The sequence below is a fragment of the Amnibacterium kyonggiense genome (genome assembly GCF_004364555.1).
In the GTDB taxonomy this organism is placed as follows: Bacteria; Actinomycetota; Actinomycetes; order Actinomycetales; family Microbacteriaceae; genus Amnibacterium; species Amnibacterium kyonggiense.
In genome coordinates, this window is sequence record NZ_SOAM01000004.1 from 171,678 (window position 1) to 229,348 (window position 57,671).

Here is a 57,671-nt window from a genome sequence, read left to right on the forward strand (position 1 = left end):
CACGGGCGACACCGTCTACTGCACGGTCGTCGCACGCAACTACCTCCCGCAGGCGCTCGCCCTCCACGCGAGCATCCAGCGCCATCAGCCCGACCGGCACTTCGTGGTGCTGGTTGTCGACGGCGAGGTCGAGCTCGAGGAGCGGCCAGGGCTCGAGCTCGTCGGCCTCGAGGCGCTCGCGCTGCCCGAGCGGGAGCAGCTCGACCTCGCTGCCATCTACGACGTGGTCGAGCTGTCGACCGGCGTGAAGCCGCGCTTCATGCTGCAGCTCCTGGAGCGGTACGAGCGCGCCGTGTACCTCGATCCCGATCTCTACCTCGTCTCCTCGATCGAGGAGCTCGACGACCTGATGGACGAGCACGGCGTCGTCCTCACGCCGCACATCCTGGAGCCGATCCCGCCCGGGGAGTCCTTCCGCTCGGAGATCAACACCCTCACGGTCGGTGTGCACAACCTCGGGTTCTGCGCGGTGGGCCGCGCAGGACGACCGTTCCTCGAGTGGTGGTGGAGCCACCTCGAGCGCGAGTGCCTCATCTACCCGCTGCTCGGGCTCTTCGTCGACCAGAAGTGGACCGACATCGGCGCCACGATGTTCGACGCCCACTCCCTGCGGCATTACGGATACAACATCGGCCACTGGAACCTCCACGAGCGCCGGTTCTCCCGCCGCGACGGCTCGTTGGTGATGGATCGCACGGGGGAGCCCCTCCGCTTCTTCCACTTCAGCGGGTTCGACCCGAACGACCCGGAGGCGATCAGCGAGCGGCAGACGATCTCGCTGAAGGACACCGATCTCGGCTTCGACGAGCTCGTGCCGCTCAGCCGGGAGTACGCCGCGCTCGTGCTCCAGGCGCGATCGGATCTCGGTGCCAGCCCGAGGTACGGCTTCGACACCGACAGCAGCGGGCGTCCCATGACCAAGCGCCTGCGGCGGACGTACCGCAAGGAGCTCATCGACAACGGCCCCGAGTCGCTCCCCTCGCCGTTCATCGACGCCCAGCGGGAGGCGTTCGCGAAGTGGCGTGCCCGCTCCCTCCCCCGTCAGGCGACGAACGCTCTCGCCGACTCGTCGCTCGCGTTCAAGTACGCGTTCCCGGACACGTACAACCGCATCAAGCGGACCGCGCCCGCGCAGTTCCGCTGGGTGCGGGGCCGCCTGCTCGCGGGCGCGAAGATCCGCCGATGAGCGGCCGCCTCGAGCACCTCCGCCGCACGGAGGGAACGGTGCACGGCGCGCGCACCGCGCTGACCCGCGTCGCGCGTGGGACCGCCCGACGGCTGAACGCCCGCGCGCTCGGCTGGCGGAACGGCGTCCTGCCGCTGGGGAGCACCGTGATCGGCGCGTCGCACATCACCGTCGGCGAGGGATTCGATGCGGCTCGGCCCGTGTGGCTCGAGGCCGTGACCTCGTACGCGGGCGAGACCTTCGAACCGCGGATCCGGATCGGCGCTCGTCTCACGAGCTCCGGTCTGCTGCACGTCTCGGCCATCGGCGAGATCGCGATCGGCGACGACTGCCTGTTCGGATCGAACGTCTACATCGGGGACCACGCCCACGGGGAGTACCGGGGCCACGGCTCGTCCGATCCGTCGTCGGCTCCTCGTACCCGCCCGCTGCGCAGCCCCGGACCGATCGCGATCGGGGACCGGTGCTGGTTCGGCGACAACGTCGTCGTGCTGGGCGGCGTGACCATCGGCGACGGCTGCGTGATCGGCGCGAACTCCGTCGTGACCCGCTCGCTCGCTGCGGGAACCATCGCGGGCGGCTCCCCCGCACGCCCGCTGAAGACCTGGGATCAAGCCGCGGCGACGTGGCGCCGATCCGCATCGACCGCACTCGAAGGACGACCGGCTTGACGAAGATCCTCCACGTGTCGTCCGCGTTCGACGTCGACTTCCCGGGCGGCATCACGAACTACGTCCGCACGCTCGCCTCGAGCCAGCTGGCCGCGGGGAACGAGGTCGCCGTGCTGGACGGCGGGGAGCACGAGACGTGGACGTCGCACCCGCTCGGCTTCATGGTCCGCGGCCACCGCGCGACGCGCGTCCAGCACTTCAGCCTGCGATCACCGGAGGACGCCGAGGTCTCCGACTCCGTGCTCGACGTCGTCCGGGAGCTCCAGCCGGATCTGGTGCACTTCCACCTGACGATCGGGGTCGGCGTCGCCTTCTACCGCCGCTTCGCCGAGCTGGGCATCCCGTACGTGATCAGCCTCCACGACTACTTCCTCTACTGCCCGCGCATCACGATGATGGACTGGCGGAACACGGACTGCGGCGGTCCCGAGAAGCACAAGTGCGAGCGCTGCATCGGCGTGCTCGACCAGGTCGACCTCCTCCGTCGCGGCGGTCGCAAGCTGTCTCTCCCCCTGCCCCGCATCCCGTCGAGGTCCGTCACCCGACGGAACGAGGTCATCTCGGACTTCTTCGGCGCTGCCGCGCGGATCCTGCCCGTCGCGGCGCGCGTGGAGGAGCTCTACCGCCGCGAGTACCCGGGAGCCTCGTACACCGTCTCGCACATCGGCAGCGAGTCCGCGCTTGCGCCGCGCCTCGAGAAGACGTCGTCGGCACGGCTGCGTCTGACGGCGCTGGGGACGCTGAGCAAGTACAAGGGTGCCGAGGTCCTGGCGGCTCTCGCTCGGCGGCTGCCGAAGGACCGCGTCGAGGTCCGCTTCCACGGCAGGGTCGACGAACCGAGGTGGGGGCGGCTGGCCGAGGAGGCGGGCATCGATCTCCGCGGCCCGTACCGGCCCGACGACCTGCCGGGCATCCTCCAGGAGACCGACCTCGGGGTCATGGTGCCCGTCTGGGAGGACAACGCACCGCAGGTCGTGATGGAGTTCCTCAACTCGGGCACGCCCGTGCTGGCGACGCGCATGGGCGGCATCCCGGATTTCGTGGACGAGCGCAACGGCTTCCTCTTCGATCACCGCTCCGAAGCCGAACTCACGGCCGCGGTCGAGTTCGCCTCGTCGCTGACGCCGGAGCGTGCTCGCGCCTGGGGCGCTTCGCTGCCGAGGCTGGCGACGCCCGCCGACCATCAGCGTGAGCTCGGTCGGATCTACGAGGAGGCGCTGACCGCCTGATCCGAGTCGTCGGCGTCGGCGGTCGTGATCGCGGCCAGCGCCAGGCCGAGCACGATCCAGAGCTTCAGGTCGAAGTAGTACGACGTCAGCATGCCGCCGACGAGCAGCACGGTCAGCCATCCCGCCAGGAGGGGCTGCGCGGCGGCGTCGCGTCTCGCTCGCCACCACAGCACGGCGACGAGCACGACGAAGGCCAGCTCGAGGACGAGGAGCGGGACACCGCCGTCCGCCGCGGCCTGCAGCCACTCGTTGTTGGCGACGACCTGCAGACCTTGATTCGGTGCGACGTATCCGGACCGTGCCAGGGCGTCACGGAGACCGCCGGCGCCGACCCCGAGCAGGGGCGAGTCCAGATCGACCCTGAGGACCGCCTTGTAGAGGTCGAGCCGGGGCGCGTTCGACGACTGCTCATTGGGGTCGAAGACGTTGGTGGGCAGCTGCGGAGGGGCGACCTCGGTCGGTGACGAGTCACCCGCATCACCCGCATCACCCGCATCACTCGGTTCCGGTGTCGCCGACGGCTCGGCGGACACCGTGGTCGAGCTGGGCACCGAGGATGCGACGGCCTGGCCGCGCGGCAGGGCGTCGAGCACCGAGGGCACCGCGAACGACAGCGCACCGAGCACGACGGCGGCGACGACGCCGCGCAGGAGGAGCGCACGGTGCGCCCGCCATGCGACCGCGAGCAGCAGGGCGAGGACCGGGAGCAGGAACAGCAGCGACCGTGCGTTCACCAGGGTCAGCAGGACGCCGAAGAAGCCGATCGACCACCAGCCGACCTTCATGCCGGTGAGCCTCGCGAGCGCGACGCGGCAGGCGACCACGAGCACGAGGAAGTAGGCGAAGTAGGCGGGCTCGTAGTTGAAGGCCGCGATGCGGCCGCCTTCCCCGGAGGTTCCGACACCCGTGTAGGCGATGAGCTGCGGAAGACCGGTGTAGAACGCGATGAGCTGCCACAGCCCGAACAGCCCGGCGACGACGGCACCGGCGAGGACCCAGCGGAGCGCCCAGACGACGTCCGCTCGGGAGCGGACCACGCCGATCACGGCGAGCGCCGGGGCGACCGCCCCCGTTCCGAGCGCGACGACCTGCGCGAGACCGGCTGTGATCGGCGACACGAAGAGCGCGCGCACGGAGTACAGCACGATCATCACGATCGCGACGAGGACCAGCCAGCGGAGCGGGCCGCGTGCTCGGACCCATCCCGCCCCCCGGAGCCACCACTCCGGGATCAGCAGCAGCGCGGCGACCGTCAGGAGGACGACGGGCAGCTTCACGTTGTACGGCCCGAGCCCGATGTTCGCGAGCCGGTCCCACGACATGGTGAAGAGCCCGAGCGCGCACAGCACGCCGGCGATCGTCCGGCGGGCTCCCGCTCGGTCCTCCGCACGGACCGACGGGACACGGGCCGCGTCGCCTGCTCGCGACGTGAAGGTCCGTTGAGTCCGCTGCAAGCTGAGGCTCCTGCCGTGTCGTCCGCACAGATTAGGGGGGACCCGGCGACACTGGATGGCGCACGAGCCCAGAAGGGGGTACATCATCGTCGGCCTTATCGCACACGAATGGGTGGAGCCGCGCGGCGGGTCTGAACGAGTCGCCGCTGCGATCGCCGATGCGTTCCCCGGTTCGGACGTCGTCGTCCCCTGGAACAACGCCCCGAGGCGACTCGAGGGGCACGACGTCCGCGAGAGCTGGCTCGCCCGGTCCCCGTTCCGTGACCGCAAGGCCCTCGCTGCGCTCGTGTTGCCCGCCGTCTGGCGACGCGTCGTCCCGAAGCAGCGCGACTACGACTGGGTCATCGCGAGCAGCCACCTGTTCTCCCACCACATCCGGCTGCGCGGCCGCTCCTCCGGGCGACCGAAGTTCGTGTACGTCCACTCCCCTGCCCGATACATCTGGAACCCGGAGCTCGACGACCGCGGCGCATCCGCGATCGCGCGACTGGTCTCCGTGGCGCTCAAGCCGATCGATCGGCTCCGAGCGAAGGAGGCGACCTCGATCGCCGCGAACAGCGAGTACGTCCGCACGCGTGTGCAGCGCGCCTGGGGTCGGGACGCGATCGTCATCCACCCCCCGGTCGACGTCGATCGGATCGCGGAGGAGCAGGACTGGGCCGTTCGACTCGGGGCGGATGAGCGATCGGTGCTCGACGGCCTGCCCGGGCGCTTCGTGCTCGGCGCCTCTCGCTTCGTGTCCTACAAGCGGCTGGATGTGGTGATCCGCGCGGGTGAAGCGGCGGGGCTCCCCGTCGTCCTCGCCGGGAGCGGCCCCGACCGCACGATGCTCGAAGCGATGGCGACGCACGCCGCCGTGCCCGTGATGCTGGTCGACGACCCGAGCGACGCGATGCTGTACGCGCTGTACCAGCGAGCCGATGTCTTCGTCTTCCCGCCCGTCGAGGACTTCGGAATGATGCCCGTCGAGGCGATGGCGGCGGGAACCCCCGTCGTCGCCAACGCGATCGGCGGTGCTCGCGAGTCCGTCCGCCCCGGCTTGAGCGGCGTCCTGCTCGACGACTTCGAGCCGCAGAGCCTCGCCCGCGCGGTGGAGGAAGCGCTGACCCTCGACCGCGAACGGATCCGCGAGCACGCGATGAGCTTCTCGGTGGAGGCCTTCCAGGCGAGGGTGCACGCGTGGGTCGACGCCGCATGAGCCGGAGCGCCTGATGGTGCTGCTGGTCGACGATCGCTGGACCGGATCGCACGGCATCGCCCGGTTCGCGGGCGAGGTCGTCCCGCGGATGCGGGTGCCGCACCGGGCCCTGACCGGACCTGTGGACCCGCTGTCTCCGCTCGACGTGCTCAACCCGGGTCGTCTGCGTCTGTCGGGCAGGGACATCGTCTACTCCCCCGGCTTCAACGCCGGCCTCAGCAGGGCTCGTCAGGTCCTGACGCTGCACGACCTCATCCACCTCGACGACCCTGACGAGCGTTCGACCGCGAAACGCCTCTACTACGAGCGCCTCGTCCGACCCGCGGTGAGACGAGCAGGTCTCGTCATCACGGTCTCGCCCACCTCGGCGCGCTCGATCCGCACCTGGATCGATCGGGACGACGTGCGCGTCGTCGACGTCGGGAACGGGTGTTCGGACATCTTCCTCGAGGCCGCGGTCACGCTCCCCCCGGATGACGCGACGTTCGCCTATGTGGGCAACCTGAAGCCGCACAAGAACCCGCGCGTCGTCTTCGCCGCGCTCGCGCAGGTCACCGGAGCACGGCTCACGGTCGTGAGCAGGGACTCCCAGGCGGTGCAGGAGTTGGCGGCGGAGTTCGGCGTGACCGATCGTGTCCGCGCCGTCAGCGACTGCACGGACCAGGAGCTGCGCGACGTCTACGCGAGCAGCAGGGCCCTCCTGATGCCGTCCCTCAGCGAAGGCTTCGGCCTGCCGGCCGTCGAGTCCATCGCCGTCGGTCGTCCAGTCGTCCACTGGGCCGGGTGCGAGGCGGTCGCCCAGGTGGTCGGCCCCCACGGGGCCGCCGTGCAGGACGCGCACGACCCCTCCGCCTGGGCTGACACGATGCGGGCCGTCATCGACGACCGGACCGGACATCCGCTCCCGGACGCCGCGTGGCGGCACCGGCACTCCTGGGACGCCGTCGCCGGAAGGGTGGACGCTGCTCTGACCTCGTTCTGAGCCGCCGGTCGGAGGTCGGCAGCACACGACCGCGGCGCGCCGCCCATCGCCTGGGGTCGCGGCCGTCAGCGACGGGTCAGCGCGCTCCCTGCGACTGCAGCACCGTCTTGACCGTCCAGAGCAGGATGACGAAATCGTCGAAGAGCGACCAGTTCTCCGCGTAGTAGAGGTCGAGGCGGATCGTGTCCTCCCACGACAGGTCACTGCGGCCGCTCACCTGCCACAAGCCGGTGATCCCCGGCTTGACCAGCAGCCGTCGGCCCGCCGCGTTGTCGTACAGCGCGACCTCCTCGGCCCGCTGCGGGCGCGGCCCCACGATGCTCATGTCGCCGCGGACGACGTTGAAGAACTGGGGCAGCTCGTCGAGGGAGTACTTGCGGATGAAGGCGCCGAATCGCGTGATGCGCGGGTCGTTCTCGACCTTGAACAGCGGCTTGTCGTCGGTGCCCTGCTCTCGGAGGAGCTCGGCGAGCTCGGCATCGGCGCCGATGCGCATCGAGCGGAACTTGTAGACGTCGAACGCCTTGCCGTTCAGACCGATCCGCTGCTGCCGGAAGAGCACCGGGCCGGGGGACGTGAGCTTCACCCCGATCGCGGTCGCGATCATGAGCGGCGACGTGACGACGATCGCGAGCCAGGCCAGTCCGAAGTCGAGCACGGACTTCGCGATCTTCTTGCCACCGTCGTACGACGGCGAGTCGACGTACATCAGGGGCAGGCCGCCGACCGGGCGCGTATGGATCCGGGTCCCCGCGACCTCCGTGATCGCCGGCGCCACCATCAGGTCCACGCCGGTCGATTCGAGCCGCCACCCGATGCGGCGCACCGCCTCCGGCGGCAGCTCCTCCGAGCCGGCGAGCGCCACGGCGTGGACGCGGAGGCGACGGGCGATGACGCCGACGTCCTCGAACGAGCCGAGGCGCTCGACCGGGACGTCCGCGCCGTCCTTGATCCGCTTCGGGAGGCAGGCCCCGACGATCTCGAAGCCGAGATACTTCCGCCGGGTGAACTCCTCGTACAGGTGCTCGACCGAACTCGGCGCTCCGACGAGCAGGACGCGGATGAGGTAGCGGCCGCTGCGGCGCTGCCGACGGAGCCATTGGCGCCAGGCCCACCGCGAACCGATCAGCAGCGCGACGCCCGCCGGGAACGCCGTCACGATGTAGCCCCGAGCAGGGTTGAACTGCAGCAGCAGCGCCACGATCGCGAGCAGGCCGAAGAGCCGGAAGCTGGCTCCCGCCACTCGGCTGTACTCGGCGAAGCCCGAGCCGATGACGCGAGGGCTCCGCGTCCCGAACAGCTTGAGGAAGGCCATCCACAGCACGAAGAGCACCACGCTGGCGAGCGAGTACGGGACGCTCACCGGCATCGTCGTCGCGATGTAGGTCGGCGACGTCTCCGCTCCGAGCCAGATCACCTGCGTGCCGGCGAGGGTCAGGGCCAGCAGGATCGCGTCCGAGGCGATGAGCCTGCGCTGGAACGCCTTCTCCCACGTCGGGTTCGTCCGACGGATCGGGAGACCGATCGGCTGCTCGTCCCGCAGGCGCCGGCCCGCGCGGGGACGGGGCGTCTCGCCGGTCAGTCGCGGTCGTTCCGTGGTCACTGCCACCATTTCCCCCAGGTCGAGCAGACGTGCTGGTCGACATAGGTTCTATTTCGGAACGGGTAACCCGTTCGAGGCACGCCGACCTTCGAGCACATCGCGAATGACCAATGTGTCTCTGTGGAGGATCAGCATCCTCACGGCGACGGCCAGGATGCAGCCGACGACCGCGCCGATGGAGTTCGCGAGGACGTCCGCGAGGCTCGAGACCCGTCCGGGCAGGAAGAGCCCCTGCGCCGTCTCGACCGCTGCCGAGAGCAGGGCCCCGCAGACGATGGCGAGGAACCAGAACCGATAGGGGAAGAGGATTCCCAGCAGGAACCCGACGGGCACGAAGAAAACCACGTTCGCGGCGGACTCGACGAAGCCGTAGTCCACGAAGGTGGGCACGCCCTTCGACCACAGCTTCTGGAGCAGACGATCGATGTAGGGGTCCAGGCCGTTGTCGACCGTGGTCGGCCACAACGTCACCAGCAGCACGAAGACGATGTAGACGACGGTCAGAACGGTCACGAACCGCACGCGGAACGCGCCGGCGTGCGTTGCTCGGCCCATGCTGCATGGTCCCATGGACCGACGTCGGCGCGTCAGCGCTCCCCCGCGAACGGGGGGTGTCACGGTGCTGCCATGACGCGTCGCAGGACCATCCAGGCGGTGCTCGCCCTCGTCGCGCTCGGGTTCGCACTCATCCCCGTCTTTCAGGCGAACATTCTCGCGCCGGGCGACACCTACTACTTCACGAACTGGGACCGGCACTCACAGGCGCTCGTGCTCTCGAAGATCGAGCAGGACACGACCGGCGAGGGGTCGTCGAGGTTCGGCCTGGTCGCCGCGAATCCGGATCCCGACGCGCCCTACTCGACGTTCGACGGCCTGCGAGGAGGAGCGGTGCCGGCGAGCACGAGCTACTCGCCCTACGCCAGCTCGCTCGGGCTGCAGGGTTGGGCGTTCGAAGGCCTCTACCGAGCCGGGTGCTCGACGCTCAACTGCCTGAACACCGTCGAATCGGGGGTCTTCAGCCTGGTGCTCGTGCTGTTCACGACGTTGCTCGCGCTCGCCGTGCGGCGATCGTTCGGCATCGTCGTCCTGCTCTCGTCGCTGGTCTCGCCGTGGGTGGTCTCGTCGGCGCACAACCTCTACTGGGTTCCGTGGACCTGGTTGCTCCCGGCGTGCGCGGCGGCCGGAGTCGTCCTCGCGCGGACGCGACGCCAGCGGATCGTCTGGATCGTCATGGCCGGTGCCGCAACGGCCCTCAAGTCGACGACCGGCTACGAGTACCTCTCGACGACGACCCTGCTGGCCGCATCGATCCCGGTCCTCGCCATGCTCCTCGGGCGCCCCGTCGACCGGCGGACCGCGTTCCGACGGAGCGCCGCGGTGTTCGCGTCGTGCGTCGCCGGCTTCCTCGTCGTCCTGATCGTGCACATCCTCGTGACGGGTCAGGGCTCGTTCGTCGCCGGCGCCGACTTCGTCGTGCACGATGCGCTCCGACGCACGCACGGCTCCGCGGCGCTCGACTCCGACCCGCTCGTCAACGCCTCCCTGAAGGCGAGTCTCGGGGCCGTGCTCACCCGCTACATCGTCGGCTGGAGCACTGCGCTGTTCGCCGTCGGGATCGGCGGCCCGTACCCGTCGCTGTCCATCGGCACGGGCGGGTTCTGGGGGCTGAGCGTGCTGGCGGTCGGTGCGGTCGTCCTGCAGCTCGTCCGGGAACCGGTCCGGGGACGACGCGACCTGGCCGTGCTGGTGGCCGGCGTCGCCCCGGCGCTCAGCTGGTTCGTGCTGGCCAAGTCCCACTCGTTCACCGAGACCAACGAGAACTACGTGCTCTGGTACCTGATCTGCATACCGACCCTCGTCTGGCTGCTGGGTTCGGCAGTCCTCCGGTGGCTGCGGCCACCGGAGGCAGAGCCGGAGCGCCTCGGCGCGGCGGCGTCACGATGAGCGCCCGAGCCATCGCGACGAAGGCGCGGTCGAGCCTGCACGCGGCCTCCACCGCGATGACGTCGGTGCGCGGGCGAGCGGCGACGCGCATCGGCGCTGCCGTCCTCGGCCTGGCCGCACTGGCCCTCGCGCTGCTTCCCGTCTTCCAGGCGAACGTCCTCCAGCCGGGCGACACCTATTTCTTCACGAACTGGGACCGGGAGTCCCAAGCGCTCGTGCTCGCCGAGATCGAGCAGCAGGTCACCGGGCGCGGCACCTCGCCGTGGGGGCTGCAGAACGCGGTCCCGCAGGTCCTGTCTCCCTACGACACGTTCGATGCGCTGCAGTTCGGACAGCCCCCGACCGCCACCGGCTACGTGCCCTACCCCAGCTCGCTCGGCCTGCAGGGGCGACTGTTCACCGAGCTGTTCGAGCACGGGTGCACGACCCTGAACTGCCTGAACACGGTCGAGTCCGGCCTGTTCTCCATCGTCTTCGTGCTGTTCCTCGCTGCGCTCGCGTGGGTGACCCGCCGGTCGTTCGCGCTCGCCGTCCTCGTGACGTCGCTGCTCTCACCGTGGGTCGTCTCGGCGGCGCACAACCTGTACTGGGTGCCGTGGACCTGGCTCCTCCCGGCCCTCGCGGCGTGCCTCGCCGTCGGCGCGAGGAGGCGGGGCGTCCGCGCGTCGGCGTTCGTCCTCGTCGGGGTCGGGACCGCGGTGAAGGCGACGACCGGCTACGAGTTCCTCACCTTCACGACGCTGCTCGCCGCATCGATCCCCATGATCGCAGCGGTGCTCGGACGACCTCGGAACTGGCGGCCCGTGCTCCGCGATGCGGGCGTCATCTTCGGGGCGTGCTGTGCCGGGTTCGTCGTCGTCCTCGTCGTGCACGCCCTCGTCGCCGGAGACGGCTCACTGCCGGCCGGGCTCCAGGCGATCCTCCATGACGCCCTCAAGCGCACGTACGGCTCCTCATCCCTGGGGGCCGACGCCGTGACGGTGGAGTCCCTGAAGGCCTCTCCCCTCAAGGTCCTCGCCATCTACCTGGTCGACTGGCGCTCCAGCGTCCTGTCGATCGGCATCGGAGGGCCGTTCACTCCGCTCGCTCTCGGCCCCGGAGCGTTCTGGGTCATGGTCGTCGGGGCTGTTGCAGTAGCGACTGTGGACCATTTCCGAGGCCGGCCCGAGGCGAGGCGTGACGCGGTCCTGCTGCTGGCGACGGCGGCGCCCGCCGTCAGCTGGTTCGTCATCGGCAAGTCCCACTCCTTCACGGCGACCTCCGTGAACTTCGTCCTCTGGTACCTCGTCTTCGTTCCCGCCGTACTCTGGGTCCTCGTGGCGGCAGTCGGCCGAGCACGACTTCTCTCCCGGCTCGGATCACTTCTCGTCGAATTCGAGCGGAGCGTCGTGTCCTCCCGGCGAAGGCCAAATCGGTTCGTACGCTCTCCCCCGAACGGGTGACGCGCAGCCCTGCGCGGCCGACTGAGCATGGAGAACGCCGGTGAGCTACGACGCGATCGTGATCGGCGGAGGCTTCTACGGCCTCCGTGTCGCGATGCACCTCCGAGAGCGATGCGGGTCGCGATCCGTGCTCGTGCTCGAGGCCGCGCAGGAGCTCATGGGTCGGGCTTCTTACACCAATCAGGCTCGGGTGCACAACGGCTATCACTACCCGCGCAGTCTGCTGACCGGCTATCGCTCGCAGGTCAACTTCCCCCGCTTCGTCGAGGAGTACCGCGACGCGGTCGTCTCCGACTTCCCGCATTACTACGGCATCGCCCGAACACTGTCCAAGACCAGCGCGCGGCAGTTCGAACTCTTCTGCCGAAGGATCGGCTCGAAAGTCGGTCCGGCGCCTGCTGCGATCAGCTCACTGTTCGACTCGAGCCGCATCGAGGAGCTCTTCCTCGTGCAGGAGCCGGCTTTCGACAGTCGGATCCTGCGCCGACTGCTGCTCGAGCGCATCGAGTGCATCGGCGGGATCGACATCGAGGTCGGCGTGCGGGTCGAGCGCGTCGAGGGGCGGCATGGGACGATCGAGGTGCACGCCCCGGGGATAACGTTCCGCGCACCTCGCGTCGTGAGCGCCCTCTACTCGGGAACGAACGTCCTGCTCGAGGCGTCCGACCTGCCCGTGATCGGACTGCAGCACGAGCTGACCGAACTCGCGCTGGTCGAGCTGCCCGACGAGCTCGAGGGCGCCGCGTTCACCGTCATGGACGGCCCGTTCTTCTCGCTCATGCCGTTCCCGTCCCGTGGGCTCCACTCGTTGTCGCACGTGCGGTACACGCCGCACCACAGATGGTCGGAGCGAGCGGCCGGCGAGACCCGAGACCCCTACGACCTCATCCGCCGCCTGCAGGGGCATTCGCGGTTCTCGAGCATGAAGGCCGACGTCGTCCGGTACTTCCCCGGAGCGCGCCGGATGGAGCATCGTGATTCGCTCTACGAGGCAAAGACGGTCCTCGCACGGTCCTCGGGCGACGACAGCCGCCCGATCCTGTACCGCCCCGACCACGGCATCCCGGGCTACACGTGCGTGATGGGCGGGAAGCTCGACAACATCTACGACGTCCTCCTCGAACTGGAGCATCAACATGCCGCATGACGACAGCGAACGGACGGATGCCTTCGCCTCGGTGATCGCCATCATCGACGAGGGGATGCTCGATCCTGCAGCACGCCTTCGAGAGCTCGGCCGTGCAGTGATGACGCGGTACCGGAACTACGAGATCGTCGTGGTCGACAACGGGCTCTCGGTGGACACGATGATCGCGCTCCGGGACCTGCTGGCCGAGGAGCCGTGCTTCCGCGTCCTCCGACTCGCTCGGCGATCAAGCATCGACACCGCCGTCTTCGCCGGCCTGGAGGCGGCCATCGGCGACTTCGTCGTGATCTCCGCCATCGCGTACGACCGCCAGGAGCACGTGCTCGACGTGCTCGACCTCCTCAGGGACGGGCACGACGTGGTCCAGGGCGAGAGCCGCGGGCCGCTCGGCGGTGGCCCGTTCGCTCGCGCGGGTCGTCGCACGTTCTACTGGTACAACCGCCGGTTCCTGGACGTGGACATCCCCGCGCGGTCGACCTACCTGACCGGCCTCACGCGAAGTGCGGCGAACTCCCTCGGCGCGGCTCGACGGACCCACCGGTACCTCCGGCACCTCATCCGCTACATCGGATACCGGGTCACGTCGTACCGGTACGACCTCGACAACCCGCAGGCGCGACGTATCAAACCGCGTCCTCGCCTTACCGATGCGATCGAGATGGTGAGCAGCTACTCGACCCACCCGCTCCGAGTCGTCACGCTCGTCGGTGTCGTCGCAGGCCTGCTGAACCTCCTCTACGCGCTCTACGTGATCGTCGTCACGCTGGTGTCGACGCACGTGACCCAGGGATGGCCCACCACCTCCCTGCAGCTCTCGGCGATGTTCTTCATCATCTGCACCGTCCTCGCGGTCCAGGCGGAATACATCGGACGCATCCTCAGCGAGAGCCGACGGGAGCCCGGTTACGTCATCACCGAGGAGCTCGAGAGCGAGACGCTCATCACGGAACGGGAGCGCCTCAATGTCGCAGCTGCATGAGCCGATGACGCCCGAGCGGTCCGTGCCGGCGCACGACGTGACGGAGCTCGCGCCGCGGTCGTCGAGGTACTGCGTCCTCGTGTTCGTCATCAACGAGGGCGAGAAGGTCCGCCGCCAGCTCGCGGGCATGTCCGACCTCGCGGCGCAGGTCGACGTCGTCGTCGCGGACGGCGGCAGCACGGACGGGTCGCTCGATCTGCCCTCCCTCGAGGAGTGGCGCGTCCGCGCACTGCTGACGAAGCGCGGACCGGGCAAGCTCAGCGCGCAGATGCGGATGGCGTTCTCCTGGGCCCTGGAGCAGGGGTACGACGGCGTTGTCACCATCGATGGGAACGGCAAGGACGGGTTCGACGCGATCCCGGAGTTCCTCCGGCTCCTGGACGACGGTGTCGATCATGTCCAGGGCTCTCGCTTCATCCCGGGGGGCCGAGCGATCAACACCCCGCTGTCGCGCCTGATCGGCGTACGCCTGCTCCACGCTCCGCTCATCAGCCTGGCCGCGCGAGAGCGGCACACGGACACCACCAACGGGTTCCGCGCGTACAGTGCACGGCTGCTGGCCGACGATCGCATCGCCCCGTTCCGCGACGTCTTCTCGACGTACGAGCTCCACTACCACCTGGCGATCGAGAGCTCTCGAGACGAGCGCTTCCGAACGGCGGAGACGCCCGTCGTCCGCGCGTACCCGCGCGGCAAGGTCCCGACGAAGATCAGTCCCGTCCGCGGCAACGCGCACGTGTTGGGCGTCCTCGCCCGCGCGGTCACCGGTCGCTACCGGAGCGCATCGTGACGAACGACGACGCGCTCGTGGGCTGGACCGGGTTCGTCGGCGGCAATCTTGCGCGCCAACGGGAGTTCGGACACCGCTTCAGCTCTCGGGACAGCGGAACGATGCGCGGCCGGCACTTCGGTGACGTCGTGTTCAGCGCCGCTCGAGCCGAGAAGTGGCGCGCGAACGCCGACCCGGCCGCGGACTCGGCTCACGTCGCCGAGCTGGAGGATCTTGTCCGCTCGTTCACCTGCGAGCGTCTCACCCTCATCTCCACGGTCGACGTCTACGACGACCCGAGGGACGTCGACGAGGAGTCCGAGATCGATGAGCGCGACCTGCACGCGTACGGGGCCCACCGACTGCGGCTCGAGCGCACAGCGGCGACCGCCCACGAGCACGTCACGATCCTCAGACTCCCCGGCCTGTTCGGTCCCGGCCTCAAGAAGAACGTCGTGTTCGATCTGCTCCACCGCAACCGGCTCGGGGCGCTGCAGCCCGCGAGCGCCTTCCAGTACTACAACCTCGATCGCATCGCCGCCGACGTCGCGCGGGCAGAACGAGCCGACCTCCGGATCCTCAACCTCGCCGTCGAGCCGATCACCACGGCCGACGTGGTGCAGGAGGTCTTCGGTCGCGAGCCGCTGCCCGCGCAGTCGTCGCCCGTCGTGCGCTACGACGTCCGAACCCGACACGCGTCCGCCCTCGGCGGGTCCGGTCCGTACCTCTACGACCGCGCCACGACCATCGCCGAGATGCGCTCCTTCGTCCGATCGGTCGAGGTCGCGGCGTGAGACTCGCCGTCTCGAACATCGCCTGGCAGGCGGAGGACGACGATCGCGTCCTTGCGGCACTCGCCGACGAAGGGGTCGACGCGATCGAGGTCGCTCCGACGCGACTGGCGCCGGATCCCACCTCCATCTCGGCCGCCGAGGCCCGCTCGATTCGCAAGGCATTCGAATCGCGCGGCATCGAGATCGTCTCAATGCAGTCGCTCCTGTTCGGGCAGCCCGACCTCCGCCTGTTCGGTTCGGACGCCGACCGCGATCAACTCCTGGACTACCTGGCGAAGATCATCACGCTGTCGGGACACCTGGGAGCCGAGAAGCTGGTCTTCGGCTCTCCTCGGAATCGCCTGCTGCCTGGTGCGCCCGCGCGGTCACAAGATCTCGCGGCGGCCACCGACTTCTTTCGCAGGGCTGGATCGCTCGCCTATGCCGTCGGCGCCGTGTTGTGCATCGAACCCAACCCGGTCGCCTACGGGTGCAACTTCGTCGTCACGACCGACGAGGGCATCCAACTCGTAGACGCCGTGGACCATGCCGGATTCGGGCTGCACCTCGACGCCGCTGGTTCGACGCTTGCCGGCGAGAACATCGAGGCTTCAGTGCATGCAGCCGGTACGAGGATCCAACACTTCCATGCGAGCGCACCGGAGCTGGGCATGCTCGAGACCGAGGTAGTCGATCACGCCGGAGCTTCTCGGGCTCTTCGGGCAACCGGCTACTCCGGCTTCATCTCGATCGAGATGCGGTCGAGCGATTCAGACACGAACGAGCAGCGAGTTCGAGACGCCATTCACCTCGCTCGACACGCGTACCTGTGACCCATCACCTCTTGCGGAAGAGGAAACGGCTGAAAAGGTAGTTGGCTGCGAACGACACCGGAACGGTGGCCAGCTTGCAGAGAATCGGCGGCCCATCGGTCCAGCTCGTCAGTGCGCCGATGAGCGCCGAGAACGTGAGGATCGAGGTCGTGTACCAAGCGACGAACAGGACGTACGTCTTCGGCGACGCGCCGACTCCGAAGGTCAATCGTGTCACGAGCAGGTAGACCAGGGAGATCGACGCGAAGGAGCTGCACAGATTCGACAGCGCAGGGGATACCCCGAGCGCGACGAGTGCCGCGAAGCCTCCGAGGTCGACGGTCAGACCAGCGAGCGATCCGAGGAAGAATGTTGCGAACCTGCGCAGGGCGGTCGGCATGCGAGGAGCCCTCGAGACGGGCAGCGCGTCCGATGTCATGCGTCTCCCTGGTCCATCCGCGCAGCTACGCGGCTCATCGACGATATTCGGCCTCGCCGCGGCCGCAACAAGAACACGCGGCGCGCGGGTGGTGAATCTGAGAACGTCACTCGTTCTCCTTGCCGCACCGGTTGATCTGGATCCCCGGAACGACCCCGATCTGCCGACAAGGGAGCCCCGCAGCGGCCAGCGGCTGCAGAACGAGTGCGTTCTCGTCTTCACGGCCCCCGGTGAGCACGCAGGTATCGGGATGAGCGCCGACGTAATCGACGAGCGCCGCCTGGTAGCGAGCGGGTTCGTCGATCACCCGGTAGGCCCAGGAAGCACGCCCCATACCGGAGCGTGTATCGACCGCACCATGGACTCGATCCGGGATCCCGTCCGCTTCGGCATACAGCTGAGTGGAAGGCTGTGTCCACCAGTCGACGTAGAACGTCGGGCACGTGCCCGCGTACTGCGCGACGGCCTGGCCGGCTTGCTGGCGCATGACACCGGCGTGCGGAGCGATCGTGACGGTCGCTCCAAGCGCGAGGACCGATCCGATGGTCGCAGCGGCGAGACGCGCATGCCGGCGCGGAGGAGGAACGGCTGCTCTCATCACATCGGTGATGGCTCGAACGGCGGCTGCGGCGGCGAGCGCGACCATTGGCACTATGAAGAGCATGTGCCTGTCCGCCGAGATCGGCACGATTCCCGTCCACACGCCCAACCACCCACCGATGACCGCGCAGATCGCAGGGACAGCGGGGAGGAACGTCGCCCGTCTCCAGAAGATCGATACGCCTGCGCCCACGAGCGCGAGCGTCGTGAGCGAGACGATGTAGTTCGCGTCTGGCTGCGCGACGGATTGCACAATGGAGGCGTAAAGATCGGTCGTGCTCGTCTCCCGGTACGTCGGGTACGCGGTTTGAAACGCCGAGGCCGGCCGGATCGAGATCAGATACCAGATCCCGTACGCAATGAGGAAGCAGACGCCGCCGACCATCGTCGAGATCCACCGCGACCCCCCGCGGGCAGCAACAAGGAGAAGCGCGAGACCCGGAGTGACTAGGACGACCGTGTTGCTGAACGGGATGGACAGGATCGCCGCGACGAGCAGCAACACATCATCCCTCCGAGCATGCGACTGAGCCGCCCGGGCAGTGAGCCACAGCAGTACGCCGGTGACGCAGAACTCGAAGACGTAATGCTTGAAGTCGCCCGAAATCTGCACGGCATCCAGACTGGCCAGAGCCCAGACGCCGCCGAGCAGTCCAGGGACTTCCCCGAGCAAAGTCCGCGAGGCGAGCCAGGTCGCGATCCCACCGATGGCGTATGCGATCAGCCCGGGGAGCCTGAGGAGGTCCGGCTGAAATCCGAGCACCTGCAGCAGAAGCTTCTGAATCAGGTAGACGCCCCAAGGACTGGACTGCTCGAAATGGCTGAGGGGCTGCCACGGCGCGAGCCATCCATCCATGCGCACGGCCTGGACGAGCATCGCCTCGTCGTACCAGAAATCGCGGTCCGCGCTGAGCGTGTAGTACGCCGTCAAGGCGATTGCGAGCACGATGATCGCGCCCTGCCACAACAGTGGATGCCGGCGTAGAACTTGCGCCCAGCGCACTGGCGACGACGAGCGCTCAAGTCGAGGCATCGGGAGTTCGGTCGCCATGGCTCAGCGATGGTAGGTCCCCCCTAGAACAGGGGCCGGACGCCACGCCACGACCAATCGCGCCCGTGCACCCGTTTTCGTCGCGCGGGTCTCGCGTCCATGTCCGGCTTTCCGCCCGGGCCCGGTACCTGAAGACCCCCTCCATGAGCGCCGAGTCACGAATTCCGGGATAGTTGGGCTGGTGCGTGGCATCATCCTGGCCGGGGGTTCCGGTACCCGTCTGCATCCGATCACCCTCGGGATCTCGAAGCAGCTCGTCCCCGTCTATGACAAGCCGATGATCTACTACCCGCTGTCGACGCTGATGCTGGCGGGGATCGACGACGTCCTCATTATTACGACCCCCCACGACGCGGACCAGTTCCAACGGCTGCTGGGCGACGGGTCGCAGTTCGGCATCAGCATCAGCTGGGCCGTGCAGGCGGAACCGAACGGGCTCGCCCAGGCGTTCGTGATCGGTGCGGACTTCATCGGCGACGACTCCGTCGCCCTGGTCCTCGGCGACAACATCTTCTACGGCGACGGCCTCGGTACCCAGCTACGCCGCTACAACGGCCTCGACGGCGGCGCGATCTTCGCCTACTGGGTCGCCGAGCCCTCCGCCTACGGCGTCGTCGAGTTCGACGCGGACGGCAAGGCGATCTCCCTCGAGGAGAAGCCGAAGGTTCCGAAGTCGAACTTCGCCGTGCCCGGCCTCTACTTCTACGACAACGACGTGAAGGCCATCGCCCGCGACCTCGCGCCCTCCGCCCGCGGTGAGTACGAGATCACCGACGTGAACAAGGCCTACCTCGAGGCCGGGAAGCTCCAGGTCGAGGTCCTCCGCCGCGGAACCGCATGGCTCGACACCGGCACCCACGACTCGCTCCACGACGCCGGCGAGTACGTCCGCACGATCGAGCACCGGCAGGGGCTCAAGATCGGTTCCCCCGAGGAGGTCGCCTGGCGCCTCGGGTTCCTCGACGACGAGGGCCTCCGCGTCCGGGCAGAGAGGCTCACCAAGTCCGGGTACGGCCAGTACCTCCTCGACCTCCTCGAAAGGGGCAAGCAGGCATGAAGCTGCTCGTCACCGGCGGCGCCGGGTTCATCGGCTCGAACTTCGTCCACCACGTCCTCGACACCACCGACCACTCGGTCGTCGTGCTCGACAAGCTCACCTACGCCGGCAACCGCGCGTCCCTCGACGGGCTGCCCGCAGACCGCTTCGAGCTCGTTGTCGGCGACATCACCGACGCCGCCCTCGTCGACGTGCTCGTCGGCGACGCGGACGCCGTCGTGCACTACGCGGCGGAGTCGCACAACGACAACTCGCTGCACGACCCTCGCCCGTTCCTCGACACCAACATCATCGGCACCTACACGCTGATCGAGGCCGCCCGGAAGCACGGGACCCGGTTCCACCACATCTCGACCGACGAGGTATACGGCGACCTCGAGCTCGACGATCCGAACCGCTTCACCGAGCAGACCCCGTACAACCCGTCCTCGCCGTACAGCTCGACCAAGGCCGGCTCCGATCTCCTCGTCCGCGCCTGGGTTCGCTCCTTCGGTCTGCAGGCGACGATCTCGAACTGCTCGAACAACTACGGCCCGTACCAGCACGTCGAGAAGTTCATCCCCCGCCAGATCACCAACGTCCTCGATGGCGTCCGCCCCAAGCTCTACGGCGCCGGCCAGAACGTCCGGGACTGGATCCACGCGAACGACCACTCGAGCGCCGTCCTCACTATCCTCGACAAGGGCGTGATCGGTGAGACCTACCTCATCGGCGCAGACGGCGAGCAGGACAACAAGACCGTCGTCGAGACCATCCTCGAGCTGCTCGGCCAGCCGCGGGACGCATACGACCACGTCACCGACCGCGCCGGGCACGACCTCCGCTACGCGATCGACTCGACCAAGCTCCGCACCGAGCTCGGCTGGCGGCCCGCGTTCCAGGACTTCCGCGCCGGTCTCGAGGACACGATCGCCTGGTACCGCGACCACCAAGCCTGGTGGCGTCCGCAGAAGGCCGCAACGGAGGCCCGGTACCAGGAGCAGGGCCAGGCCTGATGTCGATCGACCACGACAAGAAGCTGGCCGTCACCGAGACGACTATCCCGGGCCTGGTCCTGGTCGACCTGCCGGTGCCGGGCGACAACCGGGGCTGGTTCAAGGAGAACTGGCAGCGGGAGAAGTTGCTCGCGCTCGGGCTGCCCGACCTCGGTCCGGTGCAGAACAACATCTCCTTCAACGACGCGGTCGGCACGACGCGCGGCATCCATGCCGAGCCGTGGGACAAGTACGTGTCCGTCGCGACGGGCCGGATCTTCGGCGCCTGGGTCGACCTCCGCGAAGGGCCGACCTTCGGCGCGGCCTTCACCGCCGAGCTCGACCCCTCCCGGGCGATCCTCGTGCCGCGCGGCGTCGGCAACAGCTACCAGACGCTCGAGCCCGACACGGCGTACACGTACCTCGTCAACGATCACTGGTCGCCCGACGCCGAGTACACGTTCCTCAACCTCGCCGACGAGACGGCCGCCATCGAGTGGCCGATCCCCCTCGACCAGGTCGAGATCTCCGCCAAGGACCTCGCTCACCCGCGCCTCGCGGATGTGGTGCCGATGAGGCCACGGAAGACGCTGGTGCTCGGCGGCAACGGGCAGCTCGGGCGGGCGCTCCGCACGGTGTTTCCCGGCGCGGAGTTCACGACGCGGGCGGACTTCGACGTGACGGACCCCACTGCATGGGGCTCCAAGCACTGGAAGGACTACGGCGTCATCGTCAACGCTGCGGCCTACACCGCCGTGGACCAGGCGGAGACCCCGCAGGGCCGGCGCGACGCCTGGGCCGTCAACGTGACCGCGGTCGGCCTGATGGCGCAGGTGGCCGCCGCCAACGGGATCACGCTCGTGCACGTCTCGAGCGACTACGTCTTCGACGGGACCGTCGAGGTGCACGACGAGGACGAGCCGTTCTCCCCCCTCGGAGTGTACGGGCAGACGAAGGCCGCCGGCGACGCCCTCGTCGCCACCGTGCCGCAGCACTACATCGTGCGCACGAGCTGGGTCATCGGCGACGGGAACAACTTCGTCCGGACGATGGCATCGCTCGCCGATCGCGGGATCGATCCGGCGGTGGTCGACGACCAGATCGGGCGCCTGACGTTCGCCGACGAGATCGCCGCCGGCATCGCGCACCTGCTGCGTGTCGGTGCATCAGCCGGGACGTACAACCTGTCCGGCGACGGCGACGAGGGGTCGTGGGCCGACATCGCTCGCGCCGTGTTCGCGCTGGTCGGTGCGGACCCGGATCGGATCCGCGGGGTCACCACGGACGAGTACTTCGCCGGCCGGTCCGGGATCGCTCCGCGTCCGATGCGGTCGACGCTCGACCTCTCGAAGACCCGTGCGGTCGGATTCCGAACGACGACGTGGACCGAGGGACTCGCCGCCTACCTCGGCTGAGCGACCTCCTCTCCCGCCCCGAACGGGGTGATGCGCCACGGCGCGCGGTGGCCGACGATGAACGATTCGGAGTGCGCGGCGCGTCCGAGCCTGCATTCGATGCGCGTCCAGCAGGCTGCTGCGCGCCCACCCGGCCAGATCGACCTCGGGAGACATCATCATCCGCCTCCGCACGACCGCCTTGATCGCCGCAGTCACGGCCGCTCTGATCGGCGGCTCAGCTGCCCCGGCCGTCGCCGCGCCGGCGGACACCGGTGCCGTCGTCACAGGGACGACGTACTACGTCAACTGTGCCGCGAAGAAGAACGGCTTCGGAACCGCGACGTCGCCCTGGGCCTCGCTCTGGGCCGTCAACACGCACGGTCGATTCAGCGCGGGCGACGTGATCCGATTCAAGAAGGGCACGACCTGCACCGGGAAGCTGACCCCGAAGGGGTCGGGTGCAGCGGGGGCCCCGATCACGATCGGTTCCTACGGGTCGGGAGCGAAGCCGACCATCGCCGGCGGCGGGACCGGCATGGAGACCGCGACCATCACGCTCAAGAACCAGGCGTACTGGACGATTCAGGACCTGCATGTGACGAATCGGAGCAAGGCGGCGGCGACGACGGCGTTCCGCTCCGGGGTGCTCCTCCTGAACGACAACGGCGGCTACCTCTTCGGCATGACGCTGCAGCGGCTCACCGTCGATAACGTGACGAGCAAGCTGTACTACCAGAACGGGCACGACGCGCGGGACTGGGGCGGCATCTCGGTGCACACCGTCCGCCGCGGCGGGGGCGACGGCTTCACCGGCCTCCGCATCATGAACAACGTCGTGAGCGGCGTCGGGCGGACCGGCATCGTGACCTCGAACCGCGAGTACCCGAACGGCCTCGACCTCGGTCTTCGCATCGCCGGGAACACCGTGTCGAAGTCCCGAGGCGACGGCATCATCATGCGGGGCGCGCGGAACGCGTCGATCGACCACAACACCGTGAAGAACAACTCGAACATGTGGCCATGCCCGCAGTGCATGAAGGCCCGAGGGATGGGCGCGAACGCCGGCATCTGGCCGACGTGGAGCAGCGACTCCGTGATCGAGAAGAACAACGTCTACGGCACGCACGTCGGCCACGGGGACGGCGAAGGCATCGACCTCGACATCATGGCCGAGCGAATCATCGTCCAGTACAACTGGGTCCACGACAACGACGGCGGCGGCGTCCTCTTCTGCGGCTCCAAGTCGTCGACCGTGCGGTTCAACATCTTCGAGAACAACAAGAAGTCGGCGATCGCGTTCATCGGCACGGTGCCCGCGAAGGACTCGAGCGTCTACAACAACACGATGTACGCCGCGAAGTCGGTGAACGCCGGCAACGTCCGGACGTTCAACGGCCTGCACGGCAGCGGCATCAAGTTCTACAACAACCTCGTCTACAACTACGGCAGCGCCTACTGGACGTTCCCCACGAAGGTCTGGGCCCGCTCCAACACCATCGTCGGCGTGCACGGTCGCGGTGAGCCCAAGGGCGCCGGTACGAGCCGCACGGACCCCAAGCTCAAGAACCCCGGTGTCGGCGCGACGTCGTTCTCCAGCCTCGGCGGCTACAAGCCGAGGTACCCGTCCAAGATGCCCCGAGGCATCGCCATCCCGGCGTCCGCGAAGGTCGACTTCTTCGGCAAGAAGATCGACGCGAAGAAGCCGCCGCGCGGCGCCGCGGGCTGACCTCCCGGCGACCGCCCCAGCTCCTCATGAGACTCAGAGCCGCCCTGATCGCCGCCAGCACGGCCGCCCTCGTCGCGGCCGTGCTGGTACCGGCCGCCGCCGAGGCCGCACCGACGAAGTACTACGTCGACTGCTCGGCGAAGACGGCCGGCACCGGAACCGTCGCGCAGCCGTGGAACCGGCTCGCGCAGATCCACGACCACGGGGACTTCGCACCGGGCGACACGATCTCCCTCCGCCGCGGAACGACCTGCCACGGCCAGCTGCACCCGTCGGGCAGCGGCGCCCCGGGCGCGCCCATCACGCTCGGCGCCTACGGCACGCGCGGAGCGAAGCCCACGGTGTCCGGCGACGGGACCCCGAACTACACCGGCGCCGTGCAGCTGCGGAACCAGCCCTACTGGATCATCCAGGACCTGAGGGTCACGAACACCCGCGGTGGTCGGTCCACCCAGGTGTACCGGTCCGGCGTCTCGGTCTGGAACCAGGACGGCGGCGAGATCCGAGGCGTCATCATCCAGCGCCTCGAGGTCGAGGACGTGGCGAGCTCGCCGAACGAGAAGTTCGGCAGCTCTCGGGAGTGGGGCGGGATCACCGTCTCGTCCGGCGGCGTCCAGGGCGACTCCTTCCCGGGCCTCGTGATCCGGGACAACCGGGTCGACCGGGTCGGCAGGTCCGGCATCGCCGTCATGAACTGGGAGTTCCCGACCACGTTCAACGAGGGCGTGCGCATCACGGGCAACCGGGTGAGCTGGGCGCGCGGCGACGGGATCGTTGTGTTCGGTGCACAGCACTCCCGCATCGACCACAACGTCGTCGCGAACGCGGCGGACGAGTGGCCGTGCCCGCTGTGCGGATCGATCACGCCGCTCACGGCGAACGCCGGCATCTGGCCGGCGCGGAGCTCGCACATCCGGATCGATCACAACGAGGTGTACGGCACGCACTGGCGCGGAGGTGACGGCGAAGCGTTCGACAGCGATCAGGACACGCACGACGTCGTGTTCGAGTACAACTACGCCCACGACAACACGGGCGGCGGCATCCTCTTCTGCGGCTCCCGCTCGGCGACGGTCCGCTTCAACATCTTCGAGAACAACGACAAGGGCGCGTTCACCTTCATCGGCAACGTCCCGGCCGACGGCACGTCGATCTACAACAACACCGTCTTCGTCGGGAAGCAGCTCAAGCAGACCAAGGTCGTGCGAGCGTTCAACGTGGACAAGGGCCCTGGCGGCGGCACCGTCGCCTTCAAGAACAACGTCTACTTCAACTACTCGACCTACCGCGGCGGCTGGTGGCAGTGGAACACCCCCGCGGTGACGACCGCCGCCAACACGATCATCGGCGTACACGGCGCCGGCCGGCCTCATGACAGGAGCACCAGCCGGAAGGACCCGCATCTGCGCAAGCCGGGCTCGGGCGGCATCGGCTTCGCGTCGCTGAACGGGTACAGGCTGCAGAAGGGGAAGAAGCCGCAGCGAGGCGTCGCCATCCCGGCCGACGTCACCCGCGACTTCTTCGGACGGCGCATCGACCCGAAGCACCCGCCGCGCGGTGCCGTGGGCTGATCTCAAGAGCAGAACGCGGAAGGGCCGGGCGGATTCAACTCCGTCCGGCCCTTCCGCGTCGATCACTTCGTTCGAACGCTCCTCGCCGTCGACCACGAGCCCCAGCCCGCCCAGTTCGCCGCCCGAACGGACACCGTGTACGCGGTGTGCCGCTTGAGGCCCTTGAGCAGCTCGACGCGCTGTCCCGCGGCGACGGTCACCGTCTTCACGGTCCGTCCGTGCAGCACAACCTGCACCTGATACTTCTGCACCGCCAGAGCACCGCTTGTCGATGCGCCGGACCACTTCACCCGGAGACGCGCAGAACCCACGGAGACAGAAGGCTTCTGCACCTTCGACGGCTTCTTCGTCGCCGAGACGGTCTTGCCCTTCGCTCTCGTCTTGACGCTGTCGAGCTTCGAGGACGCGCCCGTGCCGTGGGCGTTCCGCGCCGCGACGCCGACTCGATAGACCGTCGACTTCTTGAGACCGCCGATGACGGCGAGACGCTTCGACCCGGCGATGACCGCCGTCTTCACGAGTCGATCGCCCTTGTAGGTCTTGACGACGTAGGAGGTCACCTTGTCGTGGGAGGCCGCCTTCGGGGCGCTCCACTTCACCGCGATCGACGTGGCGCCGAGCGCGACGGCATCGGGGAGCGCTACACGCTGCGGCGACGACTCGTTCGGAGCGGGAGCCCCCTGCGACGGCGAGGAAGGAGTCGGAGTCGGAGTCGGAGCCGGCGTCGGCGATGCGAGACCGCCGTCGGGCGCTTCAGGCGCTCCCTGGAAGCGAACGAGCCCGGTCTGACGCTGGCCGTTCACCATCGTGAACTCACCGCCGAGGACCAGGAAGCTGGAACCGGCTGTCGCGCTCCAGGCCCCCTGATCCGAGCCCGTGTAGGTGCCCGTGTTGATGCTGGGGCTCCAGCCCGCCACGAGAGTCGGAGAAGGCTGACCACCGAAGTCGGCGTAGCCGGTCTCCGAGCTGTGCAGCACGACGCCGGTAGCGGACTGCGAGAACGCCTGCGCCCGACGCCACTGCGTCGGCGTACCCGGGCTGCTCCAGCCACCGACGACATTGCCGCAGTCGTGTGCATGGCTCACCACGTAGAGCGCGTCATTGAAGGGAACCGATGAGTACGAGTCGCCGTGGCAGTCCTCGACCCACTTGACCGACCCGTCCGCCCAATTCATCGCGACGGCTCCCTCGAGGTTGCCGGAGCCCTTGTAGTTGTACCCGGTCGCATAGACCACCGACCCGCGGCTCGCGAGGCTGTAGATGGCGGACGAGTCCCCGCTGTCATACACGACAGTCGTGGCCAACCAGTTCATCCGAGCGCCGGTCGCTGAGCTCACCGCTGCCATGCCGGGGGACGCGACCCCCTCAACGGTCGCGAAGCTGCCGCCCAGAAGCACCTTGGTGCCATCAGGCGACATCGCGACCGCCCGCACCGTGCCGTCAGCGACAGCGGGTGCGAAGCCGAGCAGCCCCCCGGAGGTGTCCACTGCCGCGGCCCGCGATCGCGCGGCTCCGTTGACCGAGGTGAACAGGCCGCCAAAGTACACGGCGTTGCCGCGCGCAGCGACGGACAAGACGGTGCCGTTGACATCCGGCGCGAACCCCGGGACCAGGGCGCCACTTCGGTCGATTGCCGCGACGTGGTTCCTGGGCTGCCCGTTCACGGTCGTGAAGTTGCCGACGATGTAGATCCTCGAACCGTCAGGCGATGCGGCCATGCCGCGGACCTGCGCGTTCGTCACCGCCGAGAAGCCCTGCACGGCATCGCCCGTCGCCACATCGAATGCGAAGAGGTTCGAGCGGGGTGTGACGGCCACGCCGGCCGCCGCGCCGGCAGGCTGCGACTGGTTGAACGAACCGCCCACGTAGTCGATGCCGTTCGAGACGACCTGCGTCCACACGACACCGTTCACCTGTGCTGTGGGGAGAGCCGTCGAGGACACCGGCGTCGGATTCGCCGGATCCGCTGAAGCCGCAGCGGAGAAGACGAGTCCGGACGCGGCGAGCGTCGAGACGGAAAGAGCCGCGATCGCAGCACGGAACAGAGGTCGGGGGAACCCCATGGGCAGGCCTCGCTTGGGTAGAGCAAGAAAGCGGCTCGGGTAAGCCGTTCGGGTGCGGTCAGGCTAAGGCAGTGCAGCGCTCGAAGAAAGGCTCCGGGGCACTGGAACCGTCGAAGAGGGCGCGATTGTCCCCCGATTTGGGTACAAGGAAACGCCGCACCAGCTCGCTCCAGACCTTCGACCTCAACTCTAAGTTGAACCCATGGCCATGACGCTCCGCCTCAGCCCCACCGAGGACGAGACCCTCGCCCGCCTGGCTCGGCAGTTCCGCATGAGCAAGAACCAGGCCGCGGCGCAGGCGATCGACCTGGCCGCGCCGAAGCGCGACCACGCCGAGTTCGTGCAGCGGACGACGAGCCGCCTGCTCGCCCAGTACGGCGGCCTGATGCAGCGCCTCGCAGAGGCCTGATCAGCCGCCGATGACGGCTTGCTGACCGAGGTCGCTCACGAGCGACCCGATCTCGCCGGCGTTGTCCGCGAGCACGACGAGGACCGGCCAGGCGTCGTCCTCCTCGACGAGCCGCACGATGCGGAGGTCGGAGCGCGCGAGGATCCGATCCGCCGCGGCGGTCGCCTCGCCGAGATCGTCCGTGTCCGTCACCTCATCGAGATCCGGCTGGACCGCGAAGACCCGCGGCAGCTGCGCGAGGGCGTCGGAGAGCTCCATCCCGGTGTCGTCGGACCGGAGGAATGCGAGCGCACCGGCCTCGTCGAGGCCGTCGAGCAGCGCCTCCCAGGGGTCGTCGCCCGATTCGAGCGCCTCGTCGACCGCCTGTCGCACCGCCTCGTCGTCGTCGAGCAGCGCGCAGAGCCGCCGCCAGTCCCCCGACCGATCCATCCTCCGATCCTGCCGCACGCGCCCGATCGCTAACCTGGACCAGCGTCCCCCGGCCGGGGGACGTCCCCCGCCCGCCGCGCCCTCGCGCCGGTCCGTCTGGAGTCGTGTGTCCGATCCGTACGCGTCCGCAACCGCGCAGACGGAGTACCTGTCCATCGACGACGTCGTCCAGATCGTCGAGATGTTCAGCGAGGCTCCGCTGCGTGAGGCGGTCCGCGACCTCGGGCTGCTCATCGGCGCGGTCGACCGGCCCGCGCTGAAGTACCGCGGGATGGACGTCTACACGCCGCTCGCCATGAAGGCGGCGGCGTTCATGGAGAGCCTCGCCCGCAGTAACGCCCTCTTCGACGGCAACAAGCGGCTCGCCTGGCTCGCCACGAACGTCTTCCTCGAGCTGAACGGCAAGACGGTGCAGTTCAGCGACAACGAGATCTTCTCGCTGCTCCGCGAGGTGCAGCAGGGCTATCTCGCCACGAACGAGCTCGCCCACCGGCTGCACACGCGGATCGGGCCCGCGCAGGGCTGAGTCCGGCCCGGGGCGGCTCCGACACGGGCGCTGGGGCGCCCGGCTCAACCAGCGGGGCGGGGGCGGGCGCGCCCGGGACGACTACTGCTTCCGCGACCGCCACCGGGCGCGAAGGCGCTTCGCCGCGTCGAGCGCTGTCCGCCGCGCCCGCTTCGCCACCCGCGCGGGCAATGACGCCTTCACCGCGGTCGTGACCGGCCGGTGCAGCTGCGCACGGCCGTCTCGGCGTACCGTCAGTCTCCGCGGGAGGGCGACGGAGGTCGGTTGCCCCTCCGCGAGCGCGCGCAGCGTGTACGTGCCGGGCTCGAGGCGGATCGCCGACTCGAGCCGCGCCCCGCGGTCGTCGCCGACGACGGTCGCCGGGAAGCGGAACTCCGTGCCGTCCGCGGCGACGGCGAGCAGCTCGAACCGGACCGTCGTCGGCGCGACGACGGTCAGCTTCGGCAGGGCCAGCGAGAACGCCTGCCCCTTCCCGCCGAGCGCGGCGTCGACCAGCAGGGGGCCCTCGTTCAGGATGCTCCGCAGGCGCTGGGCGGTGTCGAGCGCGAGCGCGCCCTTCTGCGTCGTGTAGGCGATCGCGGCGCCCGACCCGGTGAGGGCGCCGGTCGATCCGGAGGAGCGCGGCGCGCTCCGGCGGCTGAGGCCGCCCCAGCGGCTCTGTGCGGTGACGTCCCACACGCCGGGCTGGAGCGGATTGCCCGCCTGCGCGGTGGCCAGGTCGATCGACGCCTCCCCCTCGACGACCATTCCGACCGTCCCGTCGCCGTTCGGCTCCCGCCGCACGGTCAGGTCGGCGGGGAAGGTCCAGGTGATCGGGTCGTGGCGCCCGCGCAGGGCGAACGCGACGTCGAAGCGGTCGATGTCGTCCGTGACGTCGAGCAGGGCCTGCGGGACGACCTCGGCGGCCTCCGGGGACATGACGCGGAACAGCCGGCCGCCCTCCTCGCGGAACGCGATCGGCTTCCCCGCCTCCATCAGCCGCGCCTCGACGTGGAAGCGCAGCACCGCACCGTCCCAGCGGACGTCGCGCGCCTCGGACCGGACCGAGATCGCGGTGGCGACCGCGTCCTGCTGGCGCACGAGGTCGGTCCGGCGGGCGCGGATCAGCGTCGCGCGGATGCGGTCGAAGACGCCGAGGTCCGCGTCCCACTCGACCGGCAGGTAGCGCTCCTGGATGCGGTTCGCCCGGTCGTACGCCTGCTCGAGCTTCGGGCCGTCCTGGTTCGCGACGGTCGACTTGGTCAGGCGGTGCAGCAGGCGCCAGCGATGCTCGTGCAGCAGGGCCGACTTGCGCGCGGCCGCGAACTCCTCGGTGTCGAGCGTCGCGTCGATGTAGGCGACGAGGTCGTCGAGCCGGTCCCAGAACTCCGGGGACATCGGCCCGTACGTACGGGAGTTGTTCGTGTCGGACGCGATCCAGAGGTAGACGGGCGCGCTGGCGAGCAGCGAGACCACCTTCGCGTGCCGGAACACGGCGATGTTCTGGTAGTTGTCCTCCCAGAGGATGCGGCGCCCCTCCGGGAAGCGGATGCCGTGCTCGTTCAGGAACTCGCGGCGGTAGAGCTTGTGGGGCACCATCGGCCGCAGCAGGTCGATGTCGCCGCCCGGGAGGATGTTGCCGACGTCGCCGTTCCGCAGCGCCTGCATCGCCCACCACGGGTCGTTCGTCCGCGACTCCTTCGGGCTCACGACGTCGGAGCGGTTCGCCTTCGCGAACTCGACCGCGGCCCGCAGCCCGTCGGGGAAGAGCGAGTCGTCGTGGTCCATGAACATGACGTACTCGCCGCGGGCGAGGTCGGTGCCGACGTTGCGCGGGCGGCTCCCCCACCCGGAGTTCTCGATGCGCTTGACGCGCATGTTCGGCCGGGTCGCGGCGAGCGCCTGCATCCGCTCGTAGGTGTCGTCGGGCGAGCCGTCGTCGACGACGATCGTCTCGAATCGCTCCTGCGGCAGGGTCTGCGCGTCCAGGGAGTCCATGACCCGCTGGAACGCGTCGCCGGGCTTGTACGCGGCGATGATGACCGACACCAGCGGCTCCACGGCACCTCCTCATGTCGGGATGACGGTCCAGGCTATCCGTCACCGGGGGGATGCCCCGAGAAACCGGGGCGGGCCGCCGGGGTCCCCTGCCGCGGAGGAGCCCCCGGTTACGATCCTCACCATGCCTACGACGGAGCAGCGCTTGCGGACGGTCGCCGTGATCCTGGCGGGCGGCGTCGGGGTACGGGCGGGGCTCGGCATGCCGAAGCAGCTCGCGCGCATCGCCGGGAAGCCGATCATCGAGCACACGATCGCCGCCGTCGACGCCGCGAAGTGCATCGACGAGATCTTCGTGATGATGGAGCCGAACCACATGTCGGCCGTCGAGGAGCTCATCGCCTCCGGCCGCTACCCGAAGCTCACCGGCGTCCACCCCGGCGGCGCGACCCGCAACGACACGACCCGCCTCGCGCTCGAGCAGCTCGGCGATGAGGAGTGCAAGGTCCTCTTCCACGACGCGGTGCGGCCGTTCGTCGACGAGCGGATCCTGCAGGACTGCGTCGATGCGCTCGACCACTACGGCGCCGTCGACGTCGCGATCCCGTCCGCGGACACGATCATCCAGATCAACACGGAGACGAACGTGCTCGTCGACGTGCCGCCGCGCGCGCTCCTCCGGCGCGGTCAGACGCCGCAGGCGTTCCTCAACTCCGCGATCCGCAAGGCGTACGAGCGGGCGGGCAAGGACCGCAACTTCGTCGCGACCGACGACTGCACGGTGGTGCTGAAGTACACGCCGGACGTGCCGATCGCGGTCGTCGCCGGCTCGGACGAGAATATGAAAATCACCGAGTCGATCGACGTGTTCATCGCCGACAAGCTCTTCCAGCTGAAGACCGCGGAGGCCGAGGGGATGTCCACGGCCGAGCGCGAGGCGGCCCTCACCGGCAAGACGGTCGTCGTGTTCGGCGGCAGCGAGGGCATCGGCGCCGCGATCGCGGACGCCGCGCAGCGGTTCGGCGCCTCGGTGTTCTCGTTCTCCCGCTCGTCCACGGCCACCGACATCCGGAAGCGCAAGCGCGTCCGCGCGGCGCTCGACGAGGCGAAGGCCGCGACCGGGCGCATCGACTACGTCGTGAACTCCGCGGGGATCCTCGAGATGGGCGGCCTGGAGACCTTCAGCCACGAGGCGGTGAAGAAGACCATCCAGGTCAACCTGCTCGGGCCGATCATCATCGCCCAGGAGGCGCTCCCGCACCTCAAGGAGACGCACGGGCAGCTGCTCTACTTCACCTCGTCCTCCTACACGCGGGGCCGGGCGAACTACGGCATGTACTCCGCGACGAAGGCCGCGACGGTGAACCTCACGCAGTCGCTGAGCGAGGAGTGGACCGAGGCCGGCGTGCGGGTCAACTGCATCAATCCGGAGCGGACGAGCACGCCGATGCGGACGAAGGCGTTCGGTGACGAGCCGGCGGGCACGCTGCTCGCCGCCGAGACCGTCGCGATGGCCTCGATCGACACGCTCCTCTCCCCCATCACCGGGCAGATCGTCGACGTCCGCCGACGGGACGTCGCACCGCAGCCCGCCTGACGCGGTCGCACGCTGCTCCGCCGCTCAGCGGCTGTTCCGCCCGCTTCGGCAGGCGGGATAGCCGCTCAGGGGCGGAGGTCGGTGGCGAGCGCACCGGCCGGGGGCCGCGGCGCCCCCTCGGCGTCGCTCCTCCACAGGCCTGGGTCCGGTGCGGCGGCTCGATCCGCGGCAAGGTCGCCGGATGGACCCGTGGACCACGCCGCTGATCGTCGTGCGCGGCGCATCGCACACCGCCGCGGAGCGCCGGAGCATCGCGCGCGATTGCGAGCGCGGTCTGCTCATCCGCGTCCGCCAGGGCGTGTACGTCGCCACCGCCGACTGGGACGCGGGCACCGGGGTCGAGCGCGACCTCGCCCGGCACGTCGTCCGGGCCCGGGCACTCGACGCGGTCGCGCCGTGGCGCCCGCTGTTCTCGCACTGGACGGCGGCGGTGCTCGCCGGTCTCCCGACCATGGACGCCCAGCTCGACCGGGTCCACGTCACGACCACCGATCCGCGCCGGCGAGGGCTCGACGGCGTCCTGACCCACGCGTTCCCGGTCCAGCGGGAGGAGGTCCGCATGCTGGGCGGCCTCCTCGTCACCTCCGTCCCCCGGACGGTCGTCGACGTCGCGGGCGGCTCGCCCTTCCTCGGCGGGGTCGTCACGGCGGACGCGGCGCTGCACCGGGGCGTGCCGCGCGATCTCCTGGAGGCCGCGGTCGACCTCGCCGGCCCGCGCCGCGCCTCCGGGCGCATCGCGGACGTCGTCGCGATCGCGCATCCGGGCGCGGAGAGCGCCGCGGAATCGGCGAGCTACGTCAGCATGTTCCGCCTCGGGTTCGAGCCGCCGGAGCTGCAGCACGAGGTCTGGGACGAGCAGGGCCTCGCGGGGATCGCGGACAGCTACGACCGGCGGTCGCGCATCGGCGCGGAGGTCGACGGACTCGCGAAGTACCTGGACCCGAGGATGGCCGTCGACGGCACCGGGATGGCGCTCGTGCAGGAGAAGCGTCGGGAGGACCGCATGCGGGCCGGCCTCCGCGGGCTCGCCCGCTACGGGTACTGGGACGCGAAGGATCCGAGCCGGCTGCGGCCGATCCTCGCGAAGGTCGGGCTGCGGCCCCCGCAGCACCGGCCGACCCTCGCCGACTGGGCGGCGACGGCGCGGATCGCGCGCCCGCGGGCCCTCCGCTGACGGCCTCCGCCCCTGAGCGGCAATCCCGCCCGCGCGGGCAGGCGGGACAGCCGCTCAGCGGCGGAGCAGGAGGATCAGCGGGTCGCCGGCGCCGTCCACTGCTGGTTCAGCCACGCCTCGCGGGTACGGAGGAAGGTCGACATCGCGGTCACGTGCGCGTCGTGGGTCGTGTAGCCCCAGAGCTGCCCGTCCTGGGCCGCGGCGGTCGCGATCGCCGCGCGCTGCGTCGCGATCCGGGTCCACACGGTGTCGAACTTCGGCTTGAGCACCTGCCACCGCTCCGCGACCCGCTGCTCGAACACCGGGTCCTTCGCGAGCTGCGCCCACCACCCGAGGTTCCTGACGTACCAGCTCGTCGACTTCCCCTTCGTCACGCCGTAGTCCATCGTCGACAGGTCGAAGTCCCACAGCGGGCCCATCGTCAGCTTGCCGCCGCGCGGCTTGGTGAAGAAGGCGCTGGAGAACCACGCGTCGGAGTTCTCCACGAGCTCCTCGACGATGTACCAGTCCACGAACGAGTCGAGGTCGATGTACTGGCGGTAGTCGCCGCCGGAGTACAGCGCCGTCTCGAAGTCGTCGACGTACTGCTGGATGTACTGGAGCTGCGCCGCGGTCGGCGTCTCCGGGTCCTTGACCGTGATCGGCTCGCCGTGCGTCGTGTCGAAGCCGACCTCCGTCGCGAGGTCGCGGTTGCCGTCGCGCTCGAGCAGGTAGCCGCCCGTGATCTTCGTCGCGCTGGTGTCCTTGCTGCTCAGCGCGTCGATGTTCACGCGGTCCGCGTCGACGCGCACCTGCTCGGCCAGCTCGTACAGGCCCTCGTACCGCCCGTTCAGCACGAGCTCGACGAACCGCGAGTCCGGCGTCCACGCCATGCTCGTCTGCTTGCCGAGGTACAGGGCGACGTCGTTCCGCAGGTGGGTGCGGTCCTTGTAGTCCGCGAGGAGCACCCAGTGCTTGTTCGTCGCCATGCCGAGCAGCCCGGCCTTCGCGTCGAGCTTGATCTTGTACGGCTTCTTCGGCAGCGGCCACGTGCTGTTGCCGTGCCCCTTGATCCCGGCCGTGCCGGTGAAGTCCTGCGTCGGATCGGTCTTCGACGCGATGCTCACCGTCGAGGCGACGTAGTCGTCCGTGTTCGTGATCGGCGCGGAGGTCGCGAGGTCGACGACCGGCAGGGAGAAGACCGGGACGTAGGCGCTCGCCGGCGCGGACCAGGCGCCGCCGCCGACCGCGGTGCGGCCGCGCACCTGGATCCGGTACGCCGCACCCGCGGGCAGGCCGGCGAGCGTCGTGGCCGGGGCGGCGGCGGCCGTGGTGACGGTGGTCCAGCCGGTCGCGTTCGCGCCGCGGTACCGGACGTCCCAGGCCGTCGGGGTCGGGCCGGTCCTCGGGGCGGCCCAGGTCAGGTCGAGGGCGCTCGTCGCCGAGCGGAGCTCCGCCGTCACCGCGGTCGGCGCGGCGGGGCGCGCGACCGGCGTCGCGCGCACGGTCGCCGACCACGGACCGCTGTGCGCACCGGACGCGCGGACGGCGAAGACGTAGGCGACCCCGTTCTTCAGGCCGCGGACCGTCGCGGTGGTGCGGCTCGTCCGGGTCGAGCGGTGCCAGCGCGCGGTGCCGACGGCGCGGTACTCCCACTGGTAGGTCTTCACGCGGCCCGCGGCGGGCTTCGACCAGGCGAGCACGACGGACGCGTCGCCGGCCGTCGCGCGCGGCGAGCGGGGCGACGCGACGGGGACGCGATCGGGTGCCGCCGTGGCGGTGGCGGAGAATCGACCGATCCCTGCCGCAGTGCGGGCGGCGACGGCGAAGCGGGAGGACTTCCCGGCTGCGAGGCCGGTGACGACGACGCTCCTGCCCGTCACGACCTGCGCCGCCCACGCGGTCGAGCCGACCTTCCGGCTCCGGACCACGTACGCGGTCGTACCCGACGTCGTGCTCGCCGACCAGCTCAGCGCGACGCCGCCGCGCACCGCCTTCGCCGAGAACGCCGTCGGTGCGGCGACGGCGGAGCGGGTCACGATCGGGGACGTCGGTGCGCTCCAGGCGCCGGCGCCGCGGCTGCTCACGGCGCGGACCTCGAGCTGCGAGGACGGGCGGAATCCGCGGAGTGACGCGGTCGTCGCGGTGACGGAGCGGGCGCCGTGCCACGCCGCGCTTGCGGAGGAGCGGACGCGGAGGTCGTAGCGGGTGATGGTGCGGCCGCCGGTGTCGGCCGGCCGGTCCCAGCGCGCGACCGCGTCGTTCGACGCCACGCGCAGCACCTCGAGGTCGGCGACCGGGCCCGCGACCCGCCCCGGGACGCCGGTGACCGCGGCGGACCAGGCGCTGGAGGCGGTCGCGGTCTCCGCGCGCACCTGCAGCTCGTAGCGGGTGCCGTTCAGCAGCGGCGCGAGCCGGAACGGGCTCGCGGCCGTCGTGCGGGCGGCGGACCAGCCCGACGCGCCCTTGGCGCGGTACCGCACGCTGTACGCGGTCACCGCGGCGGTCGTCGAGGCGCGCCAGGTCAGGTCGATCGCTTCGGAGCGCGTCTGCACCGCGAGACGGCTCGGCGCCGCGACCGCGGGTGCGGTGATCGGCGCCGCTTCGGCCGGCGCGGTCACCAGACCGCCGCCGAGCAGGGCGACGACCACCGCGGTGATCAGGGCGGGGCGGCGGGCTGGGCGCACGGAGGTCCTCCGTCGGAGCGGCAGTGGATGGCGAGGGACGCGGACCTAAGAACACGGGCCCCGGCGTCGTGTCGAAATGGTGCGGGACCTGCGCGTCGGCGGCGCGGCGGCGCGCCGCGACCGCCGGTTCGGCGGGGTGGATGACACCGCAGCACCCTTGGTTCCAGGGGCCGCGGCGCGGCGCCCCTCGACGAGTCCGCCCCTCCGCGGCAATCCCGCCCGCGCCGGCGGGCGGGACTGCCGCTCAGGGGCGGAGGAGGGCGGGCGCGGTCAGGCGGAGGGCCTCGCGAACGCGCGTCGGCGGCGCTGGACCGCGATCGCCTCGTCGACGGCGGACCGGAAGCGGGCCGCGAAGTCCCCGGTGGCGTCGAGGCGGCGGCCGAGCTCGAGCCGGGCGCCCGCGCGGACGTCCTCCCCCAGCGCGTCGTCGAGCGCCGCGAACACGTCCGCCGGGAGGTCGCGCAGCAGCGCGCCCGCGGCGGTCGTCGGGAACTCGGCGGCCATGGCCGCGTCGTCCATGCCCGGCACGGCGGCGAGCGCGAAGGGGACGTCGTGCCGCACCGCCTCGGCGAGCTCCGGTGCGACGTCGACGACCGCGAACGACGCGATGGAGAGCGCCTCCTGCAGTCGCGCCGCGGGCCACGTCGCGTGCTCCGCGCCCGCGGCGGCGACCCGCGCGCGCAGCTCGAGCATCGCCACGTGCACGGCCGGCACGCGCGCGCCGGTCGGTGCGGCCGGCACGAAGATCGTGCGGACGTCCTGCCGCGCGAGCAGGGCCTCGAGGATCCGGTGGCCCTGCCGCGCGAGCGACGAGAGGTCGACCGCGTCGACGACGTTCTCCCACGTCGGCGCGTAGACGACCGTCGGCTTGGTCGGGGCGGGGCGCTCGGGCGGAGCGGGCGGGCGGATCGGCCCGATCTCCTTCACCTTCGCGTCCGGCACGCCGCTCACCGGGTACGCGTAGCGGGCGCGGCCCGCGGGGCCGGCGACCCAGACCTCGTCGTACATGCGGGCGAGGGGGCTCCGCGACTCCGGCTCGTCCGAGTCGCCGTGGCCGACGAGCACGTCGTAGATGCCGGGCACGCGCAGCAGGTGGTTGTTGATGTTCGTGGAGTTCGAGGGGTAGAGCGCGAGGTCGACGGAGGCGACCATGAACAGCTCGACGTCCTGGCTCCGCGGCGACCAGACGACGGGCACCCCGCAGCCGGTCAGCGCGTCGAGGTGGGAGGCCTCGCGCACGACGACGAGGCACGGCCGCTCGAGCGCGCGGAGCGCGGGCACCCACAGCAGCACCTGCTCGACGGTGCCGGCTCGGCCGGCGTGGTGGAGGACGACCTCCGGCGCGTGCTGCTCGATCGCGGCGCGGACGGCCTCCCGCACCGCCTCGTCCGGCCGGTTCAGCACGAGGTACTGCACGAAGCGGGCGGCGAGGAACACGACGACGACCGCGATCGACACCCACTGGGCGATGATCGCCGCGGTGTACCGGTCGGTGACCGACCCGATCGCGTAGCCGAGCGGGATGAGGAGGCCGAGCAGGGAGAACGGCAGGTCGAGCGGCGGCACGGGCCGTGTCGGCCGCGGCGCGGGCAGCCCGGGCACGTCGAGGTTGCGCCAGCTGACGGGCCCACCGGCGCGACGCCACTGCAGGCGTCGCGCGAAGATGCCGGCCGCGTCGCGGCCGGCGGCGAGGAGCAGCACGGCCACGATCGCGAGGGCGACCGCCGCGCCCCGATCGGGCAGGAGGTTCGCGGCGAGCACCGCGGTCAGCACGTCGAGCGACAGGACACGGAACCGGATGTCGAGCCCGGTGCTCAGGGCCTCCGGCAGCAGGTACGGCGCGCGGCGGGACAGCACCTGCTCGAGCGCGACCGCGCCCACGGCCGCGATGAAGAAGAGGATCGGCAGCGGCACGACCGCGGCGATGAGGAGGAGCAGGTACGCGAGGCCGAGCGCGGCCGTGACGACGAGGCGCCGCATCCGCCGCATCACGCGCCGCCCGTCCGGGCGAGGCGCGCGTCGGCGCGGGCGATGAACGCGTCGATCTCGGCGAGGAACACGACCATCGGGTCGCCCTCCGGCCCGAGCAGGTACTCGGCGAGGGTCTCGCGCTGCGCCCGCCGCGGGTCGGCGCCGGCGGCGTCCGCGAGCGCGGTGGGCAGGGTCGCGAGGTCGCTGCCGAGCAGCTCGGCGGCGGAGGAGGAGGGGAACATCGCCCGGAACTCCGCCTCCGGCACGTCGCGGCGGTTGCTCACCGCGTACGGCTTGCGGGAGGCGAGGAAGTCGGTGATGACGCTCGAGATGTCGCTGATCAGGAGGTCGGCGCGGTTGAACGCCTCGTACAGCGAGTTCGGGGACGGCGCGACGATCTCGCTGCCGCCGCCGGCCCGGCGGACGAGCTCGTCGATCGCCTCGCGCGCCCGGCCCGCCTCCGGCAGCCGGTGCCCGGTCAGCGGGTGCGGTTTGAACAGCACATCGGCGCCGGCGTCGAGGCAGCCCCGCACGATCCGCTCGCCCATCGCGGCGACGGAGGAGTAGTCGGCCTCGTCGAAGAAGCCCTCCCACGTCGGCGCGTAGAGCACGGTCAGGCGGTGGCCCGGTTCGGTCTCCGGCGTCGCCCGCGCGATGTCGGCGAGCTGCGGGCGCCCGACCGCGCGGAGCACGTTCAGGTCGATGCCCTCGTCCACGGCCGCGTACCGGTCGATCGCGGCGCGGCCGGCGACCCAGATCTCGTCGTACATGCGGTTCAGCGGGCTGAAGCTGCCGACCTTGTCGCTGTCGCCGTGGCCGATGAAGCAGTGCATCGGCCCGGGGATGCGGATCATCTCGTCGTTGCGGACCACGTTCGTCGGGTACAGGACGATGCGGACGGAGCCCGGCGTGATCGCGATGAGGTCGGTCACCGTCGGCGCGACGACCGTGGGCTTCAGGATCGACTCGGTGCCGGTGAGGTGCACGGCTTCGCGGAGGACGACGAGCGCCGGGCGCTCGAGCGCGTTGATGACGCTCGCCCAGACGCCGAGCGCGTACGTGCCGTCGGCCGGCGAGGAGAAGTAGAAGACGACCTCCGGGGCGAGGTCGGCGACGGCCGCGGCGACCGCGTCGTCGCTGTCGCGGACGGGGTGCCCCGCGTGCGGCCCCCACGCGCGCCACGCGGTCCAGCACGTCCAGAGGATGATCGCGAGCACGAGGACCGCGAGCACGAGCGGCACCACGCGCACGCCCGCGGCGGCGAAGGCGAACCCGCCGAGCACGAGCACCTCCGACGCGGTGAGCAGGCGGAGGCCGTCGATCGGCAGCCGGTCCTGCACCGGATCGGGCAGCGGTCCCGGCCCCTCCGACTCCCCGGCGCGGTGTCCTGAGCCCGTCGAAGGGACGTCGAGGTGGCGCCATGTCATCGTCGCCCGCTCGCGCGCCAGCCGGCGGACGCCGAGGGCCGTGTACCCGGTCAGCCCGAGGTGGGCGACCATGACGGTGACGAGGAGGAACGCGAGGCTCGCGAACTCCGTCTCCGGCGGCGTCGCCGCGACCGCGACGGCGACGGCGCCGTTGCGGACGAGGGACCGCTCGGGGCGGTCGAGCAGGACGCGGCGCAGGAGCCGCCGGAGCCGGGGCGGCCGTTCGCCGCGCACGACGTCGGCGATGAGGCTCGGCGCGGCGCCGACGACCGCGACGCCCCACTGGCCGAGCAGCAGCGCGACGACGGCGGCGAGGACCGCGAGCCCGACCAGGCCGAGGTCGACGACGTCGCTCGAGTCCTGCCCGAAGCGGACCGCCGCGAGCCCGCGAGGGCGTCTCACGCGGGGGTGCCTGCGAACCGCGGGGCGAGCCGGTTCTCGACCATCGAGAGCGCGGACCCGATCGCCATGTGCATGTCGAGGTACTGGTACGTGCCGAGCCGGCCGCCGAAGAACACGTCCTGCTCGTCCTGCATGAACTCCCGGTAACGCAGCAGCCGGTCGCGGTCCGCGGGCCGGTTCACCGGGTAGTACGGCTCGTCGCCCGTGTCCGCGAAGCGCGAGAACTCGCGCATGATCACGGTCGCGTCCTTCGGCGACTCCCGCTCGGGGTGGAAGTGCTTGAACTCGTGGATCCGCGTGTAGGGCACGTCGAGGTCCGAGTAGTTCATGACCGAGGTGCCCTGGAAGTCGCCGACCGGCAGCACCTCCCGCTCGAAGTCGAGCGTCCGCCAGGACAGCGAACCGAGGCTGTTGCCGAAGTACTCGTCGACCGGGCCGGTGTAGACGATCGGCACGTTCCCGACGGTCTTCGCCTTGCCGTACGCCTCGGAGGTGAAGAAGTCCGTCCCGAGGTGCACGGTGATCCGCGGGTGGTCGGCCATCCGCTCGATCCACGCCGTGTACCCGTCGACGGGCAGGCCCTCGTGCGTGTCGTTGAAGTACCGGTTGTCGTACGTGTACCGCACCGGGAGGCGGCTGATCACGTCGGCCGGCAGCTCCCGCGGGTCCGTCTGCCACTGCTTCGCGGTGTAGTCGCGGATGAACGCCTCGTATAGCGGGCGGCCGATCAGGCTGATCGCCTTCTGCTCGAGGTTCTCCGGCGTCAGGCCGCCGAGCTCCGCGGCCTGCTCGGCCACGAGCTCCCGCGCGGCCTGCGGTCCGTACGCGGCGCGGAAGAACTGGTTGATCGTGCCGAGGTTGATCGGCAGCGGGAACACCTCGCCGCGGTGCTTCGCGTAGACGCGGTGCACGTAGTCCGTGAACGCCGTGAAGCGGTTCACGTACGCCCACACCCGCTCGTTCGAGGTGTGGAACAGGTGCGCGCCGTACCGGTGGATCTCGATCCCCGTCTCCGGGTCCCGCTCGCTGTACGCGTTGCCGCCGATGTGGTCGCGACGGTCGATGACCGTCACGTCCAGCCCGTACTCGTCCGCCATCCGCTCCGCGACCGTCAGGCCGAAGAAGCCCGACCCCACCACCAGCAGATCCGTCATGCCCGCACCGTCCCCGTCATCGGGGGGCAAGCGTACCGGGCGGTCTACTCCCGGCCCCGCGCCGAGCGCTCGTTTCGCGGATCCGCAGAGATCGTTGGACCCGCCGCCTCGCGGGGCCCGAGCACGGCGCGTCGCCCGAGAAGTGCGGATCCGCGAGCTCAGGCGGAGGCGCCGCGTCTGAAGCCGCGCTGGATCAGGGTCCGGTACGCGACCTTGCGGAGGGCCTCCGGGACGAGCCGGTAGCCGCCGCGGACCACGACGTTGCGGACCGTCTGCGCCGGGGTCGTGAACCCGGTGCGCAGCAGGAGCCGCTGCAGCCGGAGCTCGGCGCCGAGCTGCGCGACGCCGCCGCGCCGCCGGTACGCGCCCGCGCCGACGCGGTACTTCAGCAGGGGCTCGGGGATGTTCTCGGCACGGGAGCCGGAGGCGAGCATCCGCGCGAACAGCCAGTAGTCCTCCATCAGCCCCACGGCGACGTAGCCGCCCGCGCGCTCCACCGCCGAGCGGCGGTAGACGACGGTCGGGTGGTTGAACGGCTGGTGGAATCGCGCGTAGCGCTGGATGTGCGCCTCGCCGACGGGCGGCGTCCGCACGCCGATGACGACGTCCTCGTCGTCCTCGAACTCCGCGAGGCCCGACCCGACGAGGTCGAAGCCCGTGTCGAGCAGCGCGATCTCCTTCGAGAACCGCTCCGGCACGGACACGTCGTCGGCGTCCATCCGGGCCACGACGTCGTAGGAGCAGGCCGCCAGCCCGGCGGTCAGCGCGGGGGCGAGGCCGGCGTTCACCGGCAGCTCGAGCACCCGGGTCGGGACGGGCGACGACGCCGCGAGCTCCGCGAGCGTCGCGGCAAGCGCCTCGGGCACCGGGCCGTCGCGGACGATCACCGCCTCGGTGGGGCGGAGCACCTGCTCGTCGACCGCCGAGCGGAAGGCGCGGAGAAGCTGCGCCGGGTCGTCCTTCGCGTAGACGGGCAGCAGGAGGGAGAAGTCGGAGGTCACGCCGCCCGCCGGGCCGGCGCCTCCACCTTCACGACCGCCTCCGTGACGGGGCCGAGGTCGCAGAGGACGTCCGCGTTCAGGCGCGGGCGGCTGCCGAAGCCGGCGACGAGCCCGCGGCGCAGCTGCGTCAGCAGGAAGCGGCGCTGACGGGAGGCCCGGAACGTGCGGACCCAGCGCAGCAGCGTCGAGCCCATGTAGACGGCCTTCTCGAACGGGTTGAGCCCGTGGCTGAAGACCATCAGCCAGATCTTGTTGCGCACCTCGAAGAAGAACCGCGCGCCGGGGTCGACGTCCGTGTTCGCGCGCGCCTTCGTCTTGTGCACGACGACGCTCGACGGCACGAACACGCCCTGCCCGCGGCGCAGCATGCGCGTCGAGAACTCGAAGTCGTCGTTCCAGATGAAGTAATCGGCGATCGGCAGGCCCGCCTCCTTCACCCGTCGGGCGGAGACGAGCATCGAGACGAACGACAGCGACCGGACGGGCGTGACGCCGCGCTCGGCGGCAGCGCGCACGTCCTCCTTGCGGGCGAACGGGTTCGCGCGCGGGGTGTTCATGGGGTGATCGGACCCGTCCGTCCACACCACGCGGCTGCCCGCGAGCACGACGTCCGGCCGGTCGACGGCCTCGAGCAGCTCCTCGAGCGCGGTCTCGGTGGGGACGGTGTCGTCGTCCATGACCCAGATCCAGTCCGGCTCGTGGCGGGCGATCGCGACCGCCATGCCGGTCGCGAACCCGCCCGCTCCCCCGGTGTTCCGGGTGAGGCGCACGAGCTCGACCTCGGGCCAGAAGTCGCTCGCGACCTGCGCCGAGTCGTCGTCGGAGTGGTTGTCCACCACGACGACGGCGGTCAGCGGCGCGGTCTGGGCGCGGAGGGCGGCGAGCGCCTCCAGCAGCAGCTCCTGCCGGTTGTACGCGACGACGACGGCGACGACGGAGGGGACGCCCGGTCGGGCATTCGGCTCCATGGGGGTCACCTGGCCCTCGGTTCGCAGGTCGGCGTCGCCGTGGCGCACGGCTGCACGAGTGTAACCATGCCCTGGTTCCCCGGGGCGCGACGGGAGGACGCGGGGCGAGTCCTGACGGGGCGCCTCGATGGTCACGTCCTGCTCGCCTTCGCTCCGCCGGACTTGGTCCAGGTGATCCTCCCGTGCTGGAAGGTCTGCGTCGTCGTGCCGTTCTTGACGACCGGCTGCGACGTCGGCCAGCCGAGCACGCCCGCCTGACCCTTCTTCTGCAGGTACTTCGTCAGGATCGGGCCGGTCATCGAGAACGCGCCCTTGCTCGACGCGTAGATGTTGCCGCCGGTGAAGGCCGCGACCTTACCGCCGGACACCTTCGTGTTCGACTTCAGCCAGCCGAGCACGCCGGCCGGGCCCTTCAGTCCGAGGTAGCGGGTGAGCGTCGGGCTGTTCGAGATGCCGTGCACGCCGGCCTTCGCGTTGCTCGAGACGATCCCGTTCGAGAACTGCTGGATCCAGCCCCCGCCGCCCGCGCTCTGCTGCGCGTTCGCGGAGATCGGCCAGCGGAGGTACCCGGTCGGGCCACCCGCGGACAGGTAGTTCTTCCCGACGGAGCCGGTGACGGTGTACGCGGTATTCGTGACCGTGACGACGCCCGTCTGGAACGACTGGAGCACGCCCTTCTTCCCGGCGACCGTGAGGGTCGTCGCGTTCCCGGTCGGCCAGCCGAGGGAGCCGGCCTCGTAGCTGCGGGCCTTCCAGATCGCGAGCACCTTGCCGGTGACCGTCGTCGCCTTGCCGGAGGCGACCACGACGCGGCCGCCCTGGAACGCCTGCCAGGTCGCGCCGCCGTGCGCGGAGCTCGTCACCGCGTCGCCGGCGGGCCAGCCGAGCGAGCCGAGCTCGTAGCCGTTGGCGCCGAAGGTCGAGTAGATCGGAGCGAGGACGGCCGCGGTGCCCGCGGTCGAGACGTAGACGGTGCCCTTCTGGAACGCCTGCGCCGTGCCGCCGTTCGTGCCGGTGCGGTTCACCGCGGCCCGCCGGGGCCAGCCGAGGTTGCCGCCCGGACCGCCGAGCGCGTTGTACTTCGTGAGCACGGAGCCCGCGACGCCGACCGAACCGGCGGGCGAGGTGTAGATCGTGCCCTTCTGGAAGGTCTGGGAGGTGCCGCCGCCGTTCGCCGTGATGGTCACGGCGTTGCCGGTCGGGTTGCCGTAGGTGCTCTTGTGCGCTGTCCAGTAGGTGTTGATCGCGCCCGTCACGACGGTGTGCGTGGAGCCGAACCACGTCGTGAAGTAGAGGAAGAAGTTGCGGTTGCCGTAGGACGAGCAGCCGTTGCCGAGGCCCCAGCCGGCCGCGAGCGACGCCGCGTTCGGCTGGTACGGCGTGTAGTAGTACAGGCTCGCCGTCGCCTTGTTCTTGATCGTGATGGCCTTCGCGCCGCACGCCGCGTTGGGGTGGTAGAGCACGCCGTTCGTGCGGCCGACGGGGAACCAGTTGTAGTTCGTCCAGCCGGAGCCCGTCGTGCCGGGCGGGGTCGTGTAGCGGACGAGCCAGTAGGCGACGCCGTACAGCTGGTTGAACAGGCCGTACTTCGCCGGATCGCACGCGGCGGTGTCGGGGCAGCCGAGGCCGGTCGCCTTGCGGTAGATCAGGGAGACGGTCTCGCCCGAGTACGGGGTGCGACCCGTGACCAGGGTCTGCTCCTTCTGCAGCATCACGAGGATGACCTGCGGGTTCACGTTGCAGGCCCTGCCGACGGCGGCGATGACCTGCGCCGCGGTCTGGCTCTTCTTCGCCGCGATCGCCTTGCACATGGGGTTCGCCGTCATCGCCGGCATGTCGACCTTGACGGTCCTCAGGCAGGTGGCGCCGGACGCGCAGGTCGGCTGCTTGCCGTTCAGGAAGGTCTGGATCTCGGAGGCGGTCATCGTCGACCCGTTGAACATGACGGCGTCGTCGATGATGTTCGCCGGGTCGAAGCCGTCGAGGACGGCCGCCGCGGCGGCGGCCTTCGCGGATTGCTCGTTCACCGCGGTGATCCCGACGCCCGCGACGACGAGGCCGATGCCCGCGGCGATCGCGGCGATGCGCCGGATCCGGGTGCTCCTGCTGCGGGCGCTCATCCGACCTGCACCGTGCCGACGGCGGACGTGCCGGCGGACTTCGCGGACTCGTAGCGGACGGCGACCTTCCACGTGCCGGCGGCCAGGCCCGTGAAGGCCACGGCCTCGCAGCCGGTGTAGGAGGACGCGGCGACGCCGTCGCCCTCCTTCGTGCGGGTGGTCGCGCCGGAGGTCACGGTGACGGTGCAGTGGCCGTTCGACTCGACGACGCCGGGGACGATCGCGGAGACGTCGAGCGCCTGCGCCTTCGCGTCCCAGCTCGCGCTGGTGACGAACGGCACGACGGCGGTGTGCGGCACTGCACTCGAGGTCGGACCGCTCGTCGGGGCCTCGACCGTCGCCGTCGGGGTCGGGAGGGGGGTGTCGCTGGCGACCTCCTCCGTCGGCGTCGCGCTCGGGATCGACGGGTCGAGCACGGGGCCCGACGCGGTCGAGACGGCTGCAGCGGGGCCGCCGCCGAGCGTCGAGCAGGACGTCAGCACGACGGCTGCAGCGGCGACGAGCGCCGCCGCGCCGACCGCGCGCACGATTCGGATCGGACGTGTTTCCCCCATGCTTCGACGGTACGGACCGCTCGGCGGATGCGGGGGCCGGAACGCGGCGTGTCCGCACCCCAGTCCTGGTGCCCCTCGCGGATTCGCGCACTGGTCAGGTGCTGCTCACGCACCGGCAGCCCCGACGACACCTCCGGCGGGCTCAACACGCCCTGGGCGTACGGGCCCGGTGACACGCGTGCGGGGGTCGGCTCGGTTAGCGTTCAGAGGGTCATGTCCTGGACCGCGGTGGCCCCTCCCGTCGCCGTGGTGCTCGCCGCCGTCTTCGTGCCCGGCTTGGCCCTCGCCGCGGCGGCCCGTCTGCGGGGCGTCGTCGCGCTCGGCGTCGCGGGCCCGCTCGGGTACGCGATCGTCGGCATCACCGGCGTCGTCGCCGGTGCGCTGCACGCGCCGTTCGGCTGGCCGGCGCTGCTGGTGGTGACGGCGGTGCTCGTCGTCCTCGCGGTCGCCGTGCGGGCCCTGCTCCGGGCCGTCGGCGCGCCGGTGCCGCCGTGGGACACGTGGCGGCCCGTCACCTGGGTGCCGGTGGTGCTCGGCGCGGTCGTTGCGACGACGGCGATCACGATCGTCGCGTTCGCCCACGTGCCGAGTCCGGACCGGATCACGCAGACCTACGACACGGTCTTCCACCTGAACGCGGCGGCGTCGATCGTCGAGACGGGCGACGCGTCGAGCCTCCACCTCTACCGGCTCACGCACCCGGGCAAGGACCTCGCCTTCTACCCGGCGGTCTGGCACAGCCTCACCGCGCTCGGCGCGGAGACCACGGGCGTCGACATCGCGGTGGCCGCCAACGCGACGTGGATCGCGACGGCCGGTTCGGTCTTCTCCCTCGGCGCCGCGTTCGTCAGCGCCGTCGTGTTCGGCCGCTCCGGGCTGCGCCGCGACGACGCGCCCGCCGCCCAGCGCACCGTCGTCGCCACGGTGGCCGCGGTGCTCGCGTCGACCTTCGTCGCCTTCCCCTACCTGCTGCTCGACTTCGGCACGCTCTACCCGAACGGGCTCGCGTACACGCTGCTGCCCGCCGGCGTCGCGATCGTCGCCGCCCTGCTGCCCTTCCCGGAGCGGGCGCCCTGGCGGCCGGAGTCGCCGCCGGTCCGCTGGCGGACGGGCGTCCTCCTGCTCGCGTGGGGGGGCGCCGCCGCGTTCGCCCACCCCCGCTCCGCGGTCGCGCTGCTCGTGCTCGCGACGCCGATGGTCGTGGCGTGGTTCGCCGCCCGCATGTCCGCCCTCGCGGCGACCGGCCAGCGCGGCCGCCGTCGCGCGCGGATCACCTGGGTCGTCGTCGTGCTCATCGCCGCGGCGCTCGTCGCGGTCGTCACGGTGGGGGTGCTGCACTACTACACCTCCGGCGGCCGGCCGATCTCGGACCACCTGAACGGCGGCCCGGCGCTCGCGCGCGAGTCGTTCCCCCAGGCGCTGCTGCAGGGGCTGCTCGCGACGTCGCTCGTGGCGCCGTCGCAGGCGGCCCTGCCCCCGTCGGTGCTGCTCGCGGTCGTCGCCTTCGTCGGGCTGATCGCGGCGCTGCTCCGCCCCGGCCTCCGTTGGGCCGTCGTCACGTACCTCGCGCTCGTGCTGCTGTACGGGTTCGCCGCGGGCAGCGACAGCGACCTCGCGAAGATCGCGACCGGGCTGTGGGACAAGGACAAGTTCCGCATCGTCGCGATCCTGCCGACCATCGGGGTGCCGCTCGCGGCGTGGACGATCACCGCGGGCGCGGCGGAGCTGACCGCGACGCTGCGCGGGCGGACCGCCCGCCGGCAGGACCCGCGGCCGCGGACCGTGGCGCTCGTCACGGCCGGGGTGACCGCGATCGTCGCCGTGACCGCATGGGCCGGGCCGGCCCTCGGCGGCGTGAGCTCGGCGATGGGCGAGGTCTTCGCGCTGCCCGACCACCAGAAGAAGGGCCTGCTGCTCGACGCGGACGAGGCGGCGCTGCTCGAACGCGTCGGCGAGTTCGTCCCGCAAGGCCAGGTGATCGTCGGGAACCCGTGGAACGGCTCCGCGCTCGCGTGGGCCCTCGGCGGCCGGCGCGTGCTGTTCCCGCACCTCGGCGGCTACTGGAACTACGACGGCCGGGTGATCCAGCGGCACCTCGACGACTTCGCGACCGACGATCGGGTCTGCCCCGCCGTGCGGGCGGAGCGGGTGCGCTGGGTGATCACCGATCCGGGTCGGCTCGCCGGCGACCGGAAGGCGGCGAGCCACTTCTCGTCGATCGACCGGGTCGTGACGAAGCCGGGCGGCGCGGTGCTCGTGGCCTCCTCGGGCTCGACGAAGCTCTGGCGTCTCACCGCCTGCTGGTAGCGCATCCGAGCTCGACGTGGGTCCGACACGCGCGGGGCGCTCGTCCGGCGAGGCGGGTCAGTAGTGGAAGGCCTGGACCAGCGTGATGAGCAGCTGCGTCGTCCTCGCGAGGATGAGGCCGGTCAGGTAGACGACCGCGACGAGCGCCCAGAACCGGTTCACGGTGAGGAGCCACTTCGCGCCCCGGTACGCCAGCGCGGTGATCAGCGGCACGCAGGCCGCGAGGATCGGCAGGTTCGGGAGGACGAACAGCGTCGAGCCCGAGCATCCCCACCAGATCGAGCAGAAGATCATCGTCAGCCCCGCGGCCCAGAGGCCGGGCGGGAGGCGCTGCAGCACGCGGAGCACCGCGGGGCCGTGCTCGCCGTGCTGCGGGATGGCGAAGTAGCGCACGACGCCCGTGATGGCCGCGGCGAAGAGGAACATCGCGAGGCTGAACGTCACGAGCCCGGGGAAGTGCCAGGACGCGAACAGCAGCTGCGTCTGGGCGAGCCAGGTCAGCATCGCGTGGGGCCGGAACTCGGCGGTGAACTCGGCCGCCCGCGCGGCCCACCCGTCGGGCCCGAGCATCGCGAGCCAGATGATCTGCATCCCCACCGCCGGCACCGCCCAGGCGGCGGCGAACGTCGCGGCCGCCTTCCCGCGCGCGAGCCGGTCCCCCGGCGTCGGCGACGTGAGGGCGATGCCGATCAGGAACGCGGGGAGCGCGAGCGCGGCGACGGCGAAGAACCCGCTGGCCGCGCCGACGAGGACGCCCGCGAGGACGCGGCGCCGCGGGAGCGCCACGAGCGCGAAGCCCGCGGCGAGCAGCGACGCGGCGATCCAGCCGCCCTCGGCGGTCGGCGGCCCGTACACGGGCTCGACGACGTCGGAGCGGAGGTCGAGCGCGAGGACGCCGAGCATCGCGCCGAAGCCGGCCCAGCGGCCCGCCGCCCGCCGCCCGAGCACGAACAGCGACCCGAGCAGCAGCGCGTGGAACGGGAGGACGAGCGCGCGCGCCACCTCCACGGGGAGACGCACGAGCTCGAGGCCGCGCGCCTCCGCCGCGGTCACGGGGGCGAGCACCGCGACGGCGACGAAGATCACGAGGTGAATCGCGAGCAGCAGCGAGACCGAGACGACGAAGAGCACGTCGATCGGGGTCGTGCGGCGCTCGGCGGTGACGAAGACGTCGGCCGCCCGCCGTCGCGTCACCGTGGTCACCCGCCCACGGTAACCGGACGGCCCCGCACGGGTGGCATCGCGCGCCGCCGGTTCAGTGCAGCGTCTCCTGGACGACCCGGTGGATGCGCGACCAGTCGGGCTCCGCCGGGTCGTAGTGCGGCTTGACGAACTCGACGTCCTTCGTCTTCTGCGAGCGCGACTGCACGGCGGCGCCGGCGATCACCCCGAGCAGCCCCTGCGGCAGGTCGGTCTGCACGGCGTTCGAGCCCGACTTCGCGATCTTGTCGAACCGGGTCAGGAGGGTGAGCGGGTTCATCTGGTGCAGCATCGCCTCCTCCAGCTGCCGCTGCCGCGCCATCCGGTCGTAGTCGCCGAGCCTGCTGCCGTAGCGGGACCGGGCGAACCAGAGCGCCTTGTTGCCGTCGAGGTGCCGCGTGCCCTTCTCGATCCAGACCTTCACGCCGGTCAGCTTCCCGTTCACGATGTGCCCGCCGACCGGCAGCCGCTCCTTCACGGTCACCGTCACGCCGCCCATGGCGTCGATGAGCGGCTCGAAGGACGTCATGTCGACGAGCACGTAGTACTGGATCGGGATGCCGAGGGCGCCCTCGACGGCCTCCCGCGTCGCCTCGATCCCCGCGCTCGAGTGGTCCTTCACCGCATCTGGGTAGAGCTTCTGCTCCTTCAGCTGCGCCTCCGTGTAGATGGAGTTCAGCTGGCAGACGTCGACGTTGCAGCGGCCGCCGGTGCCGTAGCCGTCCGGGTAGAGGCGCCGCATGGGCGAACCGTCGGAGAACGGGATGTGGTTCGTGTCGCGGGGGAGGCCGAAGCTGACCATGTCCCCGGTGAGCGCGTTCAGGCTGACCACGGAGATGCTGTCCGGCCGCAGCCCGGAGCGCCCGGGGCCCGCATCCCCGCCGAGCAGGAGGATGTTGTAGCGCCCGTCGGCCGGCGCCGCCATGCGGGTGCTCGCGAAGGTGGAGCCGATCGTCGAGCGCGCGACGCCCGCGGCCCACGCGCCCCAGCCCGCGCCGCCGACGCCGATCACGAGGGCGACGGCGAGCAGCCCGCCGAGCACCGCCCGCCCGACCGGGGCGACGCGGTGCAGCCGCAGCAGGCGGACGGTGTCGAGGGTGAGCAGCGCCCAGCCGATCCCCCACGCGACGACCGCCAGCTGGAGGAGCGTCAGCCCGACGGCGTTCGTCGGGATCGACAGCAGCACCTGCGGGAGGAGGAACCACAGCACGACGGCGACGAGCAGCACCGCCCAGCCGAGCAGCCAGAGCCCGAGCGCGACGCGGCCGATCCGCCTGCTGCCGGCGAGCGTCTGCGCGCTGCCGGGGATCAGCAGGTGCAGCGCGGTCAGCCAGCCCGCCCGCCGCGTCATGAGGCGGGCGTCCCCCGCCGCCGGGTCGCGCAGGACCGCGCCGTCCGGCACCGGCCGGGTCAGCCCCTCCGCGCTCCGCATCCCGGCAGGGTAGATGCCCTCCGCCGCTCCGGAGGGGATTCGGCGGCCGAGCGCCGATCTTCCTTCAGCGACGGATCAGGAACCTGCGGCCCGCACGAGGCGCCGGATCGCGGCGTAGTCGGGCTTCGACGGATTCACCGTCGGCGGCGTCAGCCGGATCTCCCGCACCGCCTGCGTCTGCGTCCTGAGGCCGAGGACGGCGAGGTCCGTCACGGTGTCCTGCGGGATGTCGGTGCGGAGCGCGCCGGAGGACGCGGCGGCGACCGTGCGGAACTGGAGCAGGGCGTTCGCGGGGTTCGCCTGGGTGAGCAGTGCCCGCTCGACGCGCAGCACTCGTTCGACCTGGTCCGCGCCGTTCCCGCCGACCGCCTCCCGCAGGTACGCGACCGCTCGCGCGCCGTTCAGCCTCGTCGGTCCCGCGGGGAACGCGACGGACGCACCGGAGGCGGGGACGTCGACGCGCACGCCGCCGAGGGCGTCGATGAGGGCGCCGAGCGAGGTCGTGTCGACCTGCACCGTGTACACGACGTCGAGGCCGGTCGCGCCGCTGACGGCGTCCCGCATCGCCTCGACCGCCGCCGTCGTGCCGTGGGCCTTCGCGTCCGGGTACAGGGCGCCGCCGACGACGCGCGCCTCCGTGTAGACGTCCGCGAGCGTGCACGGCGCGGCGATGCACTCCTCGTACCCGCCCGGGTAGAGCCGGTGCATCGGCGAGGTGGCGGGGAAGGGGACGCCGCGCAGGGTCGTCGGCACGCCGATGATCGTGGCCGCGCCGCTCCTCGCGTCGATGCGTACGACCGAGACGCTCTTCGGCTCGAGCGCGCCGCCGCCGCGGGGCCGGTCCATGCCGAGCAGCAGGACGTCGTACTCCGTCGCGGTCTCGGCGGCGGCCGCCTGCGCCGGCGTCGCGGTCTGGAAGACGGAGACGAGCGCACCGCGGGCGACGCCGGCCGAGTAGGCGCCCCAGGCGGCGGCCCCGGCGCCGAGCACGGCGGCGACGACCAGGCCGCTCGCGACGAGGGGCCGCGACCAGGCCGTCAACCGGAGGAGGCGCGTGAGCCGCAGCACGTCGATCGTGACGGCGAGCCAGCCGACCGCGACGAGGAGGAGGCCGACCTGGATCACCGTGAGCCCGAGCGCGGAGGTCGCGATCGCGACGAGCACCTCCCGCTGCACGAGCCAGGTCAGCAGCGCCGCCAGCACGATCGCCCACAGCGCGATCCAGACGCCGACGACGACGCGTCCGCCGGCCCGGTTGCCGGCGACCATCTGCGCCGAGCCCGGCACGAGCAGGTGCATGCCGATCAACCGGCCGGCCCTGCGGGTCATCTCGGAGGACGACCGGTGGCGCGTGTGACGGAGCGGTCCGTCGGCGGGCAGCAGCGCCCGGTCCGCATGGCGACCGGTGCTGCTCACCCGGCCGCCCCGAGCGCGGCGTCCTTCGCGGCGACCTGCCGCTCGAGGTCCTGCGCGTAGTCGGCGAGCGCGGCCGCCAGACGCGGGTCGCTCGCGCCGAGGATGCGCACGGCGAGGAGGCCCGCGTTCGCCGCGTTCCCGATCGCGACGGTCGCGACGGGGACGCCGGTGGGCATCTGCACGATAGAGAGGAGCGAGTCGAGCCCGTCGAGCGTCTTCAGGACCACCGGCACGCCGATGACCGGGAGCGTCGTGGCCGCGGCGAGCATGCCGGGGAGGTGCGCGGCGCCGCCGGCGCCGGCGATCACGACCCGGATACCGCGGCCTGCGGCGGCCTGACCCCAGTCGAGCATCGCCCTCGGCGTGCGGTGGGCGGAGAGCACCCGCGCCTCGTACGGCACCCCGAAGCGGTCGAGCATCTCGGCCGCCGCGCGCATCGTCGGCCAGTCGGAGTCGCTGCCCATCGCGATGCCCACGACCGGCGTCTCCGAGTTCCCCACGCGACGATCGTATGGGCGCCGTCGGACCTCCGGCCCGGGCCGCGGCAGGGCTCGCGGCGGGTCGTGCACGAACCGCCGGAGGACCGCCGAGTGCTTCCGCTCCGCGGAACTCCCGCCGTCAGTCGGCGAAGAAGGCCGCGGCGGCGCGCGCCACGAACACGGCGTCGTCGAGGTCGTCCGATGTCGCCGTCACGTGGCCGATCTTGCGGCCCGGTCGCGTCGTCTTCCCGTAGAGGTGCAGCTTCGCGGTCGGCTGGTCCGCCATCAGCAGCGGGACGCGGGCGTCGAGGTCGCCGTCCGCGGGTCCGCCGAGCACGTTCACCATCGCGCTGAACGGCGCGCGGGCCGCCGGGCTGCCGAGCGGCAGGTCGAGCACGGCGCGGAGGTGCTGCTCGAACTGGCTGGTCATCGCCCCGTCGATGGTCCAGTGCCCGGAGTTGTGCGGGCGCATGGCGAGCTCGTTCACGAGCACCCGCCCGTCGACGGTCTCGAAGAGCTCGACCGCGAGCACGCCGGTGACGTCGAGGGAGGCCGCGAGGCCGTGGGCGATCTCGCGCGCGACCCGCTCCACGACGGCGGTCGTGCGCGGCGCGGGTGCGAAGACCTCCCGGCACACGCCGTCGCCCTGCACGGTCTCGACGAGCGGCCACACGGCGATCTCGCCCGACGGGCGACGCGCGACCAGCTGCGCGAGCTCCCGCCGGAAGTCGATGAGCTCCTCGGCGAGCAGCGGCCCGTCGGCCAGCCAGTCGTCGGCGTCGTGCGCGGCCGCGACGACGCGGACGCCGTGCCCGTCGTACCCGCCGCGCGGGGTCTTCACGACGGCGCGGCCGCCGACCCGGTCGAGGAACGCGGCGAGCTCGTCGGCGTCCGCGACCCGGGCCCACGCCGGCTGCGGGACGCCGAGGGCCTGCAGCCGCTCGCGGAGCACGAGCTTGTCCTGCGCGTGCTGCAGCGCGTCCGGGCCGGGACGCACGGCGACGCCGGCGTCGACGAGGGCCCGGAGGACCTCCTGCGGCACGTGCTCGTGGTCGAACGTGACGACGTCGACCTCCCGGGCGAACGCGAGCACGGTGTCGAGGTCCGTGGAGTCGCCGATGGTCGTGACCGCGATGCGCGCCGCGGACTCCTCCGTCTCCCCCAGCACCGCGATGTCGACCCCGAGCTCGATCGCTGCGGGCACCATCATCCGGGCGAGCTGTCCCCCGCCGATCACTCCGACGCGCACGTGTGCCACTCCTTCGTTCAGACTGCTTCCAGGTCCTCTTGCCGATCGTCCGGCGGGCGGCGACCGCGGACGCGGGAGTCGTGTCCTATTGTGCGGCGACGTCCGGATCCACAGCGATTCGCCTCCGGGCCCGAGAGAGGAGGAGCGGATCGTGCGAGCCGTCCTCGATCGTCCCGTCGTCCGGCAGCTCTGGAAGTTCGCCCTCGTCGGCGGCGTCGGCTTCGTGGTCGACACGGTCTCGTTCACGCTGCTGCGTCTGACGCCCGCGTTCGAGCACAGCCCGCTGAAGGCCGGCATCATCTCGGCCGCTCTCGCGATCGCCGCGAACTGGCTCGGGAACCGGTACTGGACGTTCGGTCCGCACCGCAGCCGCCGCGGCCTGATGGAGGCGGTCGAGTTCTTCGGCGTCAGCCTGCTCGGCACGCTCGTCGCGCTCGGGTGCCTCGCGTTCTCGCACTACGTGCTCGGCCTCGTCACCGTGCTCGAGGACAACATCTCGAAGAACGTCGTCGGCCTGGTCCTCGGGTCCGCGATCCGCTTCGTGCTGTACCGCTCGTGGGTCTACCACCCGGGCCGCAAGCACCGCGCCGTGGTCTCCGCTGAGGAGCCCGCTGCGGTCGAGTGACCGCGGCGCCGCACCGTCCATCGGACGGGGGGGGTCAGGCGCCGGGGCCGCGCTCGATGAGGTCGGCGATCGCGCGGTGCACGAGCTTCGCGCGGGGCACGTCGCGGAGGAGCATCGTGCCCTCCGATCCGGCGTGCACGATCACGTCGCCGCTGCCGGTCAGCAGCTGCAGCGGCTTCCTCCGCAGCACGGCGTCGGAGGCTCGCGCGAGGACGAACTCGGTGCGCTCGCGGACGAGGAACCCCCGCGTCACGATCAGCCTGCGGCTGGTGATGACCGTCACGCGGTTCAGCCAGAAGATCAGCGGCAGCAGCGACAGGACCACCATGAGCCCGGCGGCGACGATCGGCATCGCCGTGTTCAGCCAGGGCGGGTCCAGCCGACCCCACAGGTAGCCCGTACCGCCGCAGAGCGCGATGAAGAAGATCGCGGGCCAGACGAGGTGCCGACCGCTGCGCCGCAGGCGCACGATCACCAGCTCCGGCGCCTCCCTGGGCGGCGGGGTCGACGTGGGCCGACGCTCCGTGCGCACGCGCGTAGCACCTCCGACCCCCACTGACACGCCCTATTCATAGCGCAGGTGCTCGACATCCCCGCTGGCGCACGCCGTGAAGCCGAGGACCGGGCCGCGATCGACCACGATCCGGCCGTCGAGGTCGACGTCCACGGCCTCGCCGACCACGGGGTCGCCGCCCGTCGACACCCGCACGCGGCGGCCGACGGTGTCGCTGATCGCGAGCACCGCGGCGCGCAGCCCGCTCGCCTCCGGGTCGCCGCCGGCGGCCTCGAACGCGCCCGTCAGGGCGAGCAGCCGCTCGAGGTAGGCGGCGACGAGCAGGTCGGCGTCGGTGGGGCCGCCCTCGAGGACCAGGGACGTGGCCGTCGGCACGGGCAGGTCGTCCCGCGACAGCGCGTGGTTCAGCCCGGCGCCGATCACGACGCCGGCGCCGGACGGGAGCGCCTCCGCGAGCACGCCGCAGACCTTCCGCCCGTCGATCAGCACGTCGTTCGGCCACTTCGCGCGGGCCGCGACCCCGAGGCCGGCCAGCGCCTGCGCCATCGCCGCGCCCGCCGCGAGCGAGAGCCAGGCGAGGCGCTCCACCGGGACGCGGGGCCGCAGGAGCACGGAGACCGCGAGGGAGGCGCCCGCCGGCGCGGACCAGGAGCGGCCGAGCCGCCCGCGGCCGGCGGTCTGGTGGTCGGTCGCGAGGACCGACGGCGACGGCCACGCCTCCGGGGCCGCGACGGCGGCCCGCACCAGGTCGGTGTTCGTGGAACCGGCCTCCGGCACCACCTCCAGACGGGCGACGAGCGCCGAGGATCGCGGCAGTTCCATGTCGGAAGGCTACAAAGGGGCGATCGGACCCCGGCGTTAGGCTCGGGAGCCGTGACGGACACCCCCGGCCCCGTGGCGACGACCACCGCCGAACGACTCGCGGATCTCAAGGAGCGGTACCACGAGGCGGTCACCGCCAGCGGTGCCGCCGCGATCGAGAAGCAGCACGCGAAGGGCAAGAAGACCGCCCGCGAGCGCATCGAGCAGCTGCTCGACCACGGCACGTTCGTCGAGCTCGACGAGTTCGTGCGGCACCGCACGACCGCCTTCGGGATGGACGCGAAGCGCCCCTACGGCGACGCCGTCGTCACCGGCATCGGCGAGATCCACGGCCGCCAGGTCGCGGTGTACAGCCAGGACTTCACCATCTTCGGCGGCTCCCTCGGCGAGGTCGCCGGCGAGAAGATCCTGAAGGTGATGGCGCACGCCCTGAAGACGGGCGTGCCGATCATCGGCATCCTCGACTCGGGCGGTGCGCGCATCCAGGAGGGCGTGGTCGCCCTCGGCAAGTACGGCGAGATCTTCCGACAGAACACCGCCGCCTCCGGGGTCATCCCGCAGATCTCGATCGTGATGGGGCCGGCCGCCGGCGGGGCGGTCTACTCCCCCGCGCTCACCGACTTCGTGATCATGGTCGACAAGACCAGCCAGATGTTCGTCACCGGTCCGGACGTGATCAAGACGGTCACGGGCGAGGACGTCGCGATGGAGGAGCTGGGCGGCGCGCTGACGCACAACACCCGCTCCGGCGTCGCGCACTACCTCGCGTCCGACGAGGACGACGCGCTCGACTACGCCCGCACCCTGCTCGGCTACCTGCCGGACAACAACCTCTCCGACCCGCCGGTCTACGCCTCGACCGCCGCGATCGAGGTCACGGACGACGACCGGCGGCTGAACACGGTCATCCCGGACAGCCCGAACCAGCCGTACGACGTGCACGAGGTCATCGAGACGATCGTCGACGACGGCGAGTTCCTCGAGACGCAGCCGCTGTTCGCGCCGAACGTCGTCGTCGGCTTCGGCCGCGTCGAGGGCCGGTCCGTCGGCGTCGTCGCGAACCAGCCGTCGGCGATGGCCGGCACGCTGAACATCGACGCGGGCGAGAAGGCCGCGCGGTTCGTGCGGTTCTGCGACGCCTTCTCCATCCCGATCCTCACGCTCGTCGACGTGCCCGGATACCTGCCGGGCACCGACCAGGAGTGGACGGGCGTCATCCGCCGCGGCGCGAAGCTCCTCTACGCGTACGCCGAGGCGACCGTGCCGCTCGTCACGATCATCACCCGAAAGGCGTACGGCGGCGCGTACATCGTCATGGGCTCGAAGCAGCTCGGCGCGGACCTCAACTACGCCTGGCCGACCGCCGAGATCGCGGTGATGGGCGGCCAGGGCGCCGTCAACATCCTCTACCGCGGCGAGATCCGGAAGGCGGAGGCGGCCGGGGAGGACGTCGACGCGGTCCGCACCCGGCTCGCGAACGAGTACACGTACAACGTCGCGAGCCCGTTCCTCGCGGCGGAGCGCGGTGAGCTGGACGGCGTCATCGAGCCGGCCACCACCCGCATCACCGTCGTGAAGGCGCTCCGGGCGCTCGCCTCCAAGCGCGCCTCCCTGCCGCCCAAGAAGCACGGGAACATCCCGCTGTGACCGACCCCCTGCCGATCACGGTCGTCGCCGGCTCCCCCACCGACGAGGAGGCGGCGGCGATCGCCGCCCTGTTCAGCACGCTGCTGCTCGAGCAGGCGGTCTCGGCCGAGCCGCTGCCCCAGCCCGCCGCTCGGACCGCGTGGGACCGCTCGCGCAGGGCGCTCCGGACCCCGTGGCCGGTCGAGCGCGACTGGCGGAGTCGCTGATCAGCCGCGGATCGCCCGCGTCCTGACCCTCGAACGGGTGCAAGCGCGACCAGGAGTGAACAACCCGGTCCGAATTTGTACCCCGAAAGTCCCCCATCCTGCCGACTGTGCATCTGCTGGGAATCCTGCAGACTGGTCGCACCACACGGCGCCGACCCACGGCGCCGCAACCGGACCACTGCCCGAGTCGGGTAACTCGGGCGTCCGGCCGTGGGCGGGATATTTCGGGTTGTCCCGCCGACTCGGGGGTGCACAGGGGCCGGTCTGGGGAGACCGGCCCCTTTCCCTGTTTGCCTGGGGAGCGCCGGTCGCTGGTCCGCCGCTCAGCGGCT

General features: G+C 71.0%; 48 protein-coding genes (1 of these 48 only partly in view). 25 read left to right on the forward strand and 23 right to left on the reverse strand.

All coding sequences use genetic code 11. The features are described from left to right. The 3 genes in view from CLV52_RS17075 to CLV52_RS17085 are tightly spaced (each overlapping or abutting the next) and all read left to right on the forward strand, a layout consistent with a single transcriptional unit that may run on beyond the window. Positions 1-1,186: the 3' portion of a glycosyltransferase family protein gene (locus tag CLV52_RS17075; protein WP_133767606.1), read on the forward strand. It extends 14 nt beyond the left edge of the window; 1,186 of the gene's 1,200 nt are visible here — the last part of the coding sequence; the start codon falls outside the window, past its left edge; its stop codon occupies positions 1,184-1,186. Beyond that, a complete protein-coding gene (locus CLV52_RS17080) occupies positions 1,183-1,857 on the forward strand; it encodes a DapH/DapD/GlmU-related protein (RefSeq protein ID WP_133767607.1) in 675 nt (224 codons plus the stop codon). Before CLV52_RS17075 ends, CLV52_RS17080 begins: the two co-directional genes overlap by 4 nt. Then, on the forward strand, positions 1,854-3,086 hold the full coding sequence (locus CLV52_RS17085) for a glycosyltransferase (RefSeq protein ID WP_162850922.1): 1,233 nt from the start codon (positions 1,854-1,856) through the stop codon (positions 3,084-3,086). The genes CLV52_RS17080 and CLV52_RS17085 overlap by 4 nt, the downstream gene beginning before the upstream one ends. On the opposite strand, the gene CLV52_RS17090 is transcribed toward CLV52_RS17085, so the two are convergent. After that, a complete protein-coding gene (locus CLV52_RS17090) occupies positions 3,062-4,435 on the reverse strand; it encodes an O-antigen ligase family protein (protein WP_162850923.1) in 1,374 nt (457 codons plus the stop codon). The two genes, CLV52_RS17085 and CLV52_RS17090, sit on opposite strands and share 25 nt — an antisense overlap. Positions 4,436-4,652: 217 nt before the next feature. Between CLV52_RS17090 and CLV52_RS17095 the strand changes: the two genes are divergently transcribed. Together CLV52_RS17095 and CLV52_RS17100 are read left to right on the forward strand one after the other, a co-directional pair. Then, positions 4,653-5,738 (forward strand): glycosyltransferase, encoded by a 1,086-nt coding sequence (locus tag CLV52_RS17095; protein WP_211342744.1) that lies wholly within the window; start codon positions 4,653-4,655, stop codon positions 5,736-5,738. Between the two features lie 13 nt (positions 5,739-5,751). Beyond that, positions 5,752-6,720, forward strand: a complete 969-nt coding sequence (locus CLV52_RS17100; RefSeq protein ID WP_133767611.1) for a glycosyltransferase family 4 protein — start codon at positions 5,752-5,754, stop codon at positions 6,718-6,720. A 76-nt stretch (positions 6,721-6,796) separates the two neighbouring features. Here CLV52_RS17100 and CLV52_RS17105 read toward each other — a convergent pair whose 3' ends face one another. Both CLV52_RS17105 and CLV52_RS17110 read right to left on the reverse strand, forming a co-directional pair. Beyond that, positions 6,797-8,323 (reverse strand): sugar transferase, encoded by a 1,527-nt coding sequence (locus tag CLV52_RS17105; protein WP_162850924.1) that lies wholly within the window; start codon positions 8,321-8,323, stop codon positions 6,797-6,799. A gap of 48 nt (positions 8,324-8,371) precedes the next feature. Further along, the gene (locus tag CLV52_RS17110; RefSeq protein WP_162850925.1) at positions 8,372-8,836 is read right to left on the reverse strand and encodes a VanZ family protein; all 465 of its coding nucleotides are present in this window, start codon (positions 8,834-8,836) and stop codon (positions 8,372-8,374) included. A 114-nt stretch (positions 8,837-8,950) separates the two neighbouring features. On the opposite strand from CLV52_RS17110, the gene CLV52_RS17115 reads away from it, so the two are divergent. The 7 genes from CLV52_RS17115 to CLV52_RS17145 are packed head-to-tail and all read left to right on the forward strand — an operon-like array spanning position 8,951 to position 16,210. Further along, positions 8,951-10,267, forward strand: coding sequence for a hypothetical protein (locus CLV52_RS17115; protein WP_133767614.1), 1,317 nt, complete (start codon positions 8,951-8,953; stop codon positions 10,265-10,267). Further along, complete coding sequence (locus CLV52_RS17120; protein WP_133767615.1) at positions 10,264-11,709, forward strand: hypothetical protein; 1,446 nt, start codon at positions 10,264-10,266, stop codon at positions 11,707-11,709. Before CLV52_RS17115 ends, CLV52_RS17120 begins: the two co-directional genes overlap by 4 nt. 40 nt (positions 11,710-11,749) lie before the next feature. Beyond that, complete coding sequence (locus CLV52_RS17125; RefSeq protein ID WP_133767616.1) at positions 11,750-12,856, forward strand: FAD-dependent oxidoreductase; 1,107 nt, start codon at positions 11,750-11,752, stop codon at positions 12,854-12,856. Further along, positions 12,846-13,835, forward strand: coding sequence for a glycosyltransferase (locus CLV52_RS17130; protein ID WP_133767617.1), 990 nt, complete (start codon positions 12,846-12,848; stop codon positions 13,833-13,835). Before CLV52_RS17125 ends, CLV52_RS17130 begins: the two co-directional genes overlap by 11 nt. Continuing rightward, on the forward strand, positions 13,819-14,625 hold the full coding sequence (locus CLV52_RS17135; RefSeq protein WP_133767618.1) for a glycosyltransferase family 2 protein: 807 nt from the start codon (positions 13,819-13,821) through the stop codon (positions 14,623-14,625). The genes CLV52_RS17130 and CLV52_RS17135 overlap by 17 nt, the downstream gene beginning before the upstream one ends. Further along, positions 14,622-15,398 (forward strand): NAD-dependent epimerase/dehydratase family protein, encoded by a 777-nt coding sequence (locus CLV52_RS17140; protein ID WP_133767619.1) that lies wholly within the window; start codon positions 14,622-14,624, stop codon positions 15,396-15,398. Before CLV52_RS17135 ends, CLV52_RS17140 begins: the two co-directional genes overlap by 4 nt. Then, positions 15,395-16,210 carry a sugar phosphate isomerase/epimerase family protein gene (locus CLV52_RS17145; protein WP_162850926.1) on the forward strand — a complete coding sequence of 272 codons (816 nt, stop codon included), beginning with the start codon at positions 15,395-15,397 and terminating at the stop codon, positions 16,208-16,210. The genes CLV52_RS17140 and CLV52_RS17145 overlap by 4 nt, the downstream gene beginning before the upstream one ends. A 4-nt stretch (positions 16,211-16,214) precedes the next feature. Here the strand turns inward: CLV52_RS17145 and CLV52_RS17150 are convergent, their stop codons facing one another. Together CLV52_RS17150 and CLV52_RS17155 are read right to left on the reverse strand one after the other, a co-directional pair. Further along, on the reverse strand, positions 16,215-16,589 hold the full coding sequence (locus tag CLV52_RS17150) for a GtrA family protein (RefSeq protein ID WP_162850927.1): 375 nt from the start codon (positions 16,587-16,589) through the stop codon (positions 16,215-16,217). A 145-nt stretch (positions 16,590-16,734) separates the two neighbouring features. Beyond that, complete coding sequence (locus CLV52_RS17155) at positions 16,735-18,279, reverse strand: ArnT family glycosyltransferase (RefSeq protein WP_133767622.1); 1,545 nt, start codon at positions 18,277-18,279, stop codon at positions 16,735-16,737. A 181-nt stretch (positions 18,280-18,460) separates the two neighbouring features. Here CLV52_RS17155 and rfbA point away from each other — a divergent pair, with 181 nt between their 5' ends. The 5 genes from rfbA to CLV52_RS17180 all read left to right on the forward strand — a co-directional run bounded on the left by rfbA (position 18,461) and on the right by CLV52_RS17180 (position 25,004). Next, positions 18,461-19,336, forward strand: coding sequence for a glucose-1-phosphate thymidylyltransferase RfbA (gene rfbA, locus CLV52_RS17160; protein ID WP_133767623.1), 876 nt, complete (start codon positions 18,461-18,463; stop codon positions 19,334-19,336). Continuing rightward, positions 19,333-20,331: a dTDP-glucose 4,6-dehydratase gene (gene rfbB, locus CLV52_RS17165; RefSeq protein WP_133767624.1), complete on the forward strand. Its 999-nt coding sequence runs from the start codon at positions 19,333-19,335 to the stop codon at positions 20,329-20,331. Before rfbA ends, rfbB begins: the two co-directional genes overlap by 4 nt. Then, positions 20,331-21,725 carry a sugar nucleotide-binding protein gene (locus CLV52_RS17170; protein WP_133767625.1) on the forward strand — a complete coding sequence of 465 codons (1,395 nt, stop codon included), beginning with the start codon at positions 20,331-20,333 and terminating at the stop codon, positions 21,723-21,725. The genes rfbB and CLV52_RS17170 overlap by 1 nt, the downstream gene beginning before the upstream one ends. Positions 21,726-21,906: 181 nt before the next feature. Then, complete coding sequence (locus CLV52_RS17175) at positions 21,907-23,433, forward strand: right-handed parallel beta-helix repeat-containing protein (protein WP_133767626.1); 1,527 nt, start codon at positions 21,907-21,909, stop codon at positions 23,431-23,433. Between the two features lie 26 nt (positions 23,434-23,459). Continuing rightward, positions 23,460-25,004, forward strand: coding sequence for a right-handed parallel beta-helix repeat-containing protein (locus tag CLV52_RS17180; RefSeq protein WP_133767627.1), 1,545 nt, complete (start codon positions 23,460-23,462; stop codon positions 25,002-25,004). Positions 25,005-25,066: 62 nt separating this feature from the next. Here the strand turns inward: CLV52_RS17180 and CLV52_RS17185 are convergent, their stop codons facing one another. Beyond that, on the reverse strand, positions 25,067-27,067 hold the full coding sequence (locus CLV52_RS17185; protein WP_133767628.1) for a fibronectin type III domain-containing protein: 2,001 nt from the start codon (positions 27,065-27,067) through the stop codon (positions 25,067-25,069). 202 nt (positions 27,068-27,269) lie between these two features. On the opposite strand from CLV52_RS17185, the gene CLV52_RS17190 reads away from it, so the two are divergent. Continuing rightward, entirely contained in the window at positions 27,270-27,476 is a 207-nt protein-coding gene (locus tag CLV52_RS17190; RefSeq protein ID WP_133767629.1) for a CopG family transcriptional regulator, read from the forward strand. Here CLV52_RS17190 and CLV52_RS17195 read toward each other — a convergent pair whose 3' ends face one another. Beyond that, positions 27,477-27,905 carry a DUF6630 family protein gene (locus CLV52_RS17195; protein ID WP_133767630.1) on the reverse strand — a complete coding sequence of 143 codons (429 nt, stop codon included), beginning with the start codon at positions 27,903-27,905 and terminating at the stop codon, positions 27,477-27,479. Between the two features lie 106 nt (positions 27,906-28,011). On the opposite strand from CLV52_RS17195, the gene CLV52_RS17200 reads away from it, so the two are divergent. Next, positions 28,012-28,431, forward strand: coding sequence for a type II toxin-antitoxin system death-on-curing family toxin (locus CLV52_RS17200; protein ID WP_133767631.1), 420 nt, complete (start codon positions 28,012-28,014; stop codon positions 28,429-28,431). A gap of 81 nt (positions 28,432-28,512) precedes the next feature. On the opposite strand, the gene CLV52_RS17205 is transcribed toward CLV52_RS17200, so the two are convergent. Beyond that, entirely contained in the window at positions 28,513-30,471 is a 1,959-nt protein-coding gene (locus tag CLV52_RS17205) for a glycosyltransferase (RefSeq protein WP_133767632.1), read from the reverse strand. A 121-nt stretch (positions 30,472-30,592) separates the two neighbouring features. On the opposite strand from CLV52_RS17205, the gene CLV52_RS17210 reads away from it, so the two are divergent. Beyond that, a complete protein-coding gene (locus CLV52_RS17210) occupies positions 30,593-32,005 on the forward strand; it encodes a bifunctional cytidylyltransferase/SDR family oxidoreductase (protein ID WP_133767633.1) in 1,413 nt (470 codons plus the stop codon). A gap of 181 nt (positions 32,006-32,186) precedes the next feature. Next, positions 32,187-33,179, forward strand: a complete 993-nt coding sequence (locus CLV52_RS17215; protein ID WP_133767634.1) for a hypothetical protein — start codon at positions 32,187-32,189, stop codon at positions 33,177-33,179. A 74-nt stretch (positions 33,180-33,253) separates the two neighbouring features. Here CLV52_RS17215 and CLV52_RS17220 read toward each other — a convergent pair whose 3' ends face one another. The 8 genes from CLV52_RS17220 to CLV52_RS17260 form a co-directional block, all read right to left on the reverse strand. Beyond that, a complete protein-coding gene (locus tag CLV52_RS17220; protein WP_133767635.1) occupies positions 33,254-35,845 on the reverse strand; it encodes a fibronectin type III domain-containing protein in 2,592 nt (863 codons plus the stop codon). Positions 35,846-36,115: 270 nt separating this feature from the next. Next, complete coding sequence (locus tag CLV52_RS17225) at positions 36,116-37,837, reverse strand: hypothetical protein (protein ID WP_133767636.1); 1,722 nt, start codon at positions 37,835-37,837, stop codon at positions 36,116-36,118. After that, the gene (locus CLV52_RS18570; protein ID WP_162850928.1) at positions 37,834-39,645 is read right to left on the reverse strand and encodes a CDP-glycerol glycerophosphotransferase family protein; all 1,812 of its coding nucleotides are present in this window, start codon (positions 39,643-39,645) and stop codon (positions 37,834-37,836) included. The genes CLV52_RS17225 and CLV52_RS18570 overlap by 4 nt, the downstream gene beginning before the upstream one ends. Further along, entirely contained in the window at positions 39,642-40,799 is a 1,158-nt protein-coding gene (gene glf, locus CLV52_RS17240) for a UDP-galactopyranose mutase (protein ID WP_133767637.1), read from the reverse strand. The genes CLV52_RS18570 and glf overlap by 4 nt, the downstream gene beginning before the upstream one ends. Positions 40,800-40,957: 158 nt before the next feature. Continuing rightward, positions 40,958-41,800, reverse strand: a complete 843-nt coding sequence (locus CLV52_RS17245) for a glycosyltransferase (RefSeq protein ID WP_133767638.1) — start codon at positions 41,798-41,800, stop codon at positions 40,958-40,960. Then, positions 41,797-42,768, reverse strand: a complete 972-nt coding sequence (locus CLV52_RS17250; RefSeq protein WP_133767639.1) for a glycosyltransferase — start codon at positions 42,766-42,768, stop codon at positions 41,797-41,799. Before CLV52_RS17250 ends, CLV52_RS17245 begins: the two co-directional genes overlap by 4 nt. Before the next feature lie 131 nt (positions 42,769-42,899). After that, complete coding sequence (locus CLV52_RS17255) at positions 42,900-44,888, reverse strand: LGFP repeat-containing protein (protein WP_133767640.1); 1,989 nt, start codon at positions 44,886-44,888, stop codon at positions 42,900-42,902. Continuing rightward, complete coding sequence (locus CLV52_RS17260) at positions 44,885-45,442, reverse strand: hypothetical protein (protein WP_133767641.1); 558 nt, start codon at positions 45,440-45,442, stop codon at positions 44,885-44,887. Before CLV52_RS17260 ends, CLV52_RS17255 begins: the two co-directional genes overlap by 4 nt. Positions 45,443-45,655: 213 nt before the next feature. Between CLV52_RS17260 and CLV52_RS17265 the strand changes: the two genes are divergently transcribed. Continuing rightward, positions 45,656-47,749 (forward strand): DUF6541 family protein, encoded by a 2,094-nt coding sequence (locus tag CLV52_RS17265; protein WP_133767642.1) that lies wholly within the window; start codon positions 45,656-45,658, stop codon positions 47,747-47,749. Positions 47,750-47,806: 57 nt separating this feature from the next. Here the strand turns inward: CLV52_RS17265 and CLV52_RS17270 are convergent, their stop codons facing one another. From CLV52_RS17270 to CLV52_RS17290, 5 genes are all read right to left on the reverse strand, one after another. Continuing rightward, positions 47,807-48,952 carry a hypothetical protein gene (locus CLV52_RS17270; protein WP_133767643.1) on the reverse strand — a complete coding sequence of 382 codons (1,146 nt, stop codon included), beginning with the start codon at positions 48,950-48,952 and terminating at the stop codon, positions 47,807-47,809. Positions 48,953-49,004: 52 nt separating this feature from the next. After that, positions 49,005-50,381, reverse strand: coding sequence for an LCP family protein (locus tag CLV52_RS17275; RefSeq protein ID WP_133767644.1), 1,377 nt, complete (start codon positions 50,379-50,381; stop codon positions 49,005-49,007). A 75-nt stretch (positions 50,382-50,456) separates the two neighbouring features. Continuing rightward, positions 50,457-51,797: an LCP family protein gene (locus CLV52_RS17280; RefSeq protein ID WP_133767645.1), complete on the reverse strand. Its 1,341-nt coding sequence runs from the start codon at positions 51,795-51,797 to the stop codon at positions 50,457-50,459. Beyond that, on the reverse strand, positions 51,794-52,261 hold the full coding sequence (gene purE / locus CLV52_RS17285) for a 5-(carboxyamino)imidazole ribonucleotide mutase (protein WP_133767755.1): 468 nt from the start codon (positions 52,259-52,261) through the stop codon (positions 51,794-51,796). The genes CLV52_RS17280 and purE overlap by 4 nt, the downstream gene beginning before the upstream one ends. Positions 52,262-52,415: 154 nt before the next feature. Further along, positions 52,416-53,525 (reverse strand): 5-(carboxyamino)imidazole ribonucleotide synthase, encoded by a 1,110-nt coding sequence (locus CLV52_RS17290; protein WP_170224944.1) that lies wholly within the window; start codon positions 53,523-53,525, stop codon positions 52,416-52,418. A gap of 151 nt (positions 53,526-53,676) precedes the next feature. On the opposite strand from CLV52_RS17290, the gene CLV52_RS17295 reads away from it, so the two are divergent. Then, positions 53,677-54,150: a GtrA family protein gene (locus CLV52_RS17295; protein ID WP_246018200.1), complete on the forward strand. Its 474-nt coding sequence runs from the start codon at positions 53,677-53,679 to the stop codon at positions 54,148-54,150. Between the two features lie 34 nt (positions 54,151-54,184). Here CLV52_RS17295 and CLV52_RS17300 read toward each other — a convergent pair whose 3' ends face one another. Beyond that, complete coding sequence (locus tag CLV52_RS17300) at positions 54,185-54,682, reverse strand: PH domain-containing protein (protein WP_133767646.1); 498 nt, start codon at positions 54,680-54,682, stop codon at positions 54,185-54,187. Positions 54,683-54,715: 33 nt separating this feature from the next. Next, complete coding sequence (locus tag CLV52_RS17305) at positions 54,716-55,486, reverse strand: biotin--[acetyl-CoA-carboxylase] ligase (protein ID WP_133767647.1); 771 nt, start codon at positions 55,484-55,486, stop codon at positions 54,716-54,718. Positions 55,487-55,537: 51 nt separating this feature from the next. Between CLV52_RS17305 and CLV52_RS17310 the strand changes: the two genes are divergently transcribed. Continuing rightward, entirely contained in the window at positions 55,538-57,133 is a 1,596-nt protein-coding gene (locus tag CLV52_RS17310; RefSeq protein WP_133767648.1) for an acyl-CoA carboxylase subunit beta, read from the forward strand. Then, positions 57,130-57,339, forward strand: a complete 210-nt coding sequence (locus tag CLV52_RS17315) for an acyl-CoA carboxylase epsilon subunit (RefSeq protein WP_133767649.1) — start codon at positions 57,130-57,132, stop codon at positions 57,337-57,339. The genes CLV52_RS17310 and CLV52_RS17315 overlap by 4 nt, the downstream gene beginning before the upstream one ends. Positions 57,340-57,671: the final 332 nt, after the last annotated feature.

What these genes read in the sequence shown, in the direction of transcription:
- CLV52_RS17080 (WP_133767607.1), top strand. Translation starts at nt 1,183, where the DNA reads ATGAGCGGCCGCCTCGAGCACCTCCGCCGCACGGAGGGAACGGTGCAC.
- CLV52_RS17100 (WP_133767611.1), top strand. Translation starts at nt 5,752, where the DNA reads ATGGTGCTGCTGGTCGACGATCGCTGGACCGGATCGCACGGCATCGCC.
- CLV52_RS17115 (WP_133767614.1), top strand. Translation starts at nt 8,951, where the DNA reads ATGACGCGTCGCAGGACCATCCAGGCGGTGCTCGCCCTCGTCGCGCTC.
- CLV52_RS17120 (WP_133767615.1), top strand. Translation starts at nt 10,264, where the DNA reads ATGAGCGCCCGAGCCATCGCGACGAAGGCGCGGTCGAGCCTGCACGCG.
- CLV52_RS17130 (WP_133767617.1), top strand. Translation starts at nt 12,846, where the DNA reads ATGCCGCATGACGACAGCGAACGGACGGATGCCTTCGCCTCGGTGATC.
- CLV52_RS17135 (WP_133767618.1), top strand. Translation starts at nt 13,819, where the DNA reads ATGTCGCAGCTGCATGAGCCGATGACGCCCGAGCGGTCCGTGCCGGCG.
- CLV52_RS17150 (WP_162850927.1), bottom strand. Translation starts at nt 16,589, where the DNA reads ATGCCGACCGCCCTGCGCAGGTTCGCAACATTCTTCCTCGGATCGCTC.
- CLV52_RS17155 (WP_133767622.1), bottom strand. Translation starts at nt 18,279, where the DNA reads ATGGCGACCGAACTCCCGATGCCTCGACTTGAGCGCTCGTCGTCGCCA.
- rfbB (WP_133767624.1), top strand. Translation starts at nt 19,333, where the DNA reads ATGAAGCTGCTCGTCACCGGCGGCGCCGGGTTCATCGGCTCGAACTTC.
- CLV52_RS17170 (WP_133767625.1), top strand. Translation starts at nt 20,331, where the DNA reads ATGTCGATCGACCACGACAAGAAGCTGGCCGTCACCGAGACGACTATC.
- CLV52_RS17180 (WP_133767627.1), top strand. Translation starts at nt 23,460, where the DNA reads ATGAGACTCAGAGCCGCCCTGATCGCCGCCAGCACGGCCGCCCTCGTC.
- CLV52_RS17185 (WP_133767628.1), bottom strand. Translation starts at nt 27,067, where the DNA reads ATGGGGTTCCCCCGACCTCTGTTCCGTGCTGCGATCGCGGCTCTTTCC.
- CLV52_RS17190 (WP_133767629.1), top strand. Translation starts at nt 27,270, where the DNA reads ATGGCCATGACGCTCCGCCTCAGCCCCACCGAGGACGAGACCCTCGCC.
- CLV52_RS17195 (WP_133767630.1), bottom strand. Translation starts at nt 27,905, where the DNA reads ATGGATCGGTCGGGGGACTGGCGGCGGCTCTGCGCGCTGCTCGACGAC.
- CLV52_RS17210 (WP_133767633.1), top strand. Translation starts at nt 30,593, where the DNA reads ATGCCTACGACGGAGCAGCGCTTGCGGACGGTCGCCGTGATCCTGGCG.
- CLV52_RS17215 (WP_133767634.1), top strand. Translation starts at nt 32,187, where the DNA reads ATGGACCCGTGGACCACGCCGCTGATCGTCGTGCGCGGCGCATCGCAC.
- glf (WP_133767637.1), bottom strand. Translation starts at nt 40,799, where the DNA reads ATGACGGATCTGCTGGTGGTGGGGTCGGGCTTCTTCGGCCTGACGGTC.
- CLV52_RS17250 (WP_133767639.1), bottom strand. Translation starts at nt 42,768, where the DNA reads ATGGAGCCGAATGCCCGACCGGGCGTCCCCTCCGTCGTCGCCGTCGTC.
- CLV52_RS17255 (WP_133767640.1), bottom strand. Translation starts at nt 44,888, where the DNA reads ATGAGCGCCCGCAGCAGGAGCACCCGGATCCGGCGCATCGCCGCGATC.
- CLV52_RS17260 (WP_133767641.1), bottom strand. Translation starts at nt 45,442, where the DNA reads ATGGGGGAAACACGTCCGATCCGAATCGTGCGCGCGGTCGGCGCGGCG.
- CLV52_RS17265 (WP_133767642.1), top strand. Translation starts at nt 45,656, where the DNA reads ATGTCCTGGACCGCGGTGGCCCCTCCCGTCGCCGTGGTGCTCGCCGCC.
- CLV52_RS17275 (WP_133767644.1), bottom strand. Translation starts at nt 50,381, where the DNA reads ATGCGGAGCGCGGAGGGGCTGACCCGGCCGGTGCCGGACGGCGCGGTC.
- purE (WP_133767755.1), bottom strand. Translation starts at nt 52,261, where the DNA reads ATGGGCAGCGACTCCGACTGGCCGACGATGCGCGCGGCGGCCGAGATG.
- CLV52_RS17305 (WP_133767647.1), bottom strand. Translation starts at nt 55,486, where the DNA reads ATGGAACTGCCGCGATCCTCGGCGCTCGTCGCCCGTCTGGAGGTGGTG.